The 57,173-nt window shown below is 72.0% G+C and carries 51 protein-coding genes; 20 read left to right on the forward strand and 31 right to left on the reverse strand.

What is annotated here, in order from left to right:
- Nucleotides 1-364: 364 nt before the first annotated feature.
- The 3 genes from WFH25_RS18035 to WFH25_RS18045 form a co-directional block, all read right to left on the reverse strand.
- Nucleotides 365-2,116 carry a glycosyltransferase family protein gene (locus WFH25_RS18035; RefSeq protein WP_336698864.1) on the reverse strand — a complete coding sequence of 584 codons (1,752 nt, stop codon included), beginning with the start codon at nt 2,114-2,116 and terminating at the stop codon, nt 365-367.
- Between the two features lie 125 nt (nt 2,117-2,241).
- Entirely contained in the window at nt 2,242-3,105 is an 864-nt protein-coding gene (gene rfbA / locus WFH25_RS18040) for a glucose-1-phosphate thymidylyltransferase RfbA (RefSeq protein WP_336698866.1), read from the reverse strand.
- 19 nt (nt 3,106-3,124) lie between these two features.
- On the reverse strand, nt 3,125-3,733 hold the full coding sequence (locus WFH25_RS18045) for a dTDP-4-dehydrorhamnose 3,5-epimerase family protein (RefSeq protein WP_070418475.1): 609 nt from the start codon (nt 3,731-3,733) through the stop codon (nt 3,125-3,127).
- Nucleotides 3,734-3,818: 85 nt separating this feature from the next.
- On the opposite strand from WFH25_RS18045, the gene WFH25_RS18050 reads away from it, so the two are divergent.
- Genes WFH25_RS18050 through WFH25_RS18075 form a run of 6 tightly spaced genes read left to right on the forward strand, consistent with a single transcriptional unit; the run spans nt 3,819 to nt 11,304 of the window.
- Nucleotides 3,819-4,760 carry a glycosyltransferase family 2 protein gene (locus WFH25_RS18050; RefSeq protein WP_070418474.1) on the forward strand — a complete coding sequence of 314 codons (942 nt, stop codon included), beginning with the start codon at nt 3,819-3,821 and terminating at the stop codon, nt 4,758-4,760.
- The gene (locus WFH25_RS18055; RefSeq protein WP_336698867.1) at nt 4,750-6,333 is read left to right on the forward strand and encodes a DUF2142 domain-containing protein; all 1,584 of its coding nucleotides are present in this window, start codon (nt 4,750-4,752) and stop codon (nt 6,331-6,333) included. The genes WFH25_RS18050 and WFH25_RS18055 overlap by 11 nt, the downstream gene beginning before the upstream one ends.
- The gene (gene rfbB / locus WFH25_RS18060; protein ID WP_070418472.1) at nt 6,330-7,316 is read left to right on the forward strand and encodes a dTDP-glucose 4,6-dehydratase; all 987 of its coding nucleotides are present in this window, start codon (nt 6,330-6,332) and stop codon (nt 7,314-7,316) included. The genes WFH25_RS18055 and rfbB overlap by 4 nt, the downstream gene beginning before the upstream one ends.
- A gap of 14 nt (nt 7,317-7,330) precedes the next feature.
- Nucleotides 7,331-8,182, forward strand: a complete 852-nt coding sequence (gene rfbD / locus WFH25_RS18065; protein WP_309779936.1) for a dTDP-4-dehydrorhamnose reductase — start codon at nt 7,331-7,333, stop codon at nt 8,180-8,182.
- Nucleotides 8,179-9,114, forward strand: coding sequence for an NAD-dependent epimerase/dehydratase family protein (locus WFH25_RS18070; RefSeq protein ID WP_336698869.1), 936 nt, complete (start codon nt 8,179-8,181; stop codon nt 9,112-9,114). The genes rfbD and WFH25_RS18070 overlap by 4 nt, the downstream gene beginning before the upstream one ends.
- A 60-nt stretch (nt 9,115-9,174) precedes the next feature.
- On the forward strand, nt 9,175-11,304 hold the full coding sequence (locus WFH25_RS18075; RefSeq protein ID WP_071295769.1) for an acyltransferase family protein: 2,130 nt from the start codon (nt 9,175-9,177) through the stop codon (nt 11,302-11,304).
- Between the two features lie 124 nt (nt 11,305-11,428).
- On the opposite strand, the gene WFH25_RS18080 is transcribed toward WFH25_RS18075, so the two are convergent.
- Nucleotides 11,429-12,607 carry a glycosyltransferase family 4 protein gene (locus tag WFH25_RS18080; protein WP_336698870.1) on the reverse strand — a complete coding sequence of 393 codons (1,179 nt, stop codon included), beginning with the start codon at nt 12,605-12,607 and terminating at the stop codon, nt 11,429-11,431.
- 29 nt (nt 12,608-12,636) lie between these two features.
- Here WFH25_RS18080 and WFH25_RS18085 point away from each other — a divergent pair, with 29 nt between their 5' ends.
- Together WFH25_RS18085 and WFH25_RS18090 are read left to right on the forward strand one after the other, a co-directional pair.
- Entirely contained in the window at nt 12,637-13,692 is a 1,056-nt protein-coding gene (locus WFH25_RS18085; protein WP_261647174.1) for a lysylphosphatidylglycerol synthase transmembrane domain-containing protein, read from the forward strand.
- 57 nt (nt 13,693-13,749) lie between these two features.
- Nucleotides 13,750-14,892 carry a glycosyltransferase family 4 protein gene (locus WFH25_RS18090; protein WP_071303777.1) on the forward strand — a complete coding sequence of 381 codons (1,143 nt, stop codon included), beginning with the start codon at nt 13,750-13,752 and terminating at the stop codon, nt 14,890-14,892.
- A gap of 30 nt (nt 14,893-14,922) precedes the next feature.
- Here the strand turns inward: WFH25_RS18090 and purE are convergent, their stop codons facing one another.
- The 4 genes from purE to WFH25_RS18110 form a co-directional block, all read right to left on the reverse strand.
- On the reverse strand, nt 14,923-15,435 hold the full coding sequence (purE, locus tag WFH25_RS18095) for a 5-(carboxyamino)imidazole ribonucleotide mutase (RefSeq protein WP_071295772.1): 513 nt from the start codon (nt 15,433-15,435) through the stop codon (nt 14,923-14,925).
- A gap of 9 nt (nt 15,436-15,444) precedes the next feature.
- Nucleotides 15,445-16,557, reverse strand: a complete 1,113-nt coding sequence (locus WFH25_RS18100; protein ID WP_336698872.1) for a hypothetical protein — start codon at nt 16,555-16,557, stop codon at nt 15,445-15,447.
- Between the two features lie 28 nt (nt 16,558-16,585).
- On the reverse strand, nt 16,586-17,950 hold the full coding sequence (locus WFH25_RS18105; RefSeq protein ID WP_336698874.1) for a glycoside hydrolase family 6 protein: 1,365 nt from the start codon (nt 17,948-17,950) through the stop codon (nt 16,586-16,588).
- A gap of 147 nt (nt 17,951-18,097) precedes the next feature.
- Nucleotides 18,098-19,234 (reverse strand): 5-(carboxyamino)imidazole ribonucleotide synthase, encoded by a 1,137-nt coding sequence (locus WFH25_RS18110; RefSeq protein WP_336698875.1) that lies wholly within the window; start codon nt 19,232-19,234, stop codon nt 18,098-18,100.
- A gap of 153 nt (nt 19,235-19,387) precedes the next feature.
- Here WFH25_RS18110 and WFH25_RS18115 point away from each other — a divergent pair, with 153 nt between their 5' ends.
- Both WFH25_RS18115 and WFH25_RS18120 read left to right on the forward strand, forming a co-directional pair.
- On the forward strand, nt 19,388-19,870 hold the full coding sequence (locus WFH25_RS18115) for a GtrA family protein (protein WP_254789528.1): 483 nt from the start codon (nt 19,388-19,390) through the stop codon (nt 19,868-19,870).
- A 52-nt stretch (nt 19,871-19,922) separates the two neighbouring features.
- Entirely contained in the window at nt 19,923-21,470 is a 1,548-nt protein-coding gene (locus WFH25_RS18120) for a DUF2142 domain-containing protein (RefSeq protein WP_336698876.1), read from the forward strand.
- On the opposite strand, the gene WFH25_RS18125 is transcribed toward WFH25_RS18120, so the two are convergent.
- The 4 genes from WFH25_RS18125 to WFH25_RS18140 all read right to left on the reverse strand — a co-directional run bounded on the left by WFH25_RS18125 (nt 21,451) and on the right by WFH25_RS18140 (nt 26,072).
- A complete protein-coding gene (locus WFH25_RS18125; RefSeq protein ID WP_336698877.1) occupies nt 21,451-23,328 on the reverse strand; it encodes a hypothetical protein in 1,878 nt (625 codons plus the stop codon). The genes WFH25_RS18120 and WFH25_RS18125 overlap by 20 nt on opposite strands.
- Nucleotides 23,329-23,348: 20 nt before the next feature.
- Nucleotides 23,349-24,656, reverse strand: a complete 1,308-nt coding sequence (locus tag WFH25_RS18130) for a UDP-glucose dehydrogenase family protein (protein ID WP_261647179.1) — start codon at nt 24,654-24,656, stop codon at nt 23,349-23,351.
- A 62-nt stretch (nt 24,657-24,718) separates the two neighbouring features.
- Entirely contained in the window at nt 24,719-25,267 is a 549-nt protein-coding gene (locus tag WFH25_RS18135; protein ID WP_336698879.1) for a PH domain-containing protein, read from the reverse strand.
- A gap of 4 nt (nt 25,268-25,271) precedes the next feature.
- The gene (locus tag WFH25_RS18140; protein ID WP_083403378.1) at nt 25,272-26,072 is read right to left on the reverse strand and encodes a biotin--[acetyl-CoA-carboxylase] ligase; all 801 of its coding nucleotides are present in this window, start codon (nt 26,070-26,072) and stop codon (nt 25,272-25,274) included.
- 73 nt (nt 26,073-26,145) lie between these two features.
- On the opposite strand from WFH25_RS18140, the gene WFH25_RS18145 reads away from it, so the two are divergent.
- Nucleotides 26,146-27,741, forward strand: a complete 1,596-nt coding sequence (locus WFH25_RS18145) for an acyl-CoA carboxylase subunit beta (protein ID WP_070418456.1) — start codon at nt 26,146-26,148, stop codon at nt 27,739-27,741.
- A 13-nt stretch (nt 27,742-27,754) separates the two neighbouring features.
- Nucleotides 27,755-28,021, forward strand: coding sequence for an acyl-CoA carboxylase subunit epsilon (locus WFH25_RS18150; RefSeq protein WP_083403379.1), 267 nt, complete (start codon nt 27,755-27,757; stop codon nt 28,019-28,021).
- A gap of 410 nt (nt 28,022-28,431) precedes the next feature.
- Here WFH25_RS18150 and WFH25_RS18155 read toward each other — a convergent pair whose 3' ends face one another.
- The 4 genes from WFH25_RS18155 to WFH25_RS18170 all read right to left on the reverse strand — a co-directional run bounded on the left by WFH25_RS18155 (nt 28,432) and on the right by WFH25_RS18170 (nt 32,978).
- Nucleotides 28,432-29,481 (reverse strand): hypothetical protein, encoded by a 1,050-nt coding sequence (locus WFH25_RS18155; RefSeq protein ID WP_070418455.1) that lies wholly within the window; start codon nt 29,479-29,481, stop codon nt 28,432-28,434.
- A complete protein-coding gene (locus WFH25_RS18160) occupies nt 29,478-30,776 on the reverse strand; it encodes a hypothetical protein (RefSeq protein WP_336698881.1) in 1,299 nt (432 codons plus the stop codon). The genes WFH25_RS18155 and WFH25_RS18160 overlap by 4 nt, the downstream gene beginning before the upstream one ends.
- Nucleotides 30,777-30,781: 5 nt before the next feature.
- Nucleotides 30,782-31,546, reverse strand: coding sequence for a response regulator transcription factor (locus tag WFH25_RS18165; protein WP_442892431.1), 765 nt, complete (start codon nt 31,544-31,546; stop codon nt 30,782-30,784).
- A gap of 172 nt (nt 31,547-31,718) precedes the next feature.
- On the reverse strand, nt 31,719-32,978 hold the full coding sequence (locus WFH25_RS18170; protein ID WP_070418453.1) for a class I SAM-dependent RNA methyltransferase: 1,260 nt from the start codon (nt 32,976-32,978) through the stop codon (nt 31,719-31,721).
- Nucleotides 32,979-32,992: 14 nt separating this feature from the next.
- On the opposite strand from WFH25_RS18170, the gene WFH25_RS18175 reads away from it, so the two are divergent.
- Together WFH25_RS18175 and WFH25_RS18180 are read left to right on the forward strand one after the other, a co-directional pair.
- Nucleotides 32,993-33,838 carry a Maf family protein gene (locus WFH25_RS18175; protein WP_336698883.1) on the forward strand — a complete coding sequence of 282 codons (846 nt, stop codon included), beginning with the start codon at nt 32,993-32,995 and terminating at the stop codon, nt 33,836-33,838.
- Between the two features lie 79 nt (nt 33,839-33,917).
- Nucleotides 33,918-35,696, forward strand: coding sequence for an acetyl/propionyl/methylcrotonyl-CoA carboxylase subunit alpha (locus WFH25_RS18180; RefSeq protein WP_336698885.1), 1,779 nt, complete (start codon nt 33,918-33,920; stop codon nt 35,694-35,696).
- 107 nt (nt 35,697-35,803) lie between these two features.
- Here WFH25_RS18180 and WFH25_RS18185 read toward each other — a convergent pair whose 3' ends face one another.
- The 13 genes from WFH25_RS18185 to WFH25_RS18245 all read right to left on the reverse strand — a co-directional run bounded on the left by WFH25_RS18185 (nt 35,804) and on the right by WFH25_RS18245 (nt 50,052).
- Nucleotides 35,804-36,739, reverse strand: a complete 936-nt coding sequence (locus WFH25_RS18185; protein WP_336698887.1) for a hypothetical protein — start codon at nt 36,737-36,739, stop codon at nt 35,804-35,806.
- Nucleotides 36,740-36,999: 260 nt separating this feature from the next.
- Nucleotides 37,000-38,664 carry a phospho-sugar mutase gene (locus tag WFH25_RS18190; RefSeq protein ID WP_336698889.1) on the reverse strand — a complete coding sequence of 555 codons (1,665 nt, stop codon included), beginning with the start codon at nt 38,662-38,664 and terminating at the stop codon, nt 37,000-37,002.
- Nucleotides 38,661-39,500: a purine-nucleoside phosphorylase gene (locus WFH25_RS18195; RefSeq protein ID WP_261646981.1), complete on the reverse strand. Its 840-nt coding sequence runs from the start codon at nt 39,498-39,500 to the stop codon at nt 38,661-38,663. The genes WFH25_RS18190 and WFH25_RS18195 overlap by 4 nt, the downstream gene beginning before the upstream one ends.
- Nucleotides 39,501-39,530: 30 nt before the next feature.
- Entirely contained in the window at nt 39,531-39,809 is a 279-nt protein-coding gene (locus tag WFH25_RS18200) for a PTS sugar transporter subunit IIB (protein WP_070418447.1), read from the reverse strand.
- Nucleotides 39,806-40,252 (reverse strand): PTS sugar transporter subunit IIA, encoded by a 447-nt coding sequence (locus WFH25_RS18205; RefSeq protein WP_070418446.1) that lies wholly within the window; start codon nt 40,250-40,252, stop codon nt 39,806-39,808. The genes WFH25_RS18200 and WFH25_RS18205 overlap by 4 nt, the downstream gene beginning before the upstream one ends.
- A gap of 3 nt (nt 40,253-40,255) precedes the next feature.
- Nucleotides 40,256-41,368: an adenosine deaminase gene (locus WFH25_RS18210; RefSeq protein ID WP_336698891.1), complete on the reverse strand. Its 1,113-nt coding sequence runs from the start codon at nt 41,366-41,368 to the stop codon at nt 40,256-40,258.
- 132 nt (nt 41,369-41,500) lie between these two features.
- Nucleotides 41,501-42,790, reverse strand: coding sequence for a thymidine phosphorylase (locus tag WFH25_RS18215; protein ID WP_092386459.1), 1,290 nt, complete (start codon nt 42,788-42,790; stop codon nt 41,501-41,503).
- 5 nt (nt 42,791-42,795) lie between these two features.
- A complete protein-coding gene (locus WFH25_RS18220; RefSeq protein ID WP_070419511.1) occupies nt 42,796-43,194 on the reverse strand; it encodes a cytidine deaminase in 399 nt (132 codons plus the stop codon).
- A 163-nt stretch (nt 43,195-43,357) separates the two neighbouring features.
- A complete protein-coding gene (locus WFH25_RS18225) occupies nt 43,358-44,647 on the reverse strand; it encodes an ABC transporter permease (RefSeq protein WP_336698892.1) in 1,290 nt (429 codons plus the stop codon).
- Nucleotides 44,644-46,005 carry an ABC transporter permease gene (locus tag WFH25_RS18230; RefSeq protein ID WP_336698893.1) on the reverse strand — a complete coding sequence of 454 codons (1,362 nt, stop codon included), beginning with the start codon at nt 46,003-46,005 and terminating at the stop codon, nt 44,644-44,646. Before WFH25_RS18230 ends, WFH25_RS18225 begins: the two co-directional genes overlap by 4 nt.
- A 49-nt stretch (nt 46,006-46,054) precedes the next feature.
- Nucleotides 46,055-47,575 (reverse strand): ABC transporter ATP-binding protein, encoded by a 1,521-nt coding sequence (locus WFH25_RS18235; protein WP_261646978.1) that lies wholly within the window; start codon nt 47,573-47,575, stop codon nt 46,055-46,057.
- A 75-nt stretch (nt 47,576-47,650) separates the two neighbouring features.
- Nucleotides 47,651-48,727, reverse strand: coding sequence for a BMP family lipoprotein (locus tag WFH25_RS18240; RefSeq protein ID WP_070418441.1), 1,077 nt, complete (start codon nt 48,725-48,727; stop codon nt 47,651-47,653).
- Between the two features lie 209 nt (nt 48,728-48,936).
- Nucleotides 48,937-50,052 (reverse strand): mannose-1-phosphate guanylyltransferase, encoded by a 1,116-nt coding sequence (locus WFH25_RS18245; protein WP_336698894.1) that lies wholly within the window; start codon nt 50,050-50,052, stop codon nt 48,937-48,939.
- A 256-nt stretch (nt 50,053-50,308) separates the two neighbouring features.
- Between WFH25_RS18245 and WFH25_RS18250 the strand changes: the two genes are divergently transcribed.
- The 6 genes from WFH25_RS18250 to WFH25_RS18275 all read left to right on the forward strand — a co-directional run bounded on the left by WFH25_RS18250 (nt 50,309) and on the right by WFH25_RS18275 (nt 55,892).
- Entirely contained in the window at nt 50,309-51,547 is a 1,239-nt protein-coding gene (locus WFH25_RS18250) for a glycosyltransferase family 4 protein (RefSeq protein WP_229086419.1), read from the forward strand.
- Between the two features lie 78 nt (nt 51,548-51,625).
- Nucleotides 51,626-52,075 (forward strand): succinate dehydrogenase, cytochrome b556 subunit, encoded by a 450-nt coding sequence (sdhC, locus tag WFH25_RS18255; RefSeq protein ID WP_083295282.1) that lies wholly within the window; start codon nt 51,626-51,628, stop codon nt 52,073-52,075.
- Nucleotides 52,076-52,086: 11 nt separating this feature from the next.
- Nucleotides 52,087-52,533: a succinate dehydrogenase, hydrophobic membrane anchor protein gene (sdhD, locus tag WFH25_RS18260; protein WP_070418438.1), complete on the forward strand. Its 447-nt coding sequence runs from the start codon at nt 52,087-52,089 to the stop codon at nt 52,531-52,533.
- 70 nt (nt 52,534-52,603) lie between these two features.
- Nucleotides 52,604-54,397, forward strand: coding sequence for a succinate dehydrogenase flavoprotein subunit (gene sdhA, locus WFH25_RS18265; protein WP_070418437.1), 1,794 nt, complete (start codon nt 52,604-52,606; stop codon nt 54,395-54,397).
- A 1-nt stretch (nt 54,398) separates the two neighbouring features.
- Complete coding sequence (locus WFH25_RS18270) at nt 54,399-55,172, forward strand: succinate dehydrogenase iron-sulfur subunit (RefSeq protein WP_071295792.1); 774 nt, start codon at nt 54,399-54,401, stop codon at nt 55,170-55,172.
- A gap of 75 nt (nt 55,173-55,247) precedes the next feature.
- Nucleotides 55,248-55,892: a TNT domain-containing protein gene (locus WFH25_RS18275; RefSeq protein ID WP_336698895.1), complete on the forward strand. Its 645-nt coding sequence runs from the start codon at nt 55,248-55,250 to the stop codon at nt 55,890-55,892.
- Nucleotides 55,893-55,965: 73 nt separating this feature from the next.
- Here WFH25_RS18275 and WFH25_RS18280 read toward each other — a convergent pair whose 3' ends face one another.
- Both WFH25_RS18280 and WFH25_RS18285 read right to left on the reverse strand, forming a co-directional pair.
- Nucleotides 55,966-56,610, reverse strand: coding sequence for a DUF805 domain-containing protein (locus WFH25_RS18280; protein ID WP_336698896.1), 645 nt, complete (start codon nt 56,608-56,610; stop codon nt 55,966-55,968).
- A complete protein-coding gene (locus WFH25_RS18285) occupies nt 56,607-57,131 on the reverse strand; it encodes a DUF805 domain-containing protein (protein WP_336698898.1) in 525 nt (174 codons plus the stop codon). The genes WFH25_RS18280 and WFH25_RS18285 overlap by 4 nt, the downstream gene beginning before the upstream one ends.
- Nucleotides 57,132-57,173 lie beyond the last annotated feature (42 nt).

Raw genomic sequence — 57,173 nt, forward strand, 5'->3', positions numbered from 1 at the left:
CGCGCCTTTGGTTGTGCGGCGCCGCAGGCGCGCCCGCGTCGAACCACGAATCCGACGGCGAACCAGGCGCGCGGCCTGGTTCGACGGCGCGAACGTGGTTCGACGCCGCGGCCGCGACAGCCGCGGCGCGGCGCACCGCGCCGCGCGGCGTCGCACAACCGAAACCACTTCGCGCCGGGCCTTCCCCCGGTTCGGCGCGGCTTTGGTTGTGCGACGGCGCGACCCCGCCCGCGCGGCCGCGCCGCGCAGCGCCACGCACCCGTGTCGAACCACGAATCCGACGTCGAACCAGGCGCGCGGCCTGGTTCGACGTCGCGAACGTGGTTCGACGCCGCCGCAGCGGCGGCCGCCGCGCGCGGCGCGCTCAGCGCCGCAGGCGCGCGCGCTCGGCGCGCGCGGCGTCGAGCAGCACGCGGGCACGGGCGTCGAAGGAGTGCTCGGCGGCGATGCGCGCGGCCACCTCGGCACGCGAGGCCTCGGCGGGCCACGGGTACGCCGGGTCGAGCAACGCCGCGAGGTCCTCCCGCGACCCCGCCACCGCCAGCGTCGGCACGTCGAGCACCTCGCCGAGCCCGACGACGGGGTCGGTCACCACGACTCCCCCGGCGGCCAGGACGTCGAACACCCGGTTCGACACGAACCCCCCGGCGGCCATGTCCGGCCAGTGGTCGTTCAGCACGACGCGGGCGGACGCGTAGGCACGGGCGACCTCGGCGCGGGACAACGACGGCGCCCCGAGGGACGACTCCGGCACGACGTCCTCCCACCCGGGCCCGTGCACGCGCAGGTCGGCACCGAGTGCGACCGCGTCCGCGACGACGGGGCGAGCGGCACCGCGGGTGGAGCCGACGAAGACGACGCGGCCGGCGTCGGGCCCCGACGACACGCCCGGGCGGAACACCGCCGGATCGGTCGCCTGCAGCAGCGTCCGGACCGGCACGCCCGCCCGCGCACTCGCCGCGGCGGCCCATGCCGGACCCGCCGCGAACGCCCGGTCGAACGACCGCAGTTCGGTGTCCGCGACGTCGTCCGGGTGGCTGATCACCCAGAGCAGGTTCACGGACGCCGGGTTCGGCGGCACCCGGTCGAGCCCGCGCACGACGAGCGTGACGTCGTCCGCGCCGTCGTCGTCCCGCACGTGGGCGTCGCGGCGGTCGACGCGGACCCGCTGTCCGAGTCGCTCGAGCGCGGCGGCCAGCTCGGCCGCGAAGTGCACGTCGCCCCAGCCGTCGCCCTCGGGTCCGGCGGGCGCGGCGATCTTCAGCGACCACGCGAGCTGCTCGGTGGCCGACCTCGTCGGGGCCGCGGGCGTCACCGGCCGAGCGCCCCACGGCGGCACCGGTGGCCCGGCCACGACCGAGCCGGTCCCGTCGACGGCGCGGTCGCGCCACGCCGAGACGGCGTCGACGGTCGCCGCGTCGACGGTGCGCCCCGCCTCGTCCGAGCGCTCGAGCGCCCAGACGAGCGCGACGTCACGATCGGTGCGGTCCGCGACCGCGCGGCTCCAGGCCGACAGCGTGGTGCGTTCGTCCGGGAGGCACGGTGCCGGTACCAGCGCACGCCCGGGCATCGCCAGTGCAGGTTGGTCCGCGGCGAAGACGGTCGCAGCGGCTGCGGTGTCGCGTGCGGTGAGGATCGTCGACCGGAGTCCGTCGTCGCCGGGCACGACCGACGCGGTGTCGTCGCTCCAGGGCAGCGCCCCGGGCCGGAGGAGCCGGGCCCCGTGGCGTGCGGAGCCGTCGGCGAGCCAGACCCGGGCCTGCGCCACACCGTGCGCACCGGCCTCGGCGAGCACCTGGAGGTCCTGGTCGGTGACGCCCACCGTCGAGTCCACCACGACGAGCACGCCCCGCACCCCACCGACGACCCCGGCGTTCACGGCCGATCCGATGCCGTCGACGGCGTCCGGCCGCACCCACGGCACGCCCCGGGGCGACGGCAGGACCGGGGAGGCGTCCGCGACGTAGGCCACGGCACGGACGTCCACCTCGGGACCGAAGGCGGTCCGGGCAGCGATGACCATCGCGGGCAACCGGTCGTGCCGGTCGGACCGGCTGACGAGGAGCACGGTGACGCCGGTCTGCCGGACCTGCGCCGGGCCGTCGAACCCGGCCACCCGCTCGGGCGGCGCCGCCGTCGCGGACGGGTGTCGCGCCTCCTGGACCGCATCGGGGCCGGAGGGCGTCGCGTCGCGACGGCGGCGTCGACCGAACCAACCAGAGCCGGGCGCCACGGGGGTGACTAGGCGGAGAGGAGCCGCTGGAGGTAGACGCCGTAGCCGCCCTTGACGAGCGGGGCGGCGAGGTCGGCGAGCTGTGCGTCGTCGATCCAGCCGTTGCGCCAGGCGATCTCCTCGATGCAGCCGATCTTGAAGCCCTGACGGTCCTCGATCACCTTGACGTACTCGGACGCCTGCATCATCGACTCGAACGTGCCGGTGTCGAGCCAGGCCGTGCCGCGGTCGAGGACCTGCACGCCGAGCTCGCCGGCGTCGAGGTAGCGCTCGTTCACGGTCGAGATCTCGAGCTCCCCGCGGGCGCTCGGCTCGATCGTCTTCGCGATCTCGATGACCTTGTTGTCGTAGAAGTACAGGCCGGGGACGGCGTAGTTCGACTTCGGCTCGGTCGGCTTCTCCTCGATGGAGACCGCGGTGAAGCTGTCGTCGAACTCGACGACGCCGTACGCCTTCGGGTCGGCCACGTGGTACGCGAAGATCGTCGCGCCCTCGACCTCGGTGTTCTTGCGGAGGTTCGTCCCGAGGCCCGTGCCGTGGAAGATGTTGTCGCCGAGGACCAGCGCGACGCTGTCGTCGCCGATGAAGTCCTCGCCGATGACGAAGGCCTGCGCGAGGCCGTCCGGGCTCGGCTGCACGGCGTACTGGATGTCCATGCCGAGGGCCGAGCCGTCGCCGAGGAGCGCGCGGAACTGGTCGTTGTAATCCGGCGTCGTGATGACCAGCACCTCGCGGATGCCGGCCATCATCAGCGTCGACAGCGGGTAGTAGACCATCGGCTTGTCGTAGATCGGCATGAGCTGCTTGCTGATGCCCTTGGTGATCGGCCAGAGACGGGTGCCGGAACCCCCGGCGAGGATGATGCCCTTCACGGGTGCGTCCTTTGCTTCGTTACTTCGTCGTACGGAGGGACTCGGTGTAGGCCAAGCACTCCTCGTAGGTGGGGAGCAGCCCTGCGGCGGCAGCCTGCTCGAGGGTCGGTGCGCTGGTGTCCTTCTCGGAGAGGACCGGCTCGCCGAGCCCGTCCGGCAGCGTGAGTCCCACGGTCGGGTCGAGGATCGTGATCCCCTTCTCGCGCTCGGGGTTGTAGTGCGCGCTGACCAGGTAGTTCACCGTCGACTGGTCCTCGAGCGCGACGATCGCGTGGCCGAGCCCCTCGGACAGGTACACCGCCTTGCGGTCGACGTCGTCGATGCGGACCGAGTCCCACTGCCCGAACGTCGGGGAGCCGACGCGGATGTCGACGATGTAGTCGATGAACGCCCCGCGGACGGCGGTGACGTACTTCGCCTGGCTCGGCGCGACGAGGGCGTAGTGGATGCCCCGTGCGACGCCGGCCGCCGAGATCGACATGTTCACCTGCCGCAGGTCGAGCGGGTGGCCGACCGTCTCCTCGAGGACGTCGGCCCGGTACGCCTCGAGGAATGCTCCTCGTGCGTCGCCGTGCTGGACGGGCGTGAACTCCCACGCGCCGGGGATCTTCAGTTCGCGGATCTGCACCGGGGAAGCCTAGCAAGGCGCGAGTTCGCATAGGCTGTCATGGTTCTGCGCACTGCCGACTCCCGAAACGAGACCAAGCGAGCCCGTGAAGCTATTCGTCCAGATCCCCTGCCTCAACGAGGAGAACACCCTCGCCAGCGTCATCGACTCGATCCCGAAGCAGATCGACGGCATCGACGAGATCGAGATCCTGGTCATCAACGACGGCAGCACCGACCGCACGGTCGAGGTCGCCAAGGAGCACGGTGTCCGGCACTTCGTGCACCACACCACGAACATGGGCCTCGCCCGGTCGTTCCGGGACGGCGTCGACTACGCGCTGCTCCACGGTGCCGACATCGTCGTGAACACCGACGGTGACAACCAGTACCCGCAGGCGCACATCGCCGAGCTGGTCCAGCCGATCCTCCGCAAGGAAGCCGAGATCGTGATCGGCGACCGCCAGACCCGGACGATCGAGCACTTCTCCGGGTTCAAGAAGCTCATGCAGCGCTTCGGCTCGTGGGTCGCCTCGCGCGCGGCGGGCCTCGACCTGCCGGACGCCGCGAGCGGGTTCCGCGCGTACTCGAAGTACTCGCTCATCCGCCTCAACATCGTGACGCGCTTCAGCTACTGCATGGAGACGATCGTGCAGGCCGGGTACAAGCGCCTGGCGATCGCGTCGATCCCGATCACGACGAACCCGAAGACGCGCGAGTCCCGCCTGTTCAAGAACATCTGGCAGCACATGTTCCAGTCCGGGTCGGCGATCGCCCGCGTGTACCTGATGTACCGCCCGATGGCGCTCTTCCTCTGGGTCGCGGCGATCCTCGGCGCGCTCGGGGCGTGGCCGCTCGTCCGGTACCTGGTGCTCCTCGCGATGCACACCGGCGGCAACCACCTGCAGTCGATCATCCTCGGGGTGGTCCTGCTCATCACCGCGGTGCTCAGCATCGTGATCGGCGTCGTCGCCGACCTCACGCGGCTCAACCGCACGCTGGCCGAGGAACAGCTCGACCTGCAGAAACTCCAGCGCTATGGCGACTGAGGTCACCGCCGCACTGCCGGTGACCCGGGGGGAACGACGCGCCGTCATCGCACTGACGGCTGCGTTCGCGCTGCTGCTCACGCTGTGGGCCTTCCTGACGCCGATGTTCGCGGCCCCGGACGAGGCAGCGCACTTCGACGCCGCCGAACAGCTCGCGCTCGGCAAGGGGTGGCCGGCGCCGGGCGACATGGACCTGCTCAAGACGACGTACGTCGAGCAGGGGCAGTCCACGAACGTCGCCGCGGCGGACCGTGCGACCGTCGCGCAGCTCACGGCGGAGAACCCGGGCAACCACGACTTCGTCAACCAGATGTCGCAGCACCCGCCGACCTACTACGGCGTGGGTGCGGTCGTGCTCAAGGCGATCGGGTTCTTCCACCTGCGCTGGGACATCGGCGTCATGGCCCTGCGCCTGATGGACGTCGTGGTGCTGCTCCCGCTGCCGTTCCTGACGTGGGCGACCGTCCGGCGGGTCACCCGCTCTCCGCGCACCGCGATCGTGGGCGTCCTCGCCCTGTTCGCCGTGCCACAGCTGGCGCAGATCGGCTCGTCCGTCACGAACGACGCGCCCGTCATCGTGCTCGGTGCCGTGATCTCGTGGCTCGCCGCCCGGGCCCTCACCGGCGACCACCGGTGGCGCATCGCCGTGTGGCTCGGGGTGGCCGTCGCCGCGGTCTGCTCGGTGAAGGGCACCGGGCTGCCGACGGTGCCGTTCGTCGCGATCGCCCTGCTCGTCGCCGGCCACGGGACCCTGTCGTGGGGCGCCCGCATCGGCCGGACCGCCGTCGCCGGCGCGATCGTCGCCGCGGCCGGCTCGTGGTGGTGGATCCGCAACCTGGTCCTCTTCGGCACGCTCCAGCCCGACGGCGTGAGCGCCGTCCGCCAGGACAAGCCGTGGGGCCGCGAGACGAGCGCCAACTTCGGCGAGTTCATGAACGTCGAGTGGGACCGCCTCACCTCGTCGTTCTGGGGGCAGTTCGGTGCGCTCCGCTACCCGATGACGCAGATCCTCACGGACTCCCTGACCGTCATCGCCCTCGCCGTGATCGTCGGGTGGGCGTTCCGTCGCACGGCGCAGCGCAGCACGGCGATCGTGCTGCTCGTCCTGCCGGCGCTGACGCTCGTGATCCAGCTGCAGAACAACTTCTCCTCGTACGACGACACGCAGCTCATCGCCGGCGCACAGGGCCGCTACCTGTTCATCGGGCTCGTCCCGCTCATCGCCGTCAGCGCGATCGCGTGGCGGAACCTCGTGACGAGCGCACCGGAGCGCGGCCGCGTCGGTTCCTTCGCGCTCTGGGGCTTCCCCGTGATCGGGCTCTACGGCCTGACGGTCGCCTACCGCGGCTTCTACGAGAACACCCACCTGCAGGTCACGGTCGCCGGTCTCGGTCGACTCGTGAACCTGACGCCCGCCGGCCGGTACGGCTTCGTCGTGGTGCTGCTCCTCGCCGCCGTCGCGGTGGTCTGGGCGCTCGTCGAGGCCCGCCGGAACGTGCTGCTCCGGGACGCCCCGCTACACTCGTCCATCGATCCAACGTCACCGACTCCGAAAAGGAACCTGACCTCGTGAAGATCCTCGTCACCGGCGGAGCCGGCTTCATCGGCTCGAACTTCGTCCGTCGCACCCTGCAGGACGCGTACCCCGGACTCGAGGGCGCCGAGGTCGTCGTCTACGACGCCCTGACCTACTCGGGCAACCTCGAGAACCTCGCCCCAGTCGCGGACTCGCCGCGCTACACCTTCGTGCAGGGCGACATCCGCGACGCGGCCAAGCTCGACGAGGTCATCCCCGGCATCGACGCCATCGTGCACTTCGCCGCCGAGTCCCACGTCGACCGCTCGGTCCGCGACTCCGGCATCTTCGTCGAGACGAACGTCGTCGGCACCCAGCGTCTGCTCGACGCCGCGCTCCGGCACGGCACCGAGCGCTTCGTGCACGTCTCCACCGACGAGGTCTACGGCTCCATCAGCGAGGGCTCGTGGGACGAGGAGCGTCCGCTCGAGCCGAACTCGCCGTACTCGGCGTCGAAGGCCGGCAGCGACCTGCTCGCCCGCAGCTACCACCGCACGCACGGGCTGAACCTCTCGATCACGCGCTGCTCGAACAACTACGGGCCGTACCACTTCCCCGAGAAGGTCATCCCGCTGTTCGTCACGAACCTCATCGACGACAAGCACGTCCCGCTCTACGGCGAGGGCAACAACATCCGCGACTGGCTGCACGTCGACGACCACACCCGTGGCATCGCGCTGGTGCTCACCAAGGGCCGCGCGGGCGAGATCTACAACATCGGCGGCGGCACCGAGCTCACCAACAAGGAGCTCACCCAGCTGCTGCTCGACGCGACCGGCAAGGACTGGTCGTACGTCGACCGCGTCGCCGACCGCCTCGGCCACGACCTCCGCTACTCGGTCGACATCTCGAAGATCCAGGCGGAGCTCGGCTACGAGCCGCAGGTGCCGTTCGAGCAGGGTCTCGCCGACGTCGTCCAGTGGTACCGCGACAACCGCGCGTGGTGGGAGCCCCTCAAGGAGCGCGCGGCGCTCGCCTGAGCCCGGACGCCACGATGACCCGCACCCTGATCACCGGCGCCGCCGGCATGCTCGGTCGCGACCTGCAGCTCGCGCTGCAGGGTCGTGACGTCACCGCGCTCGGTCGCGCCGACCTCGACATCACGGACCCCGACGCGGTCGACGCCGCCGTCGCCGGCCACGACGTCGTGATCAACTCGGCCGCGTACACCAAGGTCGACGACGCCGAGACGCACGAGTCCGACGCCGCAGCGGTCAACGCGACGGGCCCGAGGCTCCTCGCCGAGGCGGCCGTCCGGCACGGCGCGAAGCTCGTGACGATCTCGACGGACTACGTCTTCGACGGCAACGGCACCGCGCCCTACGCCGAGGACGCCCCGACGGACCCGCTGAACGCCTACGGCCGGACCAAGGCCGAGGGCGAGGCACACGTCCGCCGGATCGCGCCGGACTCGTCGTACATCGTGCGGACCGCGTGGATCTACGGCGCGCACGGGCCGAACTTCGCGGCGACGATGCTCCGGCTCGCGCAGACGCACGACACGGTGTCCGTCGTGACCGACCAGGTCGGGCAGCCGACGTGGACGGGTGACCTCGCGGCGCGCATCGTCGAGCTCGTCGACGCGGACGCCCCGGCGGGCATCTACCACGGCACGAACTCGGGCCAGGGGTCCTGGTACGACTTCACCAAGGCGATCTTCGCCGAGAACGGGCTCGACCCGGACCGCGTCCTCCCGACCGACAGCGCCGCCTTCGTGCGTCCCGCGCCGCGTCCGGCGTACAGCGTGCTCGGGCACGACGGCTGGTCCCGCGCGGGCCTGGCGCCGATGCGCGACTGGCGCGAGGCGCTGCACGCGGCGACGGCCGCCGGGGTCTTCGCAGCGTGACGGCCTCGTCGACCCCGGCGACGCTCGTCGTCGGCTCCGGAGGCTTCCTCGGGCGCGCGGTCCGTCGTGCGGCCGAGGCGGCACCGGGGACCGACGTCCGCGCGGCCTCGGTGCCCTGGGACGACCAGGACGCCGCGGTCGAGGCGCTCGTGACGGCGATCCGGGGCGTCCGCACGCCGGACTCCCCCTGGCGCGTCGTCTGGTGCGCCGGGACGGGGGTCGTCGCGACCGGTGCGGAGGTGTTCGAGGCCGAGCAGCAGCTCATCGGGCGGGTGCTCGAGACCCTCGCGGGCGACGAGGCCGCTCCGGGCACGCTCTTCTTCGCGTCCTCGGCGGGTGCCGTCTACGCGGGTTCCTCGCCGGCCCCGTTCGACGAGGACTCCGAGCCGGCTCCGCTCGCGCCGTACGGCCGGTCGAAGCTCGCGTCGGAAGCGCGGTTCCGCACCTGGGCCGAGTCGACCGGTGCGCGGCTGCTCGTCGGACGGTTCTCGAACCTGTACGGGCCCGGGGCGAACCTCGGCAAGGCGCAGGGGCTCGTGTCGCAGCTGGCGCTCGCGCACCTCGAGGGCCGGCCGTCGTCGATCTACGTCCCGACGGAGACGACGCGGGACTACCTCTACATCGACGACGCGGCGGCGATGGTGTTGGACGCGCTGGACACGACCGAACGGTCGACCGCCGCTGGCACCGCCGTCACCAAGATCTTCGCCTCCGGCCGCAGCGCCACCATCACCGAGGTCGTCGCCGCGGTCGAGGACGCCTTCGGGGAACCCCTCGACGTCCGCCACGGTGCCGACCCCTCGGCGACCTACCAGGGCCTCGACCTCCGGTTCGCCTCCCGGGTGCTGCCGACCGTGGACGCCCGCGACTTCACCGACTTCGGCCAGGGCGTCCGCAACACCGTCGACGCCCTGCGTGCCGCCCGGATCTGAACGTCCCCGAAGCCGCGTCCGTTTCCGAGGATCGCACGACAACTCGTAGGATTGGCGTCAGTGAGCACTGCAACCGAGGACCCCCGCGGACCCGCACACCGCGCCCGGGACACCACCCGCTGGGACATCCAGGGGCTCCGGGCGTTCGCAGTCCTCGCCGTCGTCGTCTACCACCTCTGGCCGAACCGGCTGCACGGCGGGTTCGTCGGCGTCGACGTCTTCTTCGTCATCTCGGGCTACCTCATCACCGGCCACCTGCTGCGCGAGCAGCTCTCCACCGGGCGGATCCGACTCGGGCAGTTCTGGTCCCGGCGGGCGAAGCGGCTGCTGCCCGGCGCGTTCCTGACGATCCTCGCGACGGGCGCCGCGGTGCTCCTCGTCGTCCCGAGCGCCCTCTGGTCGCAGTACGGCCGCGAGCTGATCGCCTCGACGGTCTACGCGCAGAACTGGGAGCTGGCGGCCAGTTCGGTCGACTACCTCGACGCCGACAACCAGGCCTCGCCGTTCCAGCACTTCTGGTCGCTCTCCGTCGAGGAGCAGTTCTACATCGCGCTGCCCCTCCTGCTGCTCCTGCTCACGCTCGTCGTGCGGAAGCGCGTCTCCCCCGTCACCACGGCTCGGATCCTGCTCGGCACGGTCGTCGTGGTCTCGCTCGTCTGGTGCATCGTGCAGACGAACACGAACCCCGGCGTCGCCTACTTCTCGACGGCCACCCGCGCGTGGGAGTTCGCGCTCGGCGGGCTCGCGGCGACCGTCGCGCTCCCCGCACCGCGCACGGTCGTGGCCCGGTCCGTCCGCTCGGGTGCCGCGATCGTCGGGGCGCTCGCGCTCCTCGCCTCGCTCGTCGTGATCACCCCGGCGACGCCGTTCCCCGGCATCGCCGCCGCGCTCCCGGTCGTCGGCGCGACCCTGATGGTGACGTTCGGTGCCGGCACGCTGTTCGAGCTCCTCGGCGCCGTCCGCCCCATCGCGTTCGTCGGCCGCATCTCGTACTCGCTGTACCTGTGGCACTGGCCGCTCGTCGTCATCGTGCCGATCTGGCTCGACCACCCGCTCGGCTGGAAGAGCAAGCTCGCGGTCCTGGTGGTGTCGCTCGTCCTCGCGGCGGTCACGACGGTGTGGTTCGAGGAGCCGCTCCGGTTCTCCGGCTGGGTGCGCACCCTGCGCCCGCGTCGCGTCGCCGTCCTCGGCGTCGTCTGCACCGTGGTCGTCGCGGCACTCGGCGTCTCGACGCTGACCGCCGTGCACGTCCAGGAGGTCCAGGCCGCGACCTTCACGAAGCGCCTGCAGGACGGCGAGGTCTCGTGCTTCGGGGCTGCGGCGCAGATCAGCGCAGCGAAGCCGTGCGTGGACCCGAAGCTCGCCGACGTCCGTGTCCCGGCGCCGTCGGCCGCCAAGGAGGACGACCCGAACCCGTCACCCGACGAGCCGGACCCGAACATCAAGAAGTGTTGGAGCGGCCGCTTCGAGACCTGCGTGCTCGGCAAGACCACGGGCTACTCGAAGCACCTGCTCGTCATCGGCGACTCGCACAGCAACACCCTGCTCGGCGTCTACCGCGACCTGGCCGCGAAGAACGGCTGGCGGATCGACCTCGCCGGCATCGGCGGGTGCTACCTGACCACCGCGCACCAGCAGTCCCTGAGCCCCGCCTCGGGTCGCGGCTGCGACCGCTGGAAGCAGCAGGCCATCGCGTTCGTCGAGCAGCACCGGGACGCCGACGCCCTGATCGTCGCGCACTCGACGACCCAGATGCCGGTGGACGCCCCCGAGGGCCAGCAGCGCGACGACGCCACCCGCGCCGGTCTCCTCGACGCGTGGCAGCAGGCAGCGGGCGACGACCTCCCCGTGATCGCGGTCCGCGACAACCCGGTCCCCCGACGCGACGTCGTCGCGTGCGTGAGCCGGATGACCGGCCCGACCGACTCGTCCTGCGACAACCCGCGGTCCGTGGCCCTCGCCCAGACCGACTCGTCGGCTGAGGCGATGGCGGCGTTCACCGCCGCCGGAGGCACGGGCAGCGTGCTCGACCTGACGAAGTACTACTGCACGGACACCACCTGCCCGGCCGTGATCGGTGGCGTGCTCGTCTACCGCGACACGAGCCACATCACGGGTACCTGGGCGAAGTCGCTGGAGCCGTACATCGACCAGCAGCTCAAGCAGAAGCTCGCGTCGTTCTCACGGTGACCTGATGCGGTCCAGGAGGCGCGGTGCGGGCCCGCACCGTCCCTCCAGACACGGCCGTCACCCCGCTGGCGCGGTGCGCCGGTACCGGCTGGTGGGGCCCCCTCCTGACCCGCAGGGACGCGCGTCAGCGGCGCGCGGCCGCCAGCAGTTCGCGGTACCGGTCGCCGACGGCGTCCACGGTGTGCGCGGCCGCCGTCTCGGCCGCGGCGCGGCCGAGCCGCTCGGCGAGCTCGGGGTCGGCGAGCAGGCGGTCCACGGCAGCCGCGAGCGCCGCGGCGTCGCCGGGCTCGACGAGCAGGCCGTTCACGCCGTCCTCGATGACGTCGACGATGCCGGGCACGGCCGACGCGACGATCGCGCACGCGGCGGACATCGCCTCGAGCAGGGCGACGGGCAGGCCGTCGCGGTCGCCGTTCGCGGCGGGGACGGACGGGTAGAGCGCGATGCGGGCCTTGGCGTACTCGGACGCGAGGTCCTCCTTGCCACGGGCGCCGAGGAACGTGACGGCGGACCCGGCCCGGTCCTCGAGCTGCGCGCGGAGCGGACCGTCGCCGACGACGGCGACCTCGGCCGGCTGCTCGGCCATCCGGTCGAGGGCATCGAGCAGGACGATCGCGCCCTTCTTCTCGACGAGCCTGCCGACGAAGAGCACCCGGCCGGGGACCCGGGTCTCGCGCGCCACCGCGCGGGTGATCGGCTCGAGGTCGACGCCCATCGGCACGACGTGCACCTGGTCGTCGCGGGCGCCGAGCTTGCCGAGTTCGCGCGCCATGTCCGTGCTCATGCAGGTGACCGACGCGGCGCTGCGGATCACGGAGCGCTTGACCCGCTGGAGGACCGGGTTGCGCAGGGCGTACAGGTCGCCGCCCAGCGTGGTCACCACGCGCGGCAGGTCGCCGAGCACGAGCTGGCCGACGGCACCCTGCGGGATGATCCAGTGCAGCAGGGCCACGTCGGGCTGTGAGCGCCGGCGTTCCCGGCGGAGCGCGGCGGCCATCGAGCCGAAGAAGAACGGGACCTGGAGCCAGCGGGACTTCTTCGCCTTGAGGTTGTCGACGATCGCGCCGTCCGCCAGGTCGCGCCACCGGGCCGGGAAGTACCCGTACCGACGGACCTCGACGTCACCGATCCGCTGGTGCGCGCGGGCGCCCTTCGTCATCGGGGCGACGACGACGACGCGGTACTCGTCCGAGAGGGCGGTCGCGAGGTCGAGGACGAAGCCGGGCGTGCCGTCGCCGGCCTCGGCCGGGAAGGTCGACGCGGCGACGAGGAGGGTCGGACGGGGATCCGGATCGGGTCGCATCCAGCGCGCTCCCTTAGAGTTGTCGGTCGATGGACGCACAACAGCCTACGGGGTCGGCCGCAGGGTCACCGGACCCGCTCGACACCTCCTCCGACGTCGCCACGGGCGCGGTGCCGACGACCGGTCGGCGCGCTCGCGTGCTGACCGTCGTGAAGTGGGTCGCTGCGGTCATCGCCGTCGCCTTCCTCGTCTGGAGCATCGCGAAGCAGTGGGACAAGATCGTCCACGACTTCGCACGGCTTGACGCTGCCACGGTGGGCATCGGCATCGTCTTCACCATCGTCGCCCTCGTCGCGAACATGCTGTCCTGGCGCGCGATGATGGCCGCCAGCGGGTACCGGGTGCGCCTGGCCGCGGCGTCCTCGATCTTCTTCGTCGGGCAGCTCGGCAAGTACATCCCCGGCGGTGTGTGGTCGATCGCCGCTCAGGCCGAGCTCGGGCGTGCGCACGGCCTGCAGCGCACCGGCAGCGCGGTCGCGGCGCTGGCCTCGATGCTCGTCAGCATGGTCACGGCCGCGATCGTCGGGATCGTCGCCGTCCTGCTCGCCTCGTCGACCGGGTTCGCGACCTTCTGGTGGCTCATCCCGGTGATCGTCGTCGGCCTGGTGTGCCTCACCCCGCCCGTGCTCGGTCGGCTCATCGCGATCGCCTTCCGGGTGCTCCGCCGCCCGCCGCAGGACACCACCCTGACCTGGTCCGGCACGGTCATGTCGCTCGTCTGGTCGCTCGTCATGTGGATCGCGTACGGCGTGCAGGCCACGGTCGTGCTCCGGGTCTTCGGCGCCGACTCCCCGACCCTGTTCCCGGTGGCCGTGGGTGCGTACGCCGTCGCCTGGCTCGTCGGCTTCATCGTGGTCATCGCCCCCGCCGGCATCGGCCCCCGCGAGGGCATCCTCGTGCTCCTGCTCGGCAGCGTCGCCGGGGGTTCCGCCCCGCTCGCGCTGGCCGTCATCAGCCGGGTGTTCATGACGATCGGCGACGTCGTGCTCGCCGGTGTCGGGGCCGCCCTCGCCGCCCGGCACCGCCGCGTGACCGCCGCCGCCACGCCCCGATCCGGCGCCCCGGTCCCTCCCCGCGCGGACTGATATGGTCGGCTTCCGGCCGCGCAGTGCGCACCACAGCACCACGAGGAGGCGCACCGCATGACAACACTCCACGTCGTCGTGGACCAGATCGTCGCCCCCGTCCCCGGCGGCATCGGTCGGTACGCCGAAGAACTGACACGGCACCTCATCGCGGGTGCCCCGGAGGGTGCCGACGTCGCCGGGATCGTCTCGGCGGTCGGCAAGGACGAGCTCGCGCACATCCGCACGCTGCTCCCCGGTCTCGGCGACCTCGACCGCCTGGCGCTCCCCCGCCGTGAGCTCTCGCTCGCGTGGCAGGGCGGCTTCGTCGGCGGCGTCGGACGCGGCATGGTGCACTCGCCGAGCGTGCTCGCGCCCCTCGTCAAGCACGACCGGTTCAGCGATCCGGGCCGGCAGACGGTCGTCACCGTGCACGACACCGTGCCGTGGACCCACCCCGAGACCCTCACGCCCCGCGGCGTCCACTTCCACCGGGCGATGGTGAAGCGCGCGTGGAAGCACGCGGACGCCGTCGTCGTGCCGACCCACGCGGTCGCGGCCACGCTGAACGGCATCCACCGCTTCGACGAACGGCTCCGGGTCATCGGCGGGGCGCCGAGCGGGCGGCTGCGGACCCCCGTCGACGCCGACCTCCGTGCCGAGCGGCTCGGCCTGCCGGAGCGCTACGTGCTCGCGGTCGGCACGCTCGAGCCCCGGAAGGGCCTGCAGTACCTGATCGAGGCGATGGCACACCCGGACGCCCCGGCCGACGTCCCGCTCGTGATCGCCGGCCCGGACGGCTGGGGCGACGTCGACGTGTACGGCACCGCGGAGCGCGCAGGGCTGTCCCGCGACCGCGTGAAGGTGCTCGGACGGATCGACGACCAGGACCTCGCCGTGGCGTACGACCGGGCGACGGTGTTCGTGTTCCCGAGCCTCGCCGAGGGGTTCGGGCTCCCCGTGATCGAGGCGATGAGCTTCGGCACGCCGGTCGTGCACTCGGACGACGACGCCGTGCGCGAGGTCGCGTCGGACGCCGGTGTGACGGTCGCCCGCGATCCCCGCGACTCCTACCCGGAACGACTGGCGCAGGCGGTCTACCAGGTCGTCAACGACCCGCTGCTCGCCGGGCAGCTGGCCGTCGCGGGTCCGGACCGGGCGCGCATGTACGACTGGAAGGACTCGGCCGCCGAGACCTGGCAGCTGCACGCCGACCTCTAGCGGTCGGTCCCTGCTGCAGGGTGCCGCCGGCTAGAGCGAGTCGCGCAGGCGCTGCGCCTTCTCCTCGACGAGCTGCTCGAGCCCCTCGGCGTACTCGCCGAGGCGCGCCGCGATCGCGGGGTCGGCCGAGCCGATGATGCGCGCGGCGAGGAGCCCGGCGTTCGCCGCTCCGTTGATCGCCATCGTCGCCACCGGGATGCCGGCGGGCATCTGCACGATGGACAGCAGCGAGTCGAGTCCGTCGAGGCGCGCGAGCTGCACGGGCACGCCGATCACCGGGAGCGTCGTCATCGAGGCCACCATGCCCGGCAGGTGCGCCGCCCCACCGGCGCCCGCGATGACCACACGGATGCCCCGGGCAGCGGCGCCGCGGGCGAACCGCGTCATCTTGTCGGGGGTGCGGTGGGCGGACACGACGTCGGCCTCGAACGGGATGCCGAGCTCGGTCAGCATGTCCGCCGCGGCGCGCATCGTCGGCCAGTCGGAGTCCGACCCCATGATGATCGAGACGAGCGGCTGGACGGGGGCTGCGGTGTCGGTCACGCGACGAGCCTAGTCGAGCAGGGCGGACCGCCAGGCGTCCCCGTCGTCGCCGATCGTCCGTTCGTCGCGGACCCAGCGGGCGGCCACGGCGTCGGCGGACCCGGAGGCGACGGCGCTGCGGACCGCGTCGCGCCAGGCACCGACGTCGTCCGGCACGGCCACGACGCCGTGCCCGCGCGCGTCCCGGTAGGACGGCCGGTCGGAGACGACCGCGGGGAGCCCGAGCGCGGTGTACTCGAGCGCCTTGAGGTCGCTCTTCGCCCGGTTGAACTCCTCGTCCCGCAGCGGAGCGACGCCCGCGCGCCAGCGCTGCCGGTGGTCGACGAGCCAGCGGGCGAACGCCGGGTAGTGGCCGTCCGGCACCTCGACGCGGCGGTACCAGCCGGGATCGTCGGCGTCCTCGGTCACGCCGATCACCTCGAGGCAGATCGGCGTGCCGTCGGGTGCGGTCAGTTCGGTGAAGACGTCCCGGAGCAGCTCGAGGTCGGCGCCGTGGGTGAGCGTCCCCATGTAGAGCACCCGGTGTTCGTCGGCGGGGCGAACGTCGTCGGCGGCCGGCTCGCCCGGGGTCCAGATCGTCGGGTCCAGGGCGTTCCGGACCACCACGACCCGGTGCGCGAGCGGCCGCACGAGCGCTGCGAGCTCCTCGGTGCTGACGACCACGAGGTCGGCGCCACGCACGAGGGCGTCGATCGAGGCCAGCCGGTCCGGGTCGTACTCGGCCCGGGCCAGACGCTCGCGGCCGGAGTCCGTGAAGAAGTCGTCGTCGACCTCGGCGGCGGTCCGGGTCCCCCGCGCGGCGGCTGCGGCCAGGAAGGGTGCCACGAGGTCCCGCGGCAGGGCGTCCCGCTGCACGAGGACGGCCCGGTAGTCGGTCGTGTCGGTCCCGTCGACGAACGCGGCGGGGTCGACCTGCCGGACCTCGGCCGCACCGGTGCGCGCGAGGTGCTCGGTGCGGCGGACGACCCGCACGTGCGCCGAGGCGGGGTGCGCCCCACCGCCCCCGGCCACGACGTAGCCGAGGACCGGCAGGCGCACGGGTTCCGTGGCCGGGGCAGACCGCGCCCCGGTCAGGGAGCGACGGAGTCGACGGGCGGCACGGCGGACGAGATCACGCGGCATGCGCCCATCCTCCCGCGATCCGGTGGCGTCAGCGGACCGTGACGGTCGTGCACCCCATCGAGGTGTCCCCGCCCCGGCCGATCCCGACCGCTGTCAGGCACACGCTCCGCTTCCCGCTCGACACCGGCACCGTCGCGCGGAACCCGTGGTACCGTCCGACCCGGTGCACCCGGTCGACGTCCGGCCGCGAGGCGTCCGCCGTGGCGGTCCCCACCACCTTCCCGCCGACCGTGACGCGCACGGTGACCGGCTTCGTGAGGTCGTCGCGGTCGAACGTCCACCCCGACACCGTCACGCGCCGCTTCGCGGCCGACGCGACCGAGTCCCGGTGCGCGGTCGGCGCGACGGACGGAGCGGTCCGAGCCGGAGCAGCCGTGGCGACCGGCGTCCCGAGTCGCGCGTTCGCCACGAGGGACTTCGCGAACGCGGACCACCACTTCCCCGCCGCCGGCCCGCCGTTGCACGTGCCGTCGCTCGCACCGGGGGTCTTCACCCACAGCAGCGCGTCGAGGGCCGAACCGTCCGACACCACCCGCGGCGAGGTGCCGAGCCCGGAGCCGGGGCCGTTGCACCAGGTGCCGCGCCAGCCCTGGCCGTTCCGGGAGGTGTCGATCACGTAGTGGGACCCGCCCGTGGCCGCGGAGACCTTCTCGGCGTAAGCCTGCTCCTGCGCGGTCGGGTAGTAGTTCGCGACGTTCGTGAAGAAGCCCCGCGCGCGCTGGACCCCGGCGCTGTTCAGCCGGGACGCCATCACCGCCGGCGGGACCCAGTTCGAGTTCCCCGCGTCGAGGTAGGCCGGCACGCCCGCCGCCGTGAAGGCAGCGACCTCGCGGGCGAGGATGCGGTACCGCTGGGCGTCGAGGGTCTCGCTGCACGCGCTGTTGCTGAGCATCGCGAGCGAGTCCGGCTCGACGATCACGGCCGCCCGGTGCCCGGCGACCCGGGCGACGATCTGGTCGACCCACGCGTCGTAGGTCGCCTCGTCGAAGCCGCCGGCGGAGTACCCGCCGCAGTCACGCTGCGGGATGGCGTAGGTCACGAAGACCGCGGTCGTGCCGGTGCGCTCGGCACCCGCGATCGCGGCGTCGATCGTCCGCGTCAGGGTCGCCCCCTGCGTCCAGTCCCCGAGCCAGATCGCGACCGGGTACTGCGCGATGGTCTTCGCCGCGGCCGCGCCGCTCGGGTCGCTCGTCGCGAGGGCGGTCGCCTGCTTCGCCGCCTCGCTCGTGTCGGAACGGTAGGGACCGGAGGCGTAGAGGGACGACGCAGCGGCCGCACGGATCGTGGCGGCGCTCGTCGCCGCGACGGCGTTGGTCGGCGTGAGCGCTCCCGCGGCGAGCGCCACGAAGGCGCTCACCGCTCCCGTGGTGGCGAACACACTGGCGCGGCGCATGACGTACTCCCTGTGGACGGTGGACCCTGTCCCGTCCATGGGAGCACGCCGACGCGCGGGGGTACACACGCCAGATCGGGTGCCACCCGAGCGGGTGTCCGCCCTTCTGCGGACCGTCCGAGCGCACCGTCCGCGCGGACCGCAGCCTCAGTCGTCGAAGTGGGCCGCTGCGGACCGGGCGCGGTACGTGACGTCGTCGAGGTCGTCGCCGATGACGGTCACGTGCCCGATCTTGCGACCCGGCCGGGGAGCCTTGCCGTAGAAGTGGTACTTGGCCTCGGGGAAGGCCTCGAGCGCACCCGGGTACCGCGCCGCGAGGTCGCCGTCCGCCGGACCGCCGAGCACGTTGATCATGACCGCGGCCGGGGCGAACGACCCGGTGGCACCGAGCGGCAGGTCGAGCACGGCACGCAGGTGCTGCTCGAACTGGCTCGTCGTGGCGCCGTCGATCGTCCAGTGGCCGGTGTTGTGCGGGCGCATGGCGAGTTCGTTGATCAGGATGCGCTCGTCGTCGGTCTGGAACAGCTCCACCGCGAGCACACCCGTGACGCCGAGCTCCGTCGCGATCCGCACGGCGATGTCCTCGGCCATGTCGGCGATGCGTCCGGCGCTGTCGGGGGCGGGGGCGAAGACCTCGGCGCAGACGCCGTCGCGCTGCACGGTCTCGACGAGCGGCCAGGCGACGACCTCGCCGGAGGGGCGTCGGGCGACGGACTGGGCGAGCTCGCGGGTGAACGGCACGAGTTCCTCGACGAGCAGCGCCTGCTCGCCGCCGGCCTCGGCGACGGCGATGAACCAGTCGGCGACGTCGGCCGGGTCGGTGACCACTCGGACGCCCTTGCCGTCGTACCCGCCACGGGCGGTCTTCACGACGGCACGTCCACCGTGGTCGTCGAGGAACGCCTGCAGCTCGTCGGGGTCGTGCACGGCGGCCCAGTCCGGCACCGGCAGCCCGAGCTCGGACAGGCGCGTGCGCATGGTGATCTTGTCCTGCGCGACGGCGAGCGGCTCCGGGCCGGGGTGCACGGCGACGCCGGCGTCGACGAGGGCACGGAGGACGTCCTGCGGCACGTGCTCGTGGTCGAAGGTGACGACGTCGACGTCCCGCGCGAAGGCGAGCACGGTCGCGGCGTCGTGGTAGTCCCCCTCGGCGGTGGCCGCGATCACGGCCGACATGCCCGGGCCCTCGGCCAGCACCCGGAGGTCGAGACCGAGCTCGACCGCGGCCGGCACCATCATCCGTGCCAGCTGTCCCCCACCGATGACCCCGACGCGCAACGCCATGCTGTGTGTTCCTTCCGTCGTTCACACCGTCCGGCGAGAACGCGCTGTCTAGAATCGCTGTTCGGGTCGCCGTCCTGTGCGACCTGCGGGTCGGCCCTCGTGAGCACGACCAGCGACAACTCTACGGACCCGGGAGAGACCGTGCGGCGACTGGTGGCCCAACTGGCACGCTTCGGCGTCGTCGGCGCGGTGGGGTTCGTCGTCGACACCGGCATCTTCAACGTGCTGCGGGCGACGGTGCTCAGCCCGGACGAGGTCCACTCCGGGCCGTTCTGGGCGAAGGTCGTCTCGACGATCGTGGCCATCTTCGTCAACTGGATGGGCAACCGCTACTGGACCTTCCGCGAGCAGCGACGGGCGGTGGCCACGCGTGAGGGCATCGAGTTCGTCGTCGTGTCGCTCGGCGGCATGGTCATCTCGCTCGGCTGCCTGGGCATCTCGCACTACGTGCTCGGGCTGACCTCGGCGTTGGCGGACAACATCTCGGGCAACGTGATCGGACTCGTGCTCGGCACGGTGTTCCGCTTCTGGCTCTACAAGGTGTGGGTGTACCACCCCGAGCGCGGACACGACCGGGCCGTGCCCGCCGCCGAGACGACTGGTTCCACCGCCGGTTCCGAGGTCGTGGGCCAGTAGGCTCGACGCGCCACCGACACGGGTGGCGTCGCCGACCCCGGGAGTCCGCTCGATGCAGTCCGAACCGCACCCCGTCGTCTCGCGGAGCGAGGGGCTGTGGGTCGCCGTCCTGACGGCGGTGTTCGGGCTCTGGCTGGTGCTCTGGGCGATCGTCGTGCCGGCGTTCCAGGCGCCGGACGAGCCCGCACACCTCGACGCCGCCGTGCACGTCGCCACCGGGTCCGGTTGGCCGGCACCGGGGACGTTGCACGTGTCGAACGCCGTGCAGGCCGCGCAACGGGAACAGGTCGCCGGGGACTCCTCGACGTGGTCGACCGTGAGCGAGCTGCTCGCGGCGCACCCCGGCGACTCCACGACGGTCGACCAGATGACGCAGCACCCGCCGACGGCCTACGTGGTGGACGCCGTCGCGCTCCGCGTGCTGCACTACGGCTCGCTCCGATGGGACCACGCCCTCGTCGCGCTCCGACTGGTGGACGCGCTGCTCGTGACGCCGCTCGCGCTCCTCGCGTGGGCATCGGTCCGGCGGGTCACCCGGTCGCCGCGGGCGGGCCTGATGGGCGCACTCGCGCTGTTCGCGACGCCGCAGCTGGCGTCGATCGGGGCCTCCGTGACGAACGACGCCCTGACGTTCCTGCTCGGCGGCGTCGTGGTGTGGCTCGCGACGCGGCTCCTCACCGGGGACCTGCGGCGCCGGACGCTCGTCGGGCTCGGGGTCGCGCTCGGGCTGCTCGTCTGGACGAAGGGCACGGGGCTGCCGGCGGTGCCGTTCGTCGCGGTCGTGGCCCTCGTCGCCGGTGCGGGTGTCGTCCCGTTCCGCCGTCGCGTCCTCCGCGCCGCAGTCGCCCTCGGCGTCGCCGCGGTGATCGGCGCCTGGTGGTGGCTGCGCAACCTCTGGCTGTTCCGCACCCTGCAGCCGGACGGGTACGCCGCGATCCGACCCGACCGCCCGTTCCCCGACGGCCAGGGTCCATCGGTGCGGCACTTCCTCGACGTCAGCTGGGGCACCCTCGCCCGGACCTTCTGGGGCTCCCCGGGGCAGCGCGCGCAGGTGAGCATCGGCGACCTCCTCACGGCGGTCCTGACGCTCGTCGCGCTCGTCGTGCTCGTCGGCTGGGCGTTCCGCCGTGGCCGGACCCGGCGCACCGCCTGGACACTCGCCGTGTTCCCGGCGGTCCTGCTGCTCCTGCAGACGGCGAGCAGCGCGAAGGCCTACCTCGACACGACCGAGGTCGCGGGCACGCAGGGCCGCTACCTGTTCCCGGCGCTGCTCTGCCTCGTCGTGCTGAGCGCCGTGGCGTGGCGGCGGCTGCCCCTGCCCGGGCGCGGGACGGCCGTGCTGCCCCGGGTGTTGGCCGTGGCGCTCCCGGCCGTCGGGCTCTGGGGCCTCGCGGTCGCCGCCGGGTGGTTCTGGAACGCCGCGACCGGACCGCTCTCGGCCGCGAGCATCGCCCGCTACGAGTCGTGGGGCCCGGTGCCGTTCGCCGTGGTCGCCGTCGTGGCGGTGCTCGTCGCGGTCGGGCTGACCGGCGGCGTGCTGCGGGTGTGGGTCGCCCCGACCCGCAGCACGACGACCGAGGTCAGTTCCCCGACACCTTGACGACGTCGACCCGGCAGGCCTGGACCGGCGCGGACCGGATGTCCTGGCACGTCTGCTGGACGGTGAAGCTGTCCTCGAGCGTGCCGATCGCCGAGTAGTCCCGGTCCTTCGGGATGAGGGCGTTCGTGTAGTTCAGGAAGTACTGCACGCCCGACTTCTTGAGCAGTGCGACGAACGACGGGTCCTGGTAGTCGTACTCCTGGCCCGGTTCGCCGTACATCTGCGTGCCGGTGCGGAACGCGACGAGCGTGGCGTCCCGGGTGTTCGTCCCGAGGATCGTGCTGCCGGCCGGCAGCGTGTGGTTGGCCAGCAACAGGTCCGGGAGCGGTTCGTCCGGGGTGATGACCCCGCCGAACACCTGCCCGACGGGGATGCCCGACGGGCGCGTGCCCATCGTCGAGAACGGCGCCTTCACGCCGTTGACGTTCTGGCTGTACGCGGCGACGACCAGGACGGCGCACGCGGCCACGGCGACGACCTGCCGCACACGACGTCCCCGACGGGCCGCCCGCCAGAACGCGGGCAGGAGTGCCCCGGCGATCAGGACCGACCCGATGAAGAGCGGGAGGTAGTAGCGCGCGTTGCCGCCCTGCGTGTCCACCGTCGCGATCCCTGCGTACCCGAGCAGGTACACCCCGGAGAAGATGCCGACGATGCTCGCGAAGACGAACCGGCGGTAGTGCACGACGCCCGCCACGACCGCGCCGACGAAGACGACGCCGATCGCGAGCGCGAACGGTGCGAACGACCCGATGCGGTTGAAGTAGTAGGGCAACGCCTCGAGTCGCTGCTCGACGTAGTACCGCACCTTGCCGACGAGGGTCGTGGTGTGGCTCTCGGTCGGAGCGGCCTCGGCGCCCGGCTGCGGCACCGCGGGAAGCGTGCGCTCTGCCTCGAGGATCCCGGCGTCGTAGATCGACGGCGTCCGGTCCTCGTTCGGCGACACCGCGCGGGCGTTCGGCGGCGTCGCGATGCGGTACTCGTCGCCGTCGGTGCTCGACGTGTCGCTGAACTTGCCGGAGACGTTCACGGTCAGCGACGAGCCGACCTCGATGCCGCCGAACTTCACCGACAGGGCGATGACCCACGGCGCGGAGACGAGGACCACGGCGACGAGGGCGACGACGGGCAGCAGGACGGACCGGCGCTCGCGGGCCTCGGGGCGGTCCTGGAACCAGCGGACGACCGCCCACACCGGCACCACCACGAGGAACACCGGGACGAGGAACGCCTTCGTGAAGTACCCGAACGCGCACACGGCGCCGAGCAGCACCGCGGTGAGCACGATCCGTCGCACCGAGCCGTGCCAGGCGCGGTCGGCAGCGAGCAGGGCCCAGAGGAACACGAGGCACCACACGAGCACGAGGGTGTCCGGGGTCTGCAGGCTGACGTTCGCCATCAGGAGCGGAGCCGTCGCGGCGATCGACCACGCGGCGGTCCAGCCGTTGCCGGTCGTCCGGAGCAGCAGCCACGCCCCCATCGCCATCACGGCGACGCAGGACAGCGTGTTCACGATCGCGAAGGCCGTGGTCTGCCCGACGCCGACGGCGATGAACGGCGCCATCAGCCAGGACACCATCGGCGACCAGTAGCCGTTCACGGCGTCCGCCCAGTGCCACTCGGCGTACTGCTTCGCGATCGACATGTACGAGATGCCGTCGATGTTCGTCATCTCGAGCCGCGTGCGGAACGCGATCACGGCGACGAGCAGTGAGGCGACGAGGAGCAGTGCACCGTTCGCGAGCAGGGACACCCGCGACGGGCGCCGTCCCTCGTGGAAGGCCCCGAAGCGGCGTCGGTGCTCCACGGGAGCGTCGACGACCGGGTCCTCGGTCGTCACGGCGTCGTCGATCGTCATGCTGCTCCCCCGCGCGGTGTTCAGCGGCCCATGCCGCGGTAGGTGAAGCCGGCAGCCGTCCAGGCGTCGCGGTCGAGGCAGTTGCGCCCGTCGATCACGACGGGCGTCGCCACGAGCGAGGCGGCCACGGCCGGGTCGAGCTCGCGGAACTCGGTCCACTCGGTGAGGACGAGCACGAGGTCGGCGTCACGCAGGGCATCGGTCGCGCTCTCGGTGTAGTCGAGCTCGGGGTGCACGCGGCGCGCCGTGACGACGGCTTCCGGGTCGTACGCGGCGACCGAAGCGCCGAGGCCCAGCAGCCGGGCGGCGATGTCGAGTGCCGGCGAGTCACGGACGTCGTCGGAGTTCGGCTTGAAGGCCAGGCCGAGCACAGCGACGCGCTTGCCCGCGACGGCCCCGCCGAGGAGCTCCTGCGCGAGCTCGACGACGTGCGCGCGGCGACGGAGGTTCGTGGCGTCGACGTCGGCCAGGAAGGCCAGGGACTCCCCGACGCCGAGCTCGTCCGCCCGCGCCTGGAACGCCCGGATGTCCTTCGGCAGGCAGCCGCCGCCGAAGCCGAGGCCGGCATTGAGGAACTTGCGGCCGATGCGGGCGTCGTGGCCGATCGCGTCGGCGAGCGCCGTGACGTCGGCACCGGCGACCTCGGCGATCTCCGCCATCGAGTTGATGAACGAGATCTTCGTCGCGAGGAACGCGTTCGCGCTGATCTTCACGAGCTCGGCCGTGGGCAGGTTGACCACGAGCCGGGGCGTGCCGCTCGCCAGGGCCTCGGCGTAGACCTCGTCGAGGGCCTCGACCGCGGCCTGTCCGGCGTCGCCGTCGGGCACGCCGTAGACGAAGCGGTCCGGGCTGATCGTGTCCTGCACCGCGAAGCCCTCGCGGAGGAACTCGGGGTTCCAGACGAGCGTCGCACCGGGGACCGCCTCGGACACCTCGGCAGCGAGACGCGCGGCCGTGCCGACGGGGACCGTCGACTTGCCGACGACGAACTCGCCGGCGGCGAGGTGCGGCGTGAGCGCGGCGACGGCGGCGTCGACGTACGTGAGGTCCGCGGCGCCGGTCGGCCCCTGCGGCGTGCCGACGGCGAGGAAGTGCACGCGCGCACCGGCGACCTCGGCCATGTCGGTGGTGAAGCGGATGCGGCCGGAGGCCAGCGCCGACCGCAGGATCTCGGGGAGACCGGGCTCGAAGAAGGGAGCCTCACCCGCGGCGAGCCGCTCGATCTTGACCGGGTCGACGTCGACTGCGACGACTTCGTGCCCGAGCTTGGCCATGGAGGCGGCGTGCACGGCACCGAGGTAACCGCAGCCGATGACAGAGATACGCACGGGAAGACGGTACCGGAACCTCGGCGCGGTTCTCGTCCGCACCGCCCGCTGTCGAGACATCGTCAGGGTCTGACGTCGCCCCATCGCGGTCGATCCGCCCCGCCGACGATCTCGTCCCAGTCGGGTTCGCGGTGCCGTCGCCGGGCCTCGTGCGCCTCGACGAGGTCGTGCAGGACCGCCACGACGAGGTCCGCGTGCGGCACGTCGCCGAGCACCAGGGCCGGCTCGTCGCCGGGGAACACGAGGACGTCGCCGGACCGGAAGACCCCCTGCAGGCCGCGGCGACGCACCGTCACGTCGTAGCCCCGCGAGTGCAGGAGCTCCCGCCGGGTGCGCGTGCCGAGTCCGTGCACGACGACGAGGCGCCTGGTGGTCACCACGTAGCGCTCCGACATCCAGCGGAACAGCGGCATCGCGCCGCCGAGGAACACGAGGACCACCACGAGACCGGCGACGACCGCGTTCAGCCAGGCGAGCTGCGCCCGGAACACCCCGAAGCCGAACCCGCCGGCGAGCATGACGAGCACCACGAACACCGCGGGGCGCACGAGCCGGCGAGCGTGCGGGCGCAGCCGCGCGACCACGCGTTCGGGCGGCGGCTCGTCGGTCATGCCGTCATGCATACCGCAGGTGGGTGACGTCCCCCACGGCGACGCCCCTGGAGACGCCCGCTCGATCCCGGATCGTGATCCGGCCGTCGTCGTCGATGCCGGTCGCGTCCCCCTCCGAGGTGGTGCCGTCCGGCAGCTCGAGGCGCACCCGCTGCCCGATCGTGCCGCAGGCCGACCGGACGTGGGACCGGACCCCGTCCGCGGCCGCACCGCCGGCGACCAGGGCGACCACGGCCTCCTGGACCGCGCGGAGGAACGCGGACAGCACACGGTCGGCGAGGTCCGGTGCCGAGCCCGTCGCGCCGGCGACCGCGAGCGAGGTCGCCGTCGGCGTCGGCAGCCGGTCGGCGGGGATGGTCAGGTTCACGCCGGCGCCGACGACGACGCTGCCGTCGGCGGCGACCTGGCAGAGGATGCCGCAGACCTTGCGGCCGTCGATCTGGACGTCGTTGGGCCACTTCACCGCGACACGCTCCGGACCGTGCAGCACGGCGACGATCGCGTCGCGCATCGCGGCGCCGGCGACGAGCGGCAGCCACCCGCGGTCGCGGTCGTCGAGGTCCGCGCGGACGAGCACGCTCGCCGCGAGCGTCTGGCCGGCGGGCGCCGACCAGGTCCGGTCAAGGCGGCCGCGACCCGCGGTCTGGTCGAGCGTCGCCACGACGCTGCCGTGCGGCTGCGTCGTCGCGAGGGCGAGCAGGTCGGCGTTCGTCGACCCGGTCGTCACCGGCTCGGTGAGCACCGCGCCCGCGGCCTCGACGACGGTTCGGCTCAGCGGGAACGTCGACGACGCAGGTGTGGACATGCAGCAAATCTACGGGCAGGAACCGTGGGGGTCCTCCAACCGACCCCGCCGTCGCCGCCGGTAGGGTGAGCGGGTGACCCCAGGAGACACCCCCGATCTCTCGACGACGGCCGGCCGGCTCGCCGACCTCCGCGAGCGGTACCACGAAGCAGTGACCGCCGCGGGCGAGGCCGCCATCGCGAAGCAGCACGCCAAGGGCAAGACCACGGCGCGCGAACGCATCGAGCAGCTGCTCGACGAGAACTCCTTCGTGGAGCTCGACGAGTTCGTCCGCCACCGCACCCACGCCTTCGGCATGGAGTCGAAGCGGCCCTACGGCGACGCGGTCGTCACCGGCTTCGGCACCATCCACGGCCGCAACGTCGCCGTGTACGCGCAGGACTTCACCGTCTTCGGCGGCTCCCTCGGCGAGGTCGCCGGCGAGAAGATCATCAAGGTGATGGAGCACGCGCTGAAGACCGGCGTGCCGATCATCGGCATCCTCGACTCCGGCGGCGCCCGCATCCAGGAAGGCGTCGTCGCCCTCGGCAAGTACGGCGAGATCTTCCGCCTCAACACCCAGGCCTCCGGCGTCATCCCGCAGATCTCGATCGTGATGGGCCCGGCAGCGGGCGGTGCGGTGTACTCCCCCGCCCTCACCGACTTCGTGATCATGGTCGACAAGACCAGCCACATGTTCGTCACCGGCCCCGACGTCATCAAGACCGTCACCGGCGAGGACGTCGGCTTCGAGGAGCTCGGGGGCGCGCAGACGCACAACGCGATCTCCGGCGTCGCGCACTACCTCGCCGAGGACGAGTCCGACGCGCTCGACTACGCCCGCTCGCTCATCGGCTTCCTGCCGGACAACAACCTGTCCGACGCGCCGGCCTACGACGTCGCGCCCGAGCTCGAGACGACCGACGCCGACCGCGAGCTCGACGTCGTCATCCCGGACTCCACGAACCAGCCGTACGACGTGACGACGATCATCGAGCACATCGTCGACGACGGCGAGTTCCTCGAGGTCCAGCCGCTCTTCGCGCCGAACATCCTCATCGGCTTCGGTCGGGTCGAGGGCCGCACGGTCGGCATCATCGCGAACCAGCCGCAGGCGATGGCCGGCACGCTGAACATCGACGCCGGCGAGAAGGCCGCGCGCTTCGTCCGGTTCTGCGACGCGTTCGGCATCCCGATCCTCACCCTCGTCGACGTGCCCGGCTACCTGCCCGGCACCGACCAGGAGTGGACCGGTGTCATCCGCCGGGGCGCCAAGCTCCTGTACGCCTACGCCGAGGCCACCGTGCCGCTCGTCACCGTCATCACCCGCAAGGCGTACGGCGGCGCGTACATCGTCATGGGCTCGAAGCAGCTCGGTGCCGACATCAACCTCGCGTGGCCGACCGCCGAGATCGCCGTGATGGGTGGCCAGGGCGCCGTCAACATCCTGTACCGCGCCGAGATCAAGCGCGCCGAGGAGTCCGGCGAGGACGTCGCGGCCGTCCGTGCGAAGCTCGCGAACGAGTACACGTACAACGTCGCGTCCCCGTACCTCGCCGCCGAGCGCGGCGAGCTCGACGGGATCATCCAGCCGCACGCGACGCGCGTCTCGGTCGTCAAGGCGCTGCGGGCCCTCCGGGGCAAGCGCGCGACGCTGCCGCCCAAGAAGCACGGGAACATCCCGCTGTGACGGGCGCACGCTGATGGGCCGCCACGCAGCCGTGGTCCCTGCGGTCCCCGTCGACCAGGCGGTCGCGGCGGCCGCCGACGTCCGTGTCGTCTCCGGCGAGCCCACGCCGGAGGAGCTCGCCGCCGTCATCGCCGTCCTGCAGCGTCAGGCGGACGAGGCAGCGTCGCTCGGCCGTCCCGAGGTCACCGTGTCGCCGCGCTCGGGGTGGGACGTGTCCGCCCGGGGCCTCCGTCGACCGCTCGAGCACGGTGCCGGCGCCTGGAGCCGATCGCTCCGCTGAGCCGCTCCGGGGGCTTGCGGGTGCCGCACGGTGCGGGCGACCATGTACCCCTGGGTACCGGGCGGTCTCGGCGCCCCGACCGCGGGATTCCCGGTCGGTCTCCCCGCAGACGGGGGACAGCAGGGGCCGAGGGCGGCGGAAATGGCCGATTTTGTCCCCCATAATGACGACTGACAGAGCGTTCGGCTGCGGGCATAGTAGTTCGTGTTCGGTGTCCTTCAACGAAGAACATCGCAGGTCGGTGGCCGACTAGGGTACGAAGCCACCTACCAGCTACGAGTCAGGGCGATATTCGGGTTGTCGCTCAGACTCGGGTCGTGAACGGGCCGGTCGGTATCCGACCGGCCCGTTCCCCGTTTCCGGGCGCTGTCGTCCGCGCGGGCGCCGACGACGTTCGGTGTCGGTCCGCCTCAGACGGTCTCGTGCCGCGGGATCTCGAGCCACACGACGACGGACTCGTCCTCGTCGCCGTCCTCGTCGTCCATCCCCGCCCCGAGCGCCGCCGACTCGCTCGCCGCGAGGTCGAGCCGCAGCCCCACGACGGTCACGGCGGACTCGGACCCCTCGGGGACGGTCCGGATGATCACGTTGTCGGCCTCCCGCGCCTGGCGCAGGGCCTCGGCGATGCGGGCGTGCACGCGGCGCAGGTCGTCGATCTCGAGGTCGTCGAGACCGCCGTCGTCGTGCAGCTGCACCGTGGCGCCACGACGACGGAGGCGCATGACCTCGTCGCGGACGTCCTCCGACAGCAGCGACCGGCCCCGGATCTCGTCGCGGATGGCCTGTTCGAGGTGCAGGCACTCGGCACGCTCGGCGTCGTCCAGGTCACCGCCGGTCTCGATGATCCGCTGGAGCATCGGCAGCGCCATCCGCGTCGTCTGGCTGAGCCGGAACTGCCGCTCGAAGACGTGGGCGTCCTGCGCCGCCTGCCAGTCGGCGGTCTCCTGCTCGGCGCGGACGAAGTCGCGCGTGACACGGGTGGCCCGACTCATCGCGGCCGTGAGGCCGGTGGCGATCACCACCCAGACCACACTGCCGAGCACGCCGAGCGAGCCGAGCGCCCCGAGTCCGGCCCACGCGACGGCGTGCACGGTGAGGAACCCGACACCGACCCAGGCGAACGCGACGCGCGCGCGCACGACGAGGACGACCATCAGCGTGCCGACCGCGGCGATCCACCACGTGCCGTTCCCCGGGCCGGCGGTCAGGTCGACCGTGGGCGAGGCGACGACGGGCAGCACCACGGCCGTCGCGAGCGCGAAGCACGTCGCCCAGACCGGGAGCGGCCGGCCGGGCACGAACACCGCCACACCGGTCGCCGCGGCGTAGAGGACCATGCACGCGACGACCGGCCCGATCTGGGCGGCTCCGGGGAGCGTCGTCGCAGCGAGGACGAGGTGGTACACGGAGAAGAGCGTCGCGAGCCCGATCGCGACCCCGGCCGGGAGTGAGGCCTTCACCGGTGCTCCCCCGCCGCCGGCGCCCAGTCGAGGAGCACACGGGTGCCCGCTCCCGGCGCGGTGACGATCTCGGCGGCGCCCCCGGCGGCGACCACCCGCTCCACGATCGAACGACGGACGCCGAGTCGCTCGGCGGGGATCCCCGCGATGTCGAAGCCGGCACCGTCGTCCCCGACCTCGACGTGGACGCCGGCACCGCGCTGCTCGACGACGATCCACCGGTCGACCTCGGCCGGACCGGCGTGCTGCACGCTGTTCACCGCGGCCTGGACGGCCGCCGAGGCGACGGCGTCCGCGACGATCGCGGGCACCCGGATCGACCCGACGTGCCCACGGTCGACCCGCACCGGCGCCGCGAGCGCACCGACGGCGTCGGAGATGCGGGTCCGCAGGTCGACGAGGGAGACCGGAGGTGCGTCCCCGGGGCCGTCCGCCGCCGCGGCCTCGAGGTGGTCGATGGCGTTCCGGGCCATCCGCGCGGCGAGCATCTCGGCGTCGCGGGTGTCGGCCCGGGCGGCGGAGAGGAGCGTCGTGAGCACGCTGTCGTGGACGATCGCGTCGACCTGGACCCGCTCGACCTCGGTGGCGTGCTCGCGGATCGCGTGCGAGTACCGCCGGACCGCCGTGGCCTGCGCGGCGTCGACGGCTGCCGCTGCACGGCGGAGCACGATCACGATGATGAGGGCGGCCCCGCTGAGGATCGCCGTGTAGAAGCCGTTCAGCAACGCCCCGACACCCGCGTCGCCGCCCAGCGGGGTGAACCGGATGGCCACGTACACGGCCGGCACGAGGGCGGTGTAGACGGACGCCCGCCACGGGGCGAAGCCCATCGCGGCCGCGGTCGACCCCACGGTGCAGAGCCACCAGGGCCACGGTGCCTGGTCGGACGGGATCGGCTCCTGCACGGTCAACGGCCAGGTGACGAGGGCGACGAGGAACACCAGGGCGCACACGATCTGCGCGATCTGTGCCAGGCGCCTCGCGAAGACGGACGCCCCGACGAAGAGGAACGACGCGGCGAGCGCCAACGCGACGACGGGACCCCACACCGGGTCGAGGTACGGCAGCTGCGACAGCACCGCGGGCACGGTCGTCGCACCGAAGCCGAGTGCGGCCACGGCGAGGAGGATCGCGAACGCGCGCTCGACGGACGCCTGGGTGATGGACGCGCGGACGCTCCGCGCGGGATCGGCCCCGAACGGCGCGGGTTCGATCCGCCCGGCCGCGGTCCGGGCGGCCGTAGCCCCGGCCCCGGCCCCGGCCCCGGCCCCGGGCGCAGCGTCAGCCGCCGTCATGCTGCTCAGCGGCCGTCGCCGTCGGGGTCGATGCCCGAGTCGAGCCCCGGCAGGATGCCGTCCTCGACCGCACGACGGAGGAGGTCGACCTTCGTCGGTGCCGGCCGACCGACCTCGACGTACTTCACACGGATGCGGTCGAGGTACTCGCGGGCGGTGGAGTAGCCGATGCCGAGCTGCTGCGCGGCGAGCTTGAGCGGCAGGCCCGAGGCGTAGAGGTGCAGGATCTCGCGTTCGCGGCGTCCGAGCTGCGCCTTCGCGAAGTCCCGGTCGGCGTCGATCGCGCTGGCCCACTCGAGGTTGTTGAGCACGTCCCCGCGGGCGACGGTGGCGACGGCGGCCATCACGGTCTTCGTCGCCGAGGACTTCGGGATGACGCCGGCCGCCCCTGCGGCCAGTGCCTCGCGGACGTTCGCGACGCGGTCGGCGATCGAGTGCACGAGCACGGCGGAACCGGTGCCCTGCACACCCTTCACGTTCGCGGTCACGGTCGAGCCGTCGCCGAGGGACAGGTCGAGGACGACGACGTCGACCTCACGCCCACCGAGGTTCTCGATGTACTCGGACACGCTCGCGGCGGTCAGCACCACCTCGAACCCCTCGTTCTGGCAGGCTGCCTGGATCCCGAGCCGCACGGACTCGTGGTCGTCGACGATCGCGACACGGACGGGCCTGGTCGCCAGTCCGGTCGTTCCGGTTGTGGTCGTGTCTGTTGCCACGGTGGCCTCTCTGGTCGATGCGCTCCCCGGCCCCTGAAACCGGTTCGCCATCAACGACCAAGGATACCCAGGTCGGACTCAGGCAGCGGCGCGACGCGGTCGTGACACGGCCGGTCGTCGTGCGCTCGGACACGCGTCGCGCAAATCGGCCAGGTCGGCGCGGCGCCCGCGCGACCGCCGTCGAGCGCGCGCCCGCCGCCCTGGAGGTGACCCGCGGTCGACGTCAGGCGACGGGCACCAGGCGCGCCACGGCCTCGAGGTGGTGGGTGTGCGGGAAGAGGTCGAAGGCGCGCAGTGCCTCCAGGCGGTACCCGAGGTCCGCGAACGTCGCGACGTCGCGCGCCAACGCGACCGGGTCGCAGGCGACGTAGACGACCTGCGCCGGCTGGAGGGCCGCGATCTGCACGACGACCTCGCGCCCGGCACCCGAGCGCGGCGGGTCGAGCACGATCGTCCCGGCGCGGTGCCGCTGCCGCTCGCCGGCGGACAGGGTCGAGACGGTGCGCTGCAGCCAGCGGTCGACGCGGCCGGTCTCGGCGCGGGCGCCGATCCACTCGGACAGGTTCTCCTGCGCGTGCTCGGTGGCGCGCTCCGAGCTCTCGACGCTGGTGAGCTTGGCGCGCGGCCCGACGAGGTCGCCGAGCGCGGCGCCGAGCAGGCCGACACCGCCGTAGAGGTCGAGGTGCTGCCCCTCGGGGTCGAGCCGGTCGCGGTCGACGAGGTCCTGCACGGCCGCGGTCAGCACGGCCGGAGCCGCACGGTGGACCTGCCAGAAGCCGTTGTCGTCGACCGAGAACGAACGCTCCCCCACGACCTCGGTCACGACGGTCGGCTTCTGCTCGTCGATGACGAGTCGCGCACCCTCGGAGCCGCTCGGCGCGAGGACGTCGACCACGGACGCGCCGGGCATCGCGCCGCGGCCGAGCGGGGCGCTCTCCTGCACGACCCGGCTCGCGAGCGGGAGGGACGCGACGGGCACGACGGTGTGCGACCGGGCCGCGAAGGGGCCGGCGGTGCCGTCCTCGTCGACGTGCAGGCGGACGCGGGTGCGCCAGCCGGTGCCGTTCGACTCGTCGTCGCCGGGGGCTGCCTCGACCACGACGTCGTGGCCGAGCACGGCAGCGAGGTCCGTGCGGGCGAAGCGCGCGAAGGAGTCGACGAGGACGTCGTGCTTCAGCGTGCGCTGGTGGCCGAGGGCGATGTGCCCGAACTCGGCACCGCCGGCGCGGACGGCCGGGTCGCGGTCGAGGGCGGCCTCGGGCCAGACGTGGTCGACGCGGTGCTCGCTCGGCGTCTCGACCGAAACGGTGTCGGCACGCCAGAACGACTTCTTCCGGTCCTCGGTCACACGGGCGGTCACCCGTTCGCCGGGGATCGCGTCCGACACGAACACCACCCGCCCCTCGTGCCGTGCCACCGAGATGCCGCCGTGGGCGATCCCGGTGACGTCGAGGTCGAGCAGCGTTCCGACGGATTCACCCATGGTTCGATGTTCCCATGCGTCTGTACCTCGCGAGTACCTCCCCCGCCCGCCGCGCCCTCCTCGCCCAGACCGGGATCGAGCCGGTGCTCGTCGCGCCGGGGGTCGACGAGGACGCCGCGGTCGCCGCGGCCGCCACGTCGCTCGGCCGCGACCTGACCGGGCCGGAGCTGGTGGCGATGCTCGCGGTCGCCAAGGCCTCGGCCGTCGCGGACGCCCCGGTCGACGGCTCCCCGGTCGACGGCTTCGTGTTCGGCGGGGACTCCGCGTTCGAGGTCGACGGCGTGCTGTACGGCAAGCCCCACGACCCGGAGGTCGCGCGGGACCGGTGGCGCCAGATGCTCGCCGCCGGCGGCGGCACGCTCTGGAGCGGGCACTGCGTCGTGGACCGGCGCCGCGCCGCGGACGCACCCGACGCCCTGGACGCACCCGACGTCCTGGACGCACCCGACGTCCTGGACGCACCCGATCCGGGGCCTGGAGGCGCGGGTCGGGCCGGCACCGTGCCTCCCGTCCGTACCGTGGACGCGTCGGGCGGCGGGCCGCTCGGCGCTGCTGCCTTCGTCGCGGGCGTCGCGCCCGGCGGGTCGGCGATGGTCGCCGACGGCGACCAGGTGGTGGCGGTCGACAGCGCCGTGCTCACCTTCGCCGACGACATGTCGCCCGCGGAGATCGACGCGTACGTCGCCACCGGCGAACCGCTCGAGGTCGCCGGGGCGTTCACCATCGACGGTCGGGCCGCCGCCTACATCACCCGGATCGACGGCGCACCGTCCGCGGTGGTCGGGCTCTCGCTCCCGGTGCTGCGCGCGATGCTGCTGCGGGGGTTCGGCATCGCGTGGCACGACCTCTGGGCACTGTAGACATCCACACTTCTTCGCCACTGTTCTTTGTGGGTGCCAGTCAATTCGCGCCCTTGCCGCACGAATACGCTGACTTACCATGCCCCGTATCAGCAAGGTCCTCATCGCGAACCGCGGCGAGATCGCCGTCCGCATCATCCGCGCGGCCCGCGACGCAGGCAAGGCATCGGTCGCGGTCTACGCCGACCAGGACCGTGACGCCCTCCACGCACGCCTCGCCGACGAGGCCCACGCGCTGAACGGCACCACGAGCGCCGACACCTACCTCGTCATCGACAAGATCATCTCGGTCGCCCGACGCTCCGGCGCCGACGCCGTGCACCCGGGTTACGGGTTCCTCGCCGAGAACGCCGACTTCGCCCGCGCCGTCATCGACGCCGGGCTGACCTGGATCGGCCCCTCGCCGGAGTCGATCGAGCGCCTGGGCGACAAGGTCTCCGCGCGGCACGTGGCCGAGAAGGTCGGCGCGCCGCTCGCGCCCGGCACGATCGAGCCCGTGCAGGACGTCTCCGAGGTCTTCGACTTCGTCGACCAGGTCGGACTGCCCGTCGCGATCAAGGCGGCGTTCGGTGGTGGCGGCCGTGGTCTCAAGGTCGTCCGTTCGCGCGAGCAGGTGGAAGAGCTCTTCGAGTCGGCGACGCGCGAGGCCATCGCGGCGTTCGGCCGCGGCGAGTGCTTCGTCGAGAAGTACCTCGACAAGCCGCGCCACGTCGAGACCCAGTGCCTCGCCGACGAGCACGGCAACGTGGTCATCGTCTCGACGCGCGACTGCTCGCTGCAGCGTCGGCACCAGAAGCTCGTCGAGGAAGCGCCCGCGCCCTACCTGACGGCGTCGCAGGAGGAACGGCTGTACGAGTCGTCGAAGGCGATCCTGCGCGAGGTCGGCTACGTCGGTGCCGGCACGTGCGAGTTCCTCATCGGCGCCGACGGCACCGTCTCGTTCCTCGAGGTGAACACCCGCCTGCAGGTCGAACACTGCGTCTCCGAAGAGGTCACCGGCATCGACCTCGTCCGCGAGCAGTTCCGCATCGCCGAGGGCGGCGTGCTCGACTACTCCGACCCGGTCGCGCGGGGGCACTCGTTCGAGTTCCGCATCAACGGCGAGGACCCGGGTCGCAACTTCTTCCCGGCGCCGGGCCCCGTGCACGCGTTCCACGCGCCGTCCGGCCCCGGTGTCCGCGTCGACTCCGGCGTCGTCTCGGGCGACGTCGTCTCCGGCTCGTTCGACTCCATGCTCGCGAAGCTCATCGTCACCGGAGCCACGCGCGCCGAGGCGCTCGAGCGGTCGCGTCGTGCCCTCGCCGAGTTCGAGGTCACCGGCCTGCCGACCGTGCTGCCGTTCCACCGTGCGGTCGTGTCGGACCCGGCGTTCGCGACGCCCGACGAGACCCCGTTCAGCATCTACACGCAGTGGATCGAGACCGACTTCGTCAACGAGATCCCGGCGTGGAGCGGCTCCCCCGAGGAGCTCCCCGCACCGGCAGCCCGCGAGAGCGTGGTCGTCGAGGTGCAGGGCAAGCGCATCGAGGTCACCATGCCGTCGATCGTCGCCGGTGGCGCCGCCGGTGCTGCCGGCCGTCGTCCGGCCGGGCCGTCCGCTCCGCCGAAGCGCCGGTCGTCCGGGGTCCGTGGCGGCCTGGCGTCGTCCGGCTCCGTGACGTCCCCGATGCAGGCCACCGTGGTGAAGCTCGCGGTCGCCGAGGGTGACACCGTGGTGAAGGGCGACCTGCTCGTCGTGCTCGAGGCCATGAAGATGGAGCAGCCCGTCGCTGCCCCGCGTGACGGTGTCGTCACGGGGCTGAACGCCCCCGTCGGCCAGACGATCTCGTCCGGCCACGTGCTGCTCGAGCTCGCGTAGGCGGCTGCGCCGCGCGCCGCGCCGCCGCTTCGAACCACGAATCCGACATCGAACCACCGCGCCTGGTCGGTTCGATGTCGGATTCGTGGTTCCACACCGGGGGCCGCTCACCACGCGGGCGTCGTTCGGACGCCCCGCCGGACCGGGAGACCTGCCGCCGCCAGCATCGCCGGGAACGCGCCGCCGGGCACGACGTCACGCCAGATCGGCCGGATGACGCGGCGTACGTCGTCCAGCGCGCGCAGCCGATCTTCCCGCACCTTCTCCGCGATGACGACTTCTTCGACGGAGCGGCCGTTGCGCATCCCGGCGTCCCGGTACTTCACGAGACCGTCGAACTCGACGATCACGCCCTGGTCCGGGAACCAGAAGTCGACCCTGCCGATGACACCGCGGTCGTCGCGGAACTCGTGCTGTTGGACCGGCGCCGGACACCCGACATCGCGCATCACGAGCAGAGCGACGCTCTCCCCCGCCGACTCCGAGGCGCCCGCCGCCAACTCCAGCACCGAACGTGCTCGTCGCCCTGCGCGAACCGGGCCGCGTGCCGCCAACTCGTCCTCGATCGCATCGTGCTGCACGCCACGTCGGAGCGCCGCGTCCGCCACCGCGAGTGCTCGGCCACGGTCGTACCGCAGCGCGATGTCCACGACCGTGTCGACCAAGGTCGTGACGGGCAGCCCTCCGACGACGACCGGCACCACGTGTCGTTGGGCCGACGCGGCCTTGTCCGCGAACCTCGTGCGCTGCGCGGTCCGACGCACTGGATCGAGCACGGTCACGCGTTCCGGCACCGGCTGGATCCACGGCAGTCCGTGCGCGATCGCGGCGGAGGCATGCGACACGACGGCACGAGTCGTGACGGCGTGCACCGCCGCCGCACGAGCGAGGTGCTGCTCCCAGGCGGTCGCGCGCTCCCAGTCCTCGCGGTGGACGAAGGCGCCGTGGCCGACGCGGATCAACTGCCCGTCGCGCAACGCTCGCTGCTGCGCGCGGGCCGCGGCCGGGTCGGGGTGCACGGGGACGACGACGGGGACCACCATGGTCCGAGCCTGTCCGGGCTCGGGTCGTGCCCGGTGCCCGACGCTCGATCTGTGGAGAAGTCACGTGCTCACAACTCGCACGCGCGCAAACGTCGAACCACGTTTCCGACGTCGAACCAGCGGCACGAGCTGGTTCGATGTCGGAAACCTGGTTCGACGCGCGGTGAGCCGCCAGCGCCGCCAGAGCCGCCAACGCCGCCGGCGCCCCCAGCGCCGCACGGCGCGCCGCCGGCGCGGGCGGCGCGCCGGCGCGGCCGCGCCTACGACACCAGGGGGCGGATGTCGGCGGCGAGGGCGTCGACGAGCGACTGCGCCTCGGCGGGGGTCGCCGCGACGGTGTCGATGTAGACCTTCACCTTCGGCTCGGTCCCGCTCGGCCGGACGATCACGCGGGCGTCACCCGTCAGGTCGTAGCGGAGGATGTCCGACGGCGGGAAGCCCTCGACACCCCCGGCGTAGTCCGTCACCGACAGCACCGACAGCCCGCCCAGCGTCGTCGGCGGCGTCGACCGCAGGGACGCCATGATCGAGCCGATCCGGGAGAGGTCGTCCACCCGGGTCGCCACCTGTCCGGACGCGAACGCCCCGAACTCGGCCGCGAAGGCGTCGAGCTGCCCGGCGATCGACGACCCCGAGGCAGCCAGGTCCGCGGCGAGGGACAGCAGGGACAGCGCCGCCGAGATGCCGTCCTTGTCGCGGACGACCTCCGGGTCGACCAGGTAGCCGAGCGCTTCCTCGTACCCGAACAGCAGCCCGGGGACGCGGGAGACCCACTTGAAGCCGGTGAGGGTGTCGCGGTACTCCAGCCCGTGCCGCGCCGCGACCCGTGCGAGCGCCGGCGAGGACACGATCGACGCTGCGAGCGTTCCCTGCACACCGTCGTCGGACGCCCGGGCGGCAGCGCGCCACCCGAGGAGCCAGCCGACCTCGTTGCCCGAGAGCCTGCGGAAGGAACCGTCGCCGTCCGGGATCGCCAGCGCCAGCCGATCGGCGTCCGGGTCGTTCGCGATGACGAGGTCCGCACCGACAGCGACCCCGCGGGCGATCGACAGGTCCATCGCCCCCGGTTCCTCGGGGTTGGGGAACGACACCGTCGGGAACGCCCCGTCCGGCTCGATCTGCTCGGGCACGGTCACCGGCACGGCGAACCCGGCCGCTTCGAACACCGCGCGGGCGGTCTCCCACCCGACGCCGTGCATGGCCGTGTAGACGACCTTCGGCTGCGCGTCCGGAGCGAGCCCGGGCGCTGCCACCGTCGCCGCGGTGGCGGACACGTAGGCGCCGAGCAGCTCGGACGTGGCGACGGTGTAGTCGGTGGCACGGCGCAGGTCCGCGATCGAGCCCGCGGCGACGGCGACGATCGCGGCGGCGATGTCGGCGTCGACGGGCGGGACGATCTGCGACCCCTCGTCGTCCTCGCCGAGGTAGACCTTGTAGCCGTTGTCCCGCGGCGGGTTGTGGCTCGCGGTCACCATCACCCCGGCACCGACGTCGAGGTGCCGCACGGCGAAGGCCAGCACGGGCGTGGGGAGCGCCGACGGCAGCAGGGTGACCTCGAGCCCGAGGCCGCGCATGACCTCGGCGGAGTCTCGGGCGAAGACGTCCGAGTTCACCCGGCCGTCGTACCCGATGACGACGCTGCGTCGACGCCCGGTGTCGATGAGGAAGCGCGCGAGTCCCGCGGCGGCCTGGGTCACGACGACCCGGTTCATCCGGAGCGGTCCGTACCCGAGTTCGGCGCGGAGGCCGGCGGTGCCGAACGCCAGGCGCCCGGCGAACCGCGCGGCGAGGTCCTGCACGGCTGGACCGTCGCCGGTCGCCGCCGCGTCGATCGCCGCATCGAGCGAGGAACGGGTCTCGGGGTCCGGGTCCTGCGCGCTCCAGGCACGAGCAGCAGCGAGCACGCCGTCGACGTCGAGCTTCACGACGCGGAGCCCAGCGCGGTCACCACGCGGGCGAGCAGGTCGGCGATCACCGGCTCGGCCTCGCGCCCGGCCTCGAGCACCTCGGCGTGCGACAGCGGCGTCTTCTGGATGCCGGCGGCGAGGTTCGTGATGAGCGAGAAGCCGAGGACCTCCATGCCGGCCTGCCGCGCCGCGATGGCCTCGAGCGCGGTGGACATGCCGACGATGTGCCCGCCGATGGTCTTCGCCATCTGGACCTCGGCCGGCGTCTCGTAGTGCGGACCGCGGAACTGGGTGTAGACGCCCTCGTCGAGCGAGGGGTCCACGCTGAGAGCGACCGACCGGAGCCGCGCCGAGTACAGGTCGGTGAGGTCGACGAACGTGGCGCCCTCGAGCGGGCTGTCCGCGGTGAGGTTGATGTGGTCGCTGATGAGGACGGGCGTGCCGGGCGTCCAGTGCTCCTTGATGCCCCCGGCGCCGTTCGTCAGGACCATGATCGAGGCGCCGGTCGCCGCCGCGGTCCGGACGCTGTGCACGACCCGACGGACCCCGTGGCCCTCGTAGTAGTGCGTGCGCGCACCGATGACCAGCGCGTGCCGGCCGTCGGCGAGACGGATCGAGCGGACCGTACCGGAGTGCCCGGGGACGGCCGAGGCGCTGAAGCCGGGGACCTCGGACGCGGGGATCTCGGACACGGTCTCGCCGATGAGGTCCGCGGCCTTCCCCCACCCGGACCCGAGGGTCAGGGCGATGTCGTGGCGCTCGATGCCGGACTTCGAGGCGATGACCTCTGCGGCGTCACGCGCGACCTCGAACGGGTCGGCGGCGGGGTCGTTCAGCGGGTTCTCCGTGCTCATGCCCCAACTCTAGAGGCCACGGAACCGGCGTCAGTGTTCGCCGAGCGCCCGGTCCACCGCGGCCGTGATCTCGGCCTGGTCGAAGTGGTTCCGGATCACGATGACCTCGGCGTAGGTGGACCCGATCGCCTCGACGAACTCCTGGCTGGTGAGGATCACGTTCGCGTCGTCGGACACCTTCTGCACGGACGCGACGTCGGCCGCCACGACGGACGCGGTCAGCCCGAGCGCCGCGAGGGCCTTCTCGGCGTTCACCTTGAGGATCGCGCTGGAACCGATGCCCGCGCCGCAGATGGTGACGATCTTCATGCGGTGACCCCCATGATCGCGCGGACCTCGTCCGCGGTGGCGGCATCGGCGATCCGACCGGTCACCGAGGCGTCGTTGAACAGGTTCGCGATCTCCCCGATCGACTCGAGGTGGGTGCCGACCCCGGCGACCGCGAGCCCGAGCACCACACGCACGGGGTCGTTGTGCGGGTGCCCGAACGACACCGGCGCGTCGAGCGTCACGACGGACAGCCCGTCACGCAGCACCGCGGGCCCCGGCCGGGCGTGCGCGAACGCCAGCCCGGGCGAGATGACGATGTACGGCCCGTGTTCCTCGACCAGGCCGATCATGGCGTCGGTGTACGGCTCGGTGGCCGCTCCCGACGACACGAGGGCACCGCCGGCCAGCCGGAGCGCGTCGCGCCACGAGGACGCGGTCGCCCCGAGCACGACGGCGGAGTCCGGCAGCGGCGGCAGTGGCATGCGTCAGGCCTCCTGGTGGCCGGCCGTGATGGTGGCGATGATCTCTTCGCGGTCCTCGAGCGGCAGGAACGAGCCGAGCGCCGCGTTGATCTGGAACGCCGCGAGGTCGTCGAGGTCGTAGCCGAACGTGCCCGCGAGCAGCGCGAGCTCCTTCGAGAGCGAGGTGTCGCTCATCAGGCGGTTGTCGGTGTTCACCGTGACCCGGAAGCCGAGCTGGTAGAGCACGTCGAAGGGGTGGTCGGCGAGGTCGTCGCCCCACGCCGCGACGGCCCCGGTCTGCAGGTTCGACGACGGCGAGACCTCGAGCGGGATCTCACGGTCGCGCACCCACGAGGCGACCTCGCCGAGGGAGGCGAGCGTCGAGCCGTCACCGGCGTCGGACAGGACGACGTCCTCGAAGATGCGGACGCCGTGGCCGAGGCGCAGTGCCCGCCCGTCGACGAGCGCGGAGCGGATCGAGGCGAGCCCGTCGGCCTCGCCCGCGTGCACCGTCACGGGGAAGAGCTCGGATGCGAGGTAGTCGAACGCCGCACGGTGGTTCGAGGGCGGGAACCCGGCCTCGGCACCGGCGATGTCGAAGCCGACGACGCCGGCGTCGCGGTGCCGGACGGCGAGCTCGGCGATCTCGAGGGCGCGGTCGGCGTGGCGCATCGCCGTGACGAGCTGGCCGACGCGGATGCTGCCGCCTGCGGCGTCGACCGCTTCCTCGATGCCGGCCTGCACGGCCTCGACCGCCTGGTCGAGCGTGAGCCCGCCCTGCAGGTGCTGCTCGGGCGCCCAGCGGACCTCGCCGTAGACGACGCCGTCGGCGACCAGGTCCTCGACGAACTCCTTCGCGATGCGGTGCAGCTGCGGCGCCGTCTGCATCACCGAGATCGTGACGTCGAAGGTCTTCAGGTACTCGACGAGCGAGCCGGAGTTCGACTGGTCGGCGAACCACTGCCCGAGCTCAGCCGGGTCGGTGGTCGGCAGTGCGACACCAGCGGCACCGGCGAGCTCGACGATCGTCGCCGGACGCAGGCCACCGTCGAGGTGGTCGTGCAGCGAGACCTTCGGCAGGTCGTTGATGACCGCTCCGGCGTCGGGCAGGCGGTAGGTCGTGGCGTCGGAGCTCATGCACCCAGGCTATCGGTGGTCACCGACCCCGCGCAGGCACCTGAGCACAACAGACGACGGGACCCACTGGAGGCTCTCCACAGCCGGGCAGGCAGCCGCAGCCCGGCCGGTGGCCGGTCCCACGGCCCGGGTTCAGCCAGCGATGCGCTCGCGCACGATCGGCCCACGCCGAGGCGCCTCGGTGCCGATCGACCACGCACCCTCGAGCGACTCGAGCGCCCGCGGGATCCGCGACGCGTCGTCGGTGTGCAGCGTCCAGAGCGGCTGCCCCGCGGCGACGGTGTCACCGGGCTTGACGTGCAGCTCGATGCCCGCCCCGGCCTGCACCGGGTCCTGCGCGCGTGCACGGCCGGCACCCAGGCGCCAGGCCGAGACGCCGAAGGGCAGGGCGTCCTGCTGCGCGAGCACGCCCGACGACGGCGCGGTGACGACGTGCTGCTCGCGGGCGACCGGCAACGCGGCTGCGGGGTCCCCGCCCTGCGCCTGGATCATCCGCCGCCAGGTGTCCATCGCTCGGCCGTCGGCCAGTGCGGCGGCCGGGTCGGCGTCCGGCAGCCCGGCCAGCGTGAGCATCTCGGTCGCCAGCGCCACGGTCAGCGCGACGACGTCGGCTGGACCCCCGCCCGCCAACACGTCGACCGACTCCCGCACCTCGAGCGCGTTGCCGATCGTCAGCCCGAGCGGGACCTCCATGTCGGTCAACAGCGCCGAGGTCTTCACCCCGGCGTCGTTCCCGAGGTCGACCATCGTCTGCGCGAGCTCGCGCGACGCCTCGTACGAAGGCATGAACGCCCCCGACCCGAACTTCACGTCGAGCACGAGCGCACCCGTGCCCTCGGCGATCTTCTTCGACATGATGCTCGACGCGATGAGCGGGATGCTCTCGACGGTGCCGGTGATGTCCCGCAGGGCGTACAGCTTCTTGTCGGCCGGAGCCAGGCCGGTACCGGCGGCGCAGATGACCGCGCCCACGTCGGTCAGCACCTCGAGGAGACGGTCGTTCGACAGCGCCGCCTGCCACCCGGGGATCGACTCGAGCTTGTCGAGCGTCCCGCCGGTGTGCCCGAGCCCGCGGCCCGACAGCTGGGGCACCGCGACCCCGAACGACGCCACGAGGGGCGCCAACGGCAGCGTGATCTTGTCGCCGACGCCACCGGTCGAGTGCTTGTCGACCGTCGTCTTGCCGAGCGACGAGAACGACATCCGCTCCCCCGACGCGATCATCGCGAGCGTGAGGTCCTTGATCTCGCGCCGCTCCATCCCGTTCAGGAAGATCGCCATCGCCATCGCCGCCATCTGCGGGTCCTCGACGTAGCCGCGCGTGTAGGCGTCGACGAGCCAGTCGACCTCGGCGGTGCTCAGGGCTCCCCCGGAGCGCTTCGTGCGGATGAGGTCGACGGTGTCGAACGGCTCGACGGCCATGTGGATCAGTGCTCCTGCTGGTAGGTGGCGAGGGTCCGCGGCCCGAAGGCGTCCGGCAGGACCTCGTCGATGGTGCGGATGCCGGAGACGGTCTCGAGCAGCATGCCCTCGGTGGAGTGCTCGAAGAGCAGCTGGCGGCACCGGCCGCACGGCATCAGGGTCGCCCCGTCGCCGTCGACGCACGTGAACGCCACGAGCTTGCCGCCGCCGGTCATGTGCAGCTGCGAGACGAGCGAGCACTCCGCGCAGAGCGTCACCCCGTAGGACGCGTTCTCGACGTTGCAGCCGGACACGATCCGGCCGTCGTCGGTGAGCGCCGCGGCGCCCACCGGGAACGACGAGTACGGCGCGTAGGCGTGCCCCATGGCGGCCGTCGCGGCGGTCCGCAGGGCGGTCCAGTCCACGTCGGACGGGAGGCGCGGCTCGGCCCCCGTCCCGTCGGCGGCGGTCCGGCCGCCGCGCCCGTCCAGGGCCGTGGCCGGGTCCGCCCAGGCGGTCGCGTCGGTGGACGCGATCTGGTCGTCGCCCGCAGCGTGCGTGTCGGTCATGTGCCGTGCCTCCTGGCCGTCAGCTCTTGATGTACGGCTTGCCGGACGCGGCCGGCCCACGCGACTGCCCGACCAGGCCGGCCACCGCGAAGATCGTCACCACGTACGGGAGCATGAGCAGGAACTCGCTCGGCACGGGCGAGTTGATCGCGCCGAGGGTGTTCTGCAGGTTCGACGCGAACCCGAACAGCAGCGCCGCGAACGTCGCCTTGATCGGGTCCCAGCGACCGAAGATGACCGCCGCGAGCGCGATGTAGCCCGCGCCGGCGGTCATGTCCTTGGTGAACGGGCCGACCGCGTCGAGCGTGAAGTACGCGCCGCCGAGGCCCGCGATCGCTCCGGCGAGGGACACGTTCCAGAACCGGGTCCCGGTGACGTTGATGCCCACCGTGTCCGCCGCCTGCGGGTGCTCGCCGACCGCGCGGAGGCGCAGGCCCCAGCGGGTCTTGAAGAGCCCGAACGTCACGACCGCGACCGCCACGTAGGCCAGGTAGACCGTGACCCGTTGCTCGAAGAACACCGGACCGATGACCGGGATCTGGTGCAGGACGGGGATCGGGATGATCGGGAACCGGACGCCGACGTTGAGCGTGGTCTCGTTCGGCGAGAGCACCTGCGAGTACAGGAAGCCGGTCAGGCCGGAGATGAAGGCGTTGATGACGACACCGACGATCACCTGGTCGACGAGGTACTTGATGCTGAACGCCGCGAGGATGAACGACACGAGCGTGCCCGCGACGAGCGCCGCGACGAGGCCGACCCACGGCGAGCCGGTGATGGACGCGACCATGGCGGAGCTGAACGCACCGGCGAGGAACTGTCCCTCGATCGCGATGTTCACGACACCGACACGCTCGGAGATGACGCCGCCGAGGGCACCGAACACCAGCGGGACGCTGAGGCTCAGCGCGCCGAGCAGCAGGCCGGGGATCGGCAGGGACTTGCCGGCGGCCGCCCACGTCAGGAACCCGATGACGAACACCACGGCGAACACCGCGGTGACCCACACCGGCACGCGGCGCACCGCACGGGTCTCGACGACCGCGTAGACGGTGAGGATCGCGAGCAGCACGACCACGACGATCCCGGCGCCCACGGCCGGCAGCGGCACGTCGGGCAGGGCGAAGAAGTCGCCGCTGTTGGCGAGGCGGAACGTGGTCGTCCCGGTGCGGGGCAGCAGCGCGAAGAGCACGAGGGCGATCAGCGTGAAGACGCCGTACCCGATCGCGAGCTTCCAGCTGCGGGTGGTCTCGACCGGACGGCCGGCGACCGGCGACGCGCTGGGCGCGGTGGGGCTGAGGGTGCTCACGCGGCGACCGCCTTCTTGCTGTTCTTCGTGGAGACGCGTCGACGGGCACCCGGCTGCGGGATCCGGAAGATCGCGCGGACGAGCGGCGGCGCCGCGATGAAGAGGACGATGAGGGCCTGGATGACGCCCACGATGTCGATCGGGATGCCGTTCGCGGCCTGCATGGCGTAGCCGCCGTTCTTCAGGACGCCGAACAGGATCGCGGCCCAGAACACGCCCCACGGCTTCGACCGGCCGAGCAGCGCCACGGTGATGGCGTCGAACCCGATGCCGGCGTCGATGCCGGAGGTGAACCCGGTCGTGACCGCGCCCTGCACCTGGTACGCGCCGGCGATGCCGACGAGGGCACCGGAGATGACGAGGACCCAGATGGTCAGGGACGCCACGCTCATGCCCGCCACGCGAGCGGCACGCGGGTTCTCACCGATGGTGCGGAAGCGGAAGCCGAGCGAGGACTTGTTCACGAGCCACCACACGACGACGACCGCGATGATCGCCACGACGAAGCCGAGGTCCACGCCGTAGCGCACCCCGAACAGCGGCGGGAGCACCGCGCTGTCCTTCGTCGCGGGCGAGATCGGGTTCGGGCTGCCCGGCGCCTGCAGCAGGCCCGGCGTGCGGAGCAGGTAGCTCACGAGGTACAGCGCGACGTAGTTGAGCATGATGGTGAGGACGACCTCGTTGGCACCGGTCCGCGCCTTGAGGACGCCGACGATCCCGGCCCACACCGCACCGCCGACGATGCCGGCGACGATCGTGAGCGGGATGTGGATCGCCGCGGGGCCGTCGAACGAGAAGCCGACCCAGCCGGCCGCCGCGGCGCCCATCAGGATCTGGCCCTGGCCGCCGATGTTGAACAGGCCGGCGCGGAACGACAGCGCGATGCCGAGACCGGCCGCGATGAGCGGTACGGCGTAGTCGATCGAGCGGGTCAGCGGCACGATGGCCTGCTGGAAGCTCGACGCGCCGAAGTTGACGACGGACCCCTCGAACAGCGAGGCGTACGCGCCGCCGACCGCGGTGCCGATCGCCCGGAAGGTGTCGGCCGGACGGGCGAAGAAGTACCCGGCGGCCGAGCGGACGTTCTCGTCGGTGATGGCGATGAGGATGCCGCACGCGACGAGGGCGAGCACGACGGCGAGGACCGTGACGAGCGCGGAGCCGTTGACGATGCCCTGCAGTGCGGCCTGCCAGCGGTCGCCGCCCTGGCGTCGCTCGGTGTCCTCGGCGGAGTCCGTCATGAGGTGTGGGGTGGACTCGACGTCCTGCAGGCGGTCGTCGGTCAGCGGTGCGTCCGGCTGCGTGTCGGCCGTCGGCTGGACATCCGGCTGCGTGTTGTCTGGCGTGGGGGTGCTCACGCTGCCAGCTCCGTTCCGGTCGTGTGGGTGCTGTGGAGTTCCCCGGCCATCATGCGACCTGTTCCGTTCCTTCTGGGAGTTCCCCGGCCATCATCAGGCCGAGGACGTCGCGCGGGGTGTCCGCGGGGACGATGCCGACGATCCCGCCGCGGTACATCACGGCGATCCGGTCGGCGAGTGCCACGACCTCGTCGAGCTCCGTGGAGACGACGATGACCGGGACACCGGTGTCGCGGGTGGCGACGATGCGCTTGTGCACGAACTCGATCGACCCGACGTCGATGCCGCGGGTCGGTTGCGCCGCGACGAAGAGGCGCAGGTCGCGGCTCAGCTCGCGGGCGAGGACGATCTTCTGCTGGTTGCCGCCGGACAGCCGACCGGCCGCGGTGGTGCGGCTCGGCGTGCGGATGTCGAACTCGGCGATCTTCTCGTCGGCGAACGCGTCGCGCTCCGCCGATCGGATCGTGCCGGCGCGGACGAACTCGGCGTGGTCGGCACGGTCGAGCATGAGGTTCTCGGCGATGGTGAACTCGCCGACGAGCCCGTCTTCCTTCCGGTCCTCCGGGACGAAGCCGACGCCGGCGTCGAGGATCTGCTTGACGGTGCGGCCGGTGAGCTCGCGCCCGTCGAGCGTGACGCGGCCGGCGTGCACCGGCTCGAGGCCGAGGATCGCCTCGGTCAGCTCGGTCTGCCCGTTGCCCTGCACCCCGGCGATGGCGAGGACCTCGCCGCGCCGGACCGTGAACGAGACGTCGTCGACGAGGACGATGCCGGACGGGTCGGTGACGGTCAGCCCGTCGACGACGAGGGCGTCCTCACCACCGGTGGCCGGTGCCTTGTCGACGACGAGGGAGACGGCACGGCCGACCATGAGCGCCGCGAGCTCGTTGTTCGTCGCGGTGGGCGATGCCTCGCCGACGACCTTGCCGAGGCGGATCACGGTGATGCGGTCGGCGACCTCGCGGACCTCGCGCAGCTTGTGGGTGATGAACACGATCGCGGTGCCGGCCGCACGGAGCTGCCGCATGATGCCCATCAGCTCGTCGGTCTCCTGCGGGGTGAGGACGGCCGTCGGCTCGTCGAACACCAGGACCGAGGCGTCGCGGGACAGCGCCTTGATGATCTCGACCCGCTGCTGGACACCGACGGGGAGGTCCTCGACCTTGGCGTCCGGGTCGACGTCGAACCCGAAGCGCTCGGAGATCTCCCGCACGCGCTTGCGGGCGCCGGCGAGGTCGAGCCGGCCGCCGAACGCGGTCTGCTCCTGGCCGAGCATGACGTTCTCGGCGACGGTGAAGACGGGGACGAGCATGAAGTGCTGGTGCACCATGCCGATGCCGGAACGCATGGCGTCACCGGGTCCGTCGAAGTCCTGGACGACGTCGTCGAGGAGGATCTCGCCCTCGTCCGCCTGGTACAGGCCGTACAGGACGTTCATCAGGGTCGACTTGCCGGCGCCGTTCTCCCCGAGGAGACAGTGGACCTCACCGGGCTCGACGGTGAGCGAGATGTGGTCGTTGGCGACGAGGGGGCCGAACCGCTTCGTGATGCCGCGGAGTTCGAGCTTCATGTTCTCTGGGTCTGTTTCTGTGATCGACGCACGGAAACGCGGGCGAGGGAGGTTCCCCCGCCCGCGTTCACCGGACTACTTGACGGTCGCCTTGGTCTCGACCTTGATCGAGCCGTCGATGATGCCCGACTTGATGGTGTCGAGCTCCTTCTCGAGGCCGCTGTCGACCTTGTCGGCGTAGTCGTGGAACGGCGCGATGCCGACGCCGTCGTTCTTCAGCGTGCCGACGTACGGCTCGTTGGAGTACTTCTTGTCGGCGGCCTGCTCGACGACGTCCTTGACGGCGGGGCGCATGCCCTTCTCGACGGACGTGAACGCGATGTCCTTGTAGCGCGGGTCGGCCTCGTAGAGGTCGCTGTCCGCACCGATCAGCACGGAGCCGTTGTTCGCGTCCTTGATGGCCTCGGCTGCCGACTGGTAGATCGGGCCACCGACGGGCAGGATCACGTCGGCGTCCTGGTCGATCAGGGTCTGCGCGACGGCCTTGGCCTGCGTGCCGGCCTCGAAGCCGCCCGTGAAGGAGCCCTTCTGGCTGTCGACGTCCCAGCCGACGACCTTGACGTCCTTCGACTTCTGCTCGTTGTAGTACTTCACGCCGTCCGCGAAGCCGTCCATGAAGATGGTGACGGTCGGGATCTGCATGCCACCGAAGGTGCCGACGACGCCGCTCTTCGAGTACGAGGCGGCCGCGTAGCCGGCGAGGAACGCCGCCTGCGAGGTGTCGAACGTGATCGGCTTGACGTTCTTCGCGTCGATCGAGTTGTCGTCGATGATCGCGAAGTCGGTGTCGGGGTTCGCCGCGGCCTGCTTCTTCGTGGCGTCGGCGAGGTTGAAGCCGACGGTGACGATGAGGTTGCAGTTCTGGCCGATGAGCTGCTCGATGTTCGAGTCGTAGACGGTGGCGTCCTTGGACTCGGCCGACTTGTAGGTGGCACCGAGGTCGGACGCGGCGTCCTTCATGCCCTCGAACCCGAGCTGGTTGAACGACTTGTCGTCGAAGCCACCGGCGTCGGAGACCATGCAGGGGCGGAAGCTGGTCTTGTTGTCGCCGGACGCGGTGTCGGACGGGGCGGCCGAGCAACCGGCGAGGACGGCGACGGTACCGGCGAGCGCGAGGGAGCTCAGCAGGACCTGACGGGTACGAGATGTCACGGGTGGGTTCCTCCGGGGAGCGTGCCCGGACCACGTGCGTTCCGGGCGATCGTGGCGACAGTACACGACCGCCCGGCCGGTACAGAACGCCCCTGAGGGACTCCTGGGATCAGTTACGGGATCGCGACCGCGCCGAAACGCGCCCGTAACGCGAAGTCACGGTTCTGCCCCCAGTTCGGGGGACGTCAAGCGCTTTTCGTGATGGAGCGCTACAGGACGTCGCCGCGGCCGCTGATCTTCAGTGCATCCACCACACCCTTGACCCGCTGCGCGTTCGCACTGGTGGTCACGAGCAGGGCGTCGGGGGTGTCCACGACGACGATGTCCTCGACGCCGATGAGCGAGATGAGCCGCTGGCTGTGCGAGACGACGATGCCGCTCGACGAGTCCGCGAGGATGCGAGCGCCGTCCCCGAGCACCGCGAGGTTGTTCGCGCGGCCGCCGGACTGCAGCTTCGCGAGCGAGGCGAAGTCGCCGACGTCGTCCCAGTCGAAGTCGCCGGGGATGACCGCCATGCGCCCAGCGGCGGCGGCGGGCTCGGCGACCGTGTAGTCGATGGCGATCTTCTCGAGGTTCGGCCACACCGCGTCCACGACGGCACCACGGGCCGAGGTGTCCCACGCGTCGGCGAGCTCCTCGATGCCGGCGAGCAGCTCGGGCTTCGTCCGGCCGATCTCGGCGAGCAGCACGTCGGCGCGGGCGATGAACATGCCCGCGTTCCAGAGGTAGGTGCCCTGCTCGACGTACGAGCGCGCGGTGTCGAGGTCGGGCTTCTCGACGAAGGAGCGCACCGCGTGGGCGGTCGGGGCGCCCTCGATGCCGATCGGGTCGTCGTTCGCGTGGATGTACCCGAAGCCGATCGCCGGCTCGGTCGGCGTGATGCCGATCGTCGTGATGTAGCCGGCGCGTGCGGCGACGACCGCTTCGCGGACCGACCGGCGGAAGCCCCGGGCGTCACCGATCACGTGGTCCGCCGCGAAGGAGCCGATGACGACGTCCGGCTCGCGGCGGCGCAGGATCGCCGCGGCGAGGCCGATTGCCGCCGTGGAGTCCTTCGGCTCGCTCTCGAGCACGACGTTGTGGTCCTCGACGCCGGGGAGCTGCGACTCGACGGCGACCCGGTGCGCACGGCCGGTGACGACCATGATCCGCTGCTCGCCGGCGAGGGGCGCGAGACGGTCCCACGTCTGCCGGAGCAGCGAGGTGCCGGACCCGGTCAGGTCGTGCAGGAACTTGGGCGCGTCGGCACGCGACAACGGCCAGAGCCGCGATCCGATGCCCCCGGCGGGGATGATCGCGTAGAAGTCCTCGAGTGCGTCTGCCACGTGCTCACCGTACCGGTGCGGCCGGGCGCGACCTGGGTGGTTCCCGCACGCTTCCCGCACGCACGCGGTGCGGGAGTCCGCACACGGCCGCCGCAGCCGGCCCGCCGGTCGTGCGCCGCGCCTCCAGTCCGTTCGTCCACCGCCTGCAGGCGCGACCGCCCGCCGCCCGCCGACGCGGCTGTTCACCGCCTGCGTGCCGGGCGTTCACGTCGACGGCCCCGCGGGGACACGCCGCGCGCGGAGCATGGACACCGCCATGAACGCACGCAGCGTGGAGCGCGGCACGTCCCAACGGACCGTCGCCGTCGTGACCGAGAGCTTCCTGCCCACCCTCAACGGCGTCACCACCAGCGTCCTCGCGGTGCTGGACCACCTGGAACGCCGCGGTCACCGCGCGGTCGTCATCGCGCCGGACACCCCCGGCATCGCGCAGTTCCGATCGCGCACCGCGGTGGAGCGGTACCGCTCCTTCGACGTCCACCGGGTCCCGGCCGTGGCCTACCGCCAGTTCCCGGTCGCGCTCCCCCACCCGGTGCTCGACACGATCCTCGCCGCCTCCGGCGCCGACGTGCTCCACGCCGCGAGTCCGTTCCTGCTGGGCGGGCGCGCGATCACGGCGGCCGGGAGGCTCGGCATCCCCTCCGTCGCCGTCTTCCAGACCGACGTGGCCGGGTTCGCCCGCCGCAACGGCCTGACCGCGACCGTCCCGTTGGTGCGGAAGATCCTCGGACGCATCCACGCCGGCGCCTCGCTGACGCTCGCGCCGTCGAGCGCGACCGCGGCGATGCTCGCCGAGGACGGCGTCCCCCGCGTCGCGCGCTGGGGCCGCGGCGTGGACACCGAGCTGTTCCACCCCGCGCGCCGCTCGTCGGCGCACGTGCGGGCGCTCCGGCGGCGGATCGCCCCGCGCGGCGAGACCATCGTCGGGTACGTCGGGCGGCTCGCGCCCGAGAAGGAGGTCGAGCGGCTCGCGGAGCTCGGCGGCATCCCCGGGATCCGGATCGTGGTCGCGGGCGGTGGTCCCTCCCGGGCCGCGCTCGAACGGCGCCTCCGCCACCTGGACGTCACGTTCACCGGTCCGCTCCGCGGGGACGCGCTCGCGGACGCCTACGCGGCCCTGGACCTGTTCGTCCACACGGGACCGGCGGAGACATTCGGCCAGACCCTGCAGGAGGCGCACGCCAGCGGGCTGCCGGTCGTCGCGCCGAGCGCCGGCGGGCCGCTCGACCTCGTCGCGCCGGGACTCGACGGCGAGTTGTACGACCCGGACGAGCCACAGGCCCTGCGCCGAGCCGTCCTCGCCCTGCACCACGACCGCGCCCTGGCCGAGCGGATGGGCTCCGCCGGGCGGCTCCGGGTCGAGGGGACGACGTGGGAGGCGATCGGCGACGAACTGCTCGACCACCACGACACGGCCCGCACGATCGGCGCGCCGCCCGCCACGACGCGGGGTGCCCGGACCGGTTGGCACGAGAAGGTCAGCGCACGCGCATAGGATGGGTCGTGTTCCACACGAACACGAACGGCAAGGGCTCGCCGATCGGGCGAGCCCGTCCTATGGGAGGACGAGCTCATGGCCGAGCAGACCGCAGGGGGTACGGCGACCGCCGCACCTCGGGTGACGATCGAGGCGCCGCGCGCTTCTCGGACACCGCAGGGGACGCTCTACCGGGGGTCCACCGGCATGTGGTCCTGGGTCCTGCACCGCATCACCGGTGTGGCGATCTACTTCTTCCTGCTCGTGCACATCCTCGACACCGCCCTCGTGCGGCTCTCCCCCGAGGCGTACAACGCGGTCATCGGCACGTACAAGACGCCGATCATGAACCTCGGTGAGATCGCGCTCGTGATGGCCATCGTCTTCCACGCGTTCAACGGGCTCCGGATCATCCTCATCGACTTCTGGTCGAAGGGCCCGAAGTACCAGCGGGCCATGTTCTGGATCGTGATCGTCCTCTGGGCGATCGCCATCGCCGGCTTCCTGCCGCGCCAGCTCATGAACCTCGTCGCGGACTTCAACTAGGGGGCATCCGGATGACCACGCAGACCATCGAGCCCCCGCGCTCGGCAGCAGCAGCCCGCCGCTCCACCAACTGGGAGAAGTGGGGCTGGATCTACATGCGCGGCTCGGGCGTCCTGCTCGTCGTGCTGATCTTCGGGCACCTCTTCGTCAACATGGTGGCGGGCGAAGGCGTCAAGCAGATCGACTTCGCGTTCGTCGCCGGCAAGTGGGCGTCGCCGTTCTGGCAGGTGTGGGACTCGCTCATGCTCGTCCTCGCGCTGATCCACGGTTCGAACGGCATGCGGACGATCGTCAACGACTACGTCTCGAAGCCGGGCATCCGCAAGACCCTGCTCGTCGCGATCCTCATCGCCTGCGTCGTGCTCATCGTGCTCGGCCTGCTCGTGTGCTGGACGTTCGACCCGTGCCCCGCCGGCGCAGCCGCCGCGGACCTGCCGTCGTTCTGCCCGGCCCAGTAGCCGCAGCACGCGTCCTCGACCTCGCCGCCGCACGCCCCTGCCGGCGCGGCACCACTCCTGAAAGGACCCAGTGACCGAGACCACCGTTCACCACCACCAGTTCGACATCGTCATCATCGGCGCGGGCGGTGCCGGCATGCGTGCCGCCATCGAGGCCGGCCCGAAGGCGAAGACGGCCGTCATCTCGAAGCTGTACCCGACGCGTTCGCACACCGGTGCGGCGCAGGGCGGGATGGCCGCGGCGCTCGCCAACGTCGAAGAGGACTCGTGGGAGTGGCACACCTTCGACACGATCAAGGGCGGCGACTACCTGGTCGACCAGGACGCCGCCGAGATCCTCGCGAAGGAAGCCATCGACGCGGTCATCGACCTCGAGAACATGGGACTGCCGTTCAACCGCACGCCCGAGGGCAAGATCGACCAGCGGCGCTTCGGCGGTCACACCCGCGACCACGGCAAGTCCCCCGTCCGCCGGGCCTGCTACGCGGCGGACCGCACGGGCCACATGATCCTGCAGACGCTGTTCCAGAACTGCGTGAAGCTCGGCGTGAACTTCTTCAACGAGTTCTACGCGCTCGACCTCATCATGGTCGACGTCGTCGGCGAGGACGGCGTCACCCGCAAGCAGCCCGCCGGTGTGGTGGCGTACGAGCTCGCGACCGGTGACCTCCACGTCTTCCACGCCAAGGCGATGATCTTCGCGACCGGTGGCTTCGGCAAGATGTACAAGACCACCTCGAACGCGCACACCCTGACCGGCGACGGCGTCGGGATCGTCTGGCGCACGGGCCTCCCGCTCGAGGACATGGAGTTCTTCCAGTTCCACCCGACCGGGCTCGCCGGCCTCGGCATCCTCCTCACCGAGGGCGCCCGCGGCGAGGGCGCGATCCTCCGCAACGCCTCGGGCGAGCGGTTCATGGAGCGCTACGCTCCCACCATCAAGGACCTCGCCCCGCGTGACATCGTCGCCCGGTGCATGGTGCAAGAGGTCGCCGAGGGCCGTGGCGCCGGGCCGAACAAGGACTACGTGCTGCTCGACTGCACGCACCTCGGGGCCGAGGTGCTCGAGACCAAGCTCCCCGACATCACCGAGTTCGCGCGCACCTACCTCGGTGTCGACCCGGTCGTCGAACCGGTGCCCGTCATGCCGACGGCGCACTACGCGATGGGCGGCATCCCGACCAACACCGACGCCGAGGTCCTGTACGACAACACCACGGTCGTCCCCGGGCTCTACGCCGCCGGCGAGTGCGCCTGCGTGTCCGTCCACGGTTCGAACCGCCTCGGCACCAACTCGCTGCTCGACATCAACGTCTTCGGCAAGCGCTCGGGCAACAACGCGGCCGAGTGGGTCAAGACCGCCGAGTTCCTCCCCCTGCCCGAGGACCCGGCCGCCGGCGTCCGCGACATGCTCGCGCAGCTCCGTGCCTCGACCGGCACCGAGCGCATCGCCGTGCTCCGCAAGGAGCTGCAGGACGAGATGGACAAGAACGCGCAGGTGTTCCGCACCGACGAGTCGCTCGCCCGCGTCACCGAGACCATCCACACGCTCCGGAACCGCTTCCTGCAGGTCTCCGTGCAGGACAAGGGCAAGCGGTTCAACACCGACCTGCTCGAGGCCGTCGAGCTCGGGTTCCTGCTCGACCTCGCCGAGGTCGTCGTGTACTCCGCCCGGAACCGCAAGGAGTCCCGCGGCGGCCACATGCGTGACGACTACCCGAAGCGCGACGACGAGAACTACATGCAGCACACCATGGCGTACCTGACGGGCGACCCGCACTCGTCACTCGCCGACGACCACATCACCCTCGACTGGAAGCCAGTCGTCGTGACGCGGTACCAGCCGATGGAGAGGAAGTACTGAGATGACCGACACCCTGGTCTCCGACGCACCCCGCACCGACACCGTGCAGGACGCCCCTCCCGGATCGTTCCCGGTGACGCTCATCATCCGCCGCTTCGACCCGGACGTCGACGACGAGCCGCGCTGGCAGGACTTCGACGTCATGATGCTGCCGACCGACCGCATCCTCGACGCGCTCCACAAGATCAAGTGGGACCAGGACGGCTCCCTGACCTTCCGGCGCTCCTGCGCGCACGGTGTCTGCGGCTCCGACGCGATGCGCATCAACGGGCGCAACCGGCTGGCGTGCAAGACGCTGATCAAGGACCTCGACGTGTCGAAGCCGATCTACGTCGAGGCGATCAAGGGCCTGCCGCTCGAGAAGGACCTCGTCGTCGACATGGAGCCGTTCTTCAAGTCCTTCCGTGAGGTCCAGCCGTTCCTGCAGCCCGCGACCGCCCCCACCCCGGGCAAGGAGCGCATCCAGTCGGTGGCCGACCGTGCGCGCTTCGACGACACCACGAAGTGCATCCTCTGCGCCGCGTGCACGTCGTCCTGCCCGGTGTTCTGGACGGACGGCCAGTACTTCGGTCCCGCCGCCATCGTGAACGCGCACCGGTTCATCTTCGACTCGCGCGACGACGCGGCCGACGTGCGGCTCGACATCCTCAACGACAAGGAGGGCGTGTGGCGCTGCCGCACGACCTTCAACTGCACCGACGCCTGCCCGCGTGGCATCCAGGTCACGAAGGCGATCTCCGAGGTCAAGCAGGCCGTCATGCGGGGCCGAGCCTGACGACGTCGCCGGGACGGGGCCGACGCTCGGCTCCGTCCAAGGCACGTCAGGGGCACCACCGATAGGCTCCGCTCCATGACCTTCGCGGACACCCGCCCCATCCTCGACCAGCTCGGCTACACGATCCGCTACGTGCAGCTCCCCGGAGAGACCCTGCACGAGCCCCCGGTCGAGGGCGCGCTCCGCGTCGTCGCGGTCGAGGGCACGGGCGACTTCGCGCTCGAGGTCGTCGACTACGGCACCGCGCGGCGTCTCGCGACCGCCCGGGGCGAGGCGGACGCGGTCGAGATGCTCCGTCGCTTCCTCAACCGGCCGTTCCCGGCGCCGAAGGAAATCCCCCGGTACGAGCTCGACGGGCTCCGCGACCGGGCGGCGTCGACGTACCCGCAGCTCGCGCAGCAGGTGGCGCAGGCGGGCGAGCAGGGCCTCACGATCCAGGTGCCGGCCGGCGTGCCCGTGGACCGCGTCGGTGGCCCGGACGGCTACCTGCTGCACCCGCTCGACACCCCGCTGCCGCAGCGCTCACTGCCGCCGCACGTCGCGTCGGCGCCCGAGACGCACCGCTACCTGGTCGAACGGCCGTTCCTGGTGACGGTCCGGTTCGTCCAGCCCTGGTTCGACCAGCCCGGAGGCGCGCTGCGCTTCCAGACGGCGGATCCGTCCGTCACGGTGCGCGACCTGGTCGTGGACGGTTCGCTCTCACGGCTCCGGGTGGTCTGACCGCGCCCCGACCGCAGCACGACGAAGCGGCCCGCCCCCTGCCGGGGCGGGCCGCTTCGTCGTGGTGGTCGCGCTACCCGAGGTCGGGGCGGTCGTACTGCGCACCGGCCGGGTTCGACTCGAGGGCGCCGAAGACGATCCCGGCGATCCCGACGAACAGCGCGATGAGCCAGAACGGTCCGGCCAGGTTCGCGTCGTGCACCCGGCGCCACCCCAGGGCCAGGCTCGGCACGATCGTCGCGAGCCACCAGAGCCCCCAGACCCCGCCGATCAGCAGAGCGACGACGGGCGGCCCCACGGCGTCGGACCGTGCCACGCCGTACGCGTCGGTCGAGGTGTTCGCCGCGATCCAGGAGAACAGCGCGACGAGGTAGGCGCCGAGGAAGACGAGGTTGACCAGCCCGTTGGCGAGCGCCCAGAACCAGAACTCGCTCCGGCTGGCGCGCCCGTCGAACCGCGCGTACTTCTTGAAGAAGCGCGTGGCGGCGTCGAGGAAGCCGATGCCGTACCAGGGTGCCCAGAGCGGGGGCGTGCCGTCCGGCCCGACCGGGATCGGGGGCTGGAGCTGCGCGTACGGCTGGCCGTACGGCGGGAACGTCTGGCCGTACTGCTGGCCGTTCTGCTGCCCGTACGGCGCCGAGGGCTGGCCGTCCGGCTGCCCGGCCGGCCGCTGCTGCCCGTTCGGCTGTCCCCACCCGGGTTCGCCGCCGGTCGTCATCGCGAACCGGTCGGTCGGTCGAACCGGGCGCCCTGCGGGTTCGACGGCAGGAACATCATGATGAACACCGCGACCGCACCGAGGAACGGGATGAGCAGCAGCAGCGCGAAGAGCCCGCTGGTGTTCGCGTCGTGGAGGCGTCGCACGATGAGTGCCAGCGTCGGGATGACGAGCGCGAGTCCGACGATCCAGAAGGCCGTCCCGGCGAGCGGGTTGGTCGACATCGTCGAGAAGCCCACGTACGTCGAGGAGGTCGTGGTGGTCGTCGTGCCGGTGGCCGCCGTCAGGATGCCCGTGATGACCGACGCCACGATCCAGATGATGGCGCTCCAGAGGTACCACCACCAGTACTCGCTGCGGCTCGCGCGGCCGCTGAACGTCGCGTACTTCTTGAAGAAGCGCGAGAACGCCTTGCCGAACGAGATGCCGTACCAGGGCGCCCAGATCGGCGGTTCGCCGCCGGGCCCGGTCGGTGCGGGCTGCTGGCCGTACGGGTTCTGCGGCGGGTACTGGTCGGTCATGGGTCCCCCTCGGGTGTTGGCTGAAGTACGAGTGCGATTCAA

The sequence above is a fragment of the Curtobacterium sp. USHLN213 genome (assembly GCF_037144815.1).
In the GTDB taxonomy this organism is placed as follows: Bacteria; Actinomycetota; Actinomycetes; order Actinomycetales; family Microbacteriaceae; genus Curtobacterium.

Excerpts from the sequence above, each read along its gene's own strand:
- WFH25_RS18055 (WP_336698867.1), top strand. The coding sequence starts at position 4,750 with ATGGCGACTGAGGTCACCGCCGCACTGCCGGTGACCCGGGGGGAACGA.
- rfbD (WP_309779936.1), top strand. The coding sequence starts at position 7,331 with ATGACCCGCACCCTGATCACCGGCGCCGCCGGCATGCTCGGTCGCGAC.
- WFH25_RS18080 (WP_336698870.1), bottom strand. The coding sequence starts at position 12,607 with ATGCGACCCGATCCGGATCCCCGTCCGACCCTCCTCGTCGCCGCGTCG.
- WFH25_RS18085 (WP_261647174.1), top strand. The coding sequence starts at position 12,637 with ATGGACGCACAACAGCCTACGGGGTCGGCCGCAGGGTCACCGGACCCG.
- WFH25_RS18090 (WP_071303777.1), top strand. The coding sequence starts at position 13,750 with ATGACAACACTCCACGTCGTCGTGGACCAGATCGTCGCCCCCGTCCCC.
- WFH25_RS18100 (WP_336698872.1), bottom strand. The coding sequence starts at position 16,557 with ATGCCGCGTGATCTCGTCCGCCGTGCCGCCCGTCGACTCCGTCGCTCC.
- WFH25_RS18105 (WP_336698874.1), bottom strand. The coding sequence starts at position 17,950 with ATGCGCCGCGCCAGTGTGTTCGCCACCACGGGAGCGGTGAGCGCCTTC.
- WFH25_RS18110 (WP_336698875.1), bottom strand. The coding sequence starts at position 19,234 with ATGGCGTTGCGCGTCGGGGTCATCGGTGGGGGACAGCTGGCACGGATG.
- WFH25_RS18120 (WP_336698876.1), top strand. The coding sequence starts at position 19,923 with ATGCAGTCCGAACCGCACCCCGTCGTCTCGCGGAGCGAGGGGCTGTGG.
- WFH25_RS18125 (WP_336698877.1), bottom strand. The coding sequence starts at position 23,328 with ATGACGATCGACGACGCCGTGACGACCGAGGACCCGGTCGTCGACGCT.
- WFH25_RS18135 (WP_336698879.1), bottom strand. The coding sequence starts at position 25,267 with ATGACCGACGAGCCGCCGCCCGAACGCGTGGTCGCGCGGCTGCGCCCG.
- WFH25_RS18140 (WP_083403378.1), bottom strand. The coding sequence starts at position 26,072 with ATGTCCACACCTGCGTCGTCGACGTTCCCGCTGAGCCGAACCGTCGTC.
- WFH25_RS18150 (WP_083403379.1), top strand. The coding sequence starts at position 27,755 with ATGGGCCGCCACGCAGCCGTGGTCCCTGCGGTCCCCGTCGACCAGGCG.
- WFH25_RS18160 (WP_336698881.1), bottom strand. The coding sequence starts at position 30,776 with ATGACGGCGGCTGACGCTGCGCCCGGGGCCGGGGCCGGGGCCGGGGCC.
- WFH25_RS18165 (WP_442892431.1), bottom strand. The coding sequence starts at position 31,546 with ATGGCGAACCGGTTTCAGGGGCCGGGGAGCGCATCGACCAGAGAGGCC.
- WFH25_RS18170 (WP_070418453.1), bottom strand. The coding sequence starts at position 32,978 with ATGGGTGAATCCGTCGGAACGCTGCTCGACCTCGACGTCACCGGGATC.
- WFH25_RS18175 (WP_336698883.1), top strand. The coding sequence starts at position 32,993 with ATGCGTCTGTACCTCGCGAGTACCTCCCCCGCCCGCCGCGCCCTCCTC.
- WFH25_RS18180 (WP_336698885.1), top strand. The coding sequence starts at position 33,918 with ATGCCCCGTATCAGCAAGGTCCTCATCGCGAACCGCGGCGAGATCGCC.
- WFH25_RS18185 (WP_336698887.1), bottom strand. The coding sequence starts at position 36,739 with ATGGTGGTCCCCGTCGTCGTCCCCGTGCACCCCGACCCGGCCGCGGCC.
- WFH25_RS18195 (WP_261646981.1), bottom strand. The coding sequence starts at position 39,500 with ATGAGCACGGAGAACCCGCTGAACGACCCCGCCGCCGACCCGTTCGAG.
- WFH25_RS18200 (WP_070418447.1), bottom strand. The coding sequence starts at position 39,809 with ATGAAGATCGTCACCATCTGCGGCGCGGGCATCGGTTCCAGCGCGATC.
- WFH25_RS18205 (WP_070418446.1), bottom strand. The coding sequence starts at position 40,252 with ATGCCACTGCCGCCGCTGCCGGACTCCGCCGTCGTGCTCGGGGCGACC.
- WFH25_RS18210 (WP_336698891.1), bottom strand. The coding sequence starts at position 41,368 with ATGAGCTCCGACGCCACGACCTACCGCCTGCCCGACGCCGGAGCGGTC.
- WFH25_RS18215 (WP_092386459.1), bottom strand. The coding sequence starts at position 42,790 with ATGGCCGTCGAGCCGTTCGACACCGTCGACCTCATCCGCACGAAGCGC.
- WFH25_RS18235 (WP_261646978.1), bottom strand. The coding sequence starts at position 47,575 with ATGAAGCTCGAACTCCGCGGCATCACGAAGCGGTTCGGCCCCCTCGTC.
- WFH25_RS18250 (WP_229086419.1), top strand. The coding sequence starts at position 50,309 with ATGAACGCACGCAGCGTGGAGCGCGGCACGTCCCAACGGACCGTCGCC.
- sdhC (WP_083295282.1), top strand. The coding sequence starts at position 51,626 with ATGGCCGAGCAGACCGCAGGGGGTACGGCGACCGCCGCACCTCGGGTG.
- sdhD (WP_070418438.1), top strand. The coding sequence starts at position 52,087 with ATGACCACGCAGACCATCGAGCCCCCGCGCTCGGCAGCAGCAGCCCGC.
- WFH25_RS18270 (WP_071295792.1), top strand. The coding sequence starts at position 54,399 with ATGACCGACACCCTGGTCTCCGACGCACCCCGCACCGACACCGTGCAG.
- WFH25_RS18275 (WP_336698895.1), top strand. The coding sequence starts at position 55,248 with ATGACCTTCGCGGACACCCGCCCCATCCTCGACCAGCTCGGCTACACG.
- WFH25_RS18280 (WP_336698896.1), bottom strand. The coding sequence starts at position 56,610 with ATGACGACCGGCGGCGAACCCGGGTGGGGACAGCCGAACGGGCAGCAG.
- WFH25_RS18285 (WP_336698898.1), bottom strand. The coding sequence starts at position 57,131 with ATGACCGACCAGTACCCGCCGCAGAACCCGTACGGCCAGCAGCCCGCA.